This is a genomic window from Bradyrhizobium sp. CCBAU 51753 (assembly GCF_015291565.1).
GTDB lineage: Bacteria > Pseudomonadota > Alphaproteobacteria > Rhizobiales > Xanthobacteraceae > Bradyrhizobium > Bradyrhizobium ivorense.
The window spans coordinates 9,041,953-9,098,675 of sequence record NZ_CP030037.1 but is presented as its reverse complement, the minus strand read 5'-3'; the positions used below and the strand labels follow the sequence as shown (position 1 = coordinate 9,098,675).

Genomic DNA, 56,723 nt, shown 5'->3' with positions numbered 1-56,723 from the left:
TACGGCCGAGCTGCGCCTGCAGCGTGCCGTTGGCGAAATGAAACCAGTGCAGGTACTGCGCGAAGTCGGGATGGTCCGGCTTCAGCGCCAGCCTGCCGCCGCCATGGCGGGCGATGATGTAGTCGACGATGGCGCCGGACTCCGCCAGCGTCAGCCCGCCGTCCGTGATCACGGGGGCGGTGCCGATCCAGTGCAGCGCCTTGTAGTCGGCCGGCGCCAGCATCGTGACCGGATCGCGCGCATAGCGCTGCAGCTCATAGGGGATCTCCAGCTCCTCGCAAAGCCAGACGATCCGCTCCGATTGCGACTTGCCGAGATGATGGACGGTGAGCATGCAGGGCTCCTTGTCAGGCGTCCGCTTTCTTCTTCGCGGTCTTCTTTGCCGGCGGCGGCTCTTCCATCGCCTTCTTCATGGCGCGGGCGTAGGCGTCGGCGGCGTTCTCGGCCGAGTTCTGCAGCCGCTTGGCGGTGGCGCTGGCGTTCTCCATGGTGCTCTTGGCCAGGAAACGGAAGCGCGCCTTGGCCTCCTTGTCCTTGGCCTTGGCGGCGCGCGCCGCCCAGACGGCCTGGCGCTTCTTCGCAGCCGCCATCACGGCCTTGGTCTGCACTCTTGCGGTTTGCCGGATGACGGCGTCGAGATCGGCTTCAGCCATAATGGATGCACTCATTGACGGGATGCGCGCCGGGCCGGCGCGCGGATCTGGAAGGGGAGCTATCACTAGCGCAACCGGCGCGATTTGAACATGCGCTCGTTTGCGCCGGCGATTGTGCCCGGCGGCGCCGTCCGGCATAACGGCCGGAGGGAGCGGCCCGCGAGATGGTGGCTTTCAGTCGGCGCGATGTGGTGCTGCGCACGGCGGCGATGGTCGCCGCGGGCGCGATGGCCGATCCGTGGCCGGCGGCCGCAGCGACGCCGCTCCGCGCGTCGACGTCCGGCCGGGACATCGATGCGGCCCTGCGCGCCGTGGTCGATAGCGGCAAGGTGCCCGGCATCGTCGCCATGGCGGCGAGCGCGCAAGGACCGATCTATCAGGGCGCGTTCGGCGCCCGCGCCCAGGGCGCGTCGGCGAGGATGACCGTCGACACCGTGTTTCGCATCGCCTCGATGGCCAAGCTCGTGACCTCGGTCGCGGCGCTGCAACTGGTCGAGCAGGGCAGGCTGAAGCTGGACGAGCCCGCCGCCAATGTCGATCCGGCGCTGGCGGCGCTCCCCGTGCTCACCGGGTTCGACGCCAAGGGCGTGCCGCAGCTGCGGCCGCCGCGCCAACCGATCACCTTGCGCAACCTGCTGTCGCATACGTCGGGCCTCAGCTATCCGCTGTGGGATGCCGACGCCAAACGTTATGGGCGGGCGGCGCGGTCCGATCCGGCGCTGCCGCGCGGCGTGCTGATGTTCGATCCTGAGCGGCGCTGGGCCTATGGCGGCAGCCTCGACCGCGTCGGCCGGCTGATCGAGATCGCAAGCGGGCTGACGCTCGACCGCTATTTCGCCGATCACATCTTGCGTCCGCTCGGCATGAACGACACCGGCTTTGCGATCAGCGAGCCGCAGCGTGCCCGCGAGGCGCATCTCCACGTCCGCCAGAGCGACGGCACGCTCAAGCCCGAGCCGCTGGAGCGACACACCGGACCACGAACGTTCTCGGGCGGCGGCGGGCTGTACTCGACCGCGCCGGATTATCTCGTCCTGCTGCAGGCATTGCTCAACGGGGGCAGTCTTGCCGGCACCGCGATCCTGCGGCCGCGCACGGTGGCGCTGATGGCGGCCAACCAGATCGGCGATCTCGCCGCCGGCGTCATGAAGACGACCAATCCGGCGCTGTCGAACGACGTCGATTTCTTCCCCGGCAACCGGCTGCGCTGGGGCATCGGCCACATGATCAACCTCGATCCGGTCGAGGGCGGCCGCAAGGGCGGCAGCCTGACCTGGGCCGGCCTCTTCAACACCTATTACTGGATCGACCCGGCCTCGGGCATCGCCGGCGTGATCATGATGCAGATCCTGCCGTTTGCCGATGCGCCTGCGCTCGACGCCTGCCGGGCGTTCGAGCGCGCGCTCTATCGGGCGCACACCGCGACGTAGCAATCGCTTGCGGCTTTACTCGGTGCGCGAGCCCGGCGGCACCTTGGCGCCGGCGAGCAGGCCGGCCAGTTCCACCTGCCGCCGCAGTCCGGTCTTCGCCAGCACCGCCTTGAGCTGGTTGCGCACGGTTTCGCGGGACGTGCCGAACGCCAGGGCGATCGCCTCGATGGTGCGGCCTTCGCCGATGCCGCGCGCGACGCGCGCCTCCGCCGGTGTCAGATCGAACAGGCCCTGCAGCACTTCCGCGGTCGGCACCTCCGCCGGCACCACCGGCGTCACCATCACGATCGCCACCGCGCGATCGAACAGATCCTGCGCCGCGCCGTGGATCGGGACCAGATGCACGATCAGCGGCGGCCGATCGTCCTGCGCCGCGATCGGGATCGAGCGCACCTCCATGCTGATCAGCCCGCCGTTGAGCGCCGCGAGGGCCTGCGCAAACAATGCGTCGGCTGCAACTGATGCGAGTGTCAGTCGCTCGCCGCGGTCCTGCATCACGTCGGGCACCAGGCGGTCGAACAGCGTGTTGGTCGTCATCAGCCGGCCGCCACGCCGCAGCACCGCGGCGGGCAGCCCGATCATCGCCAGCGATTCGGTCGCGGCCTTGGCGCGCTCCATGCCGAGCCGCGCCGACAACAGCGCGGCGCGCGCCAAATGCGGGCGCAGCGCATCGAGTTGCGCGATCGCTTCCTGCTCGATCGGTCCGCGATCGTATTCACGCTCGACGCTGTAGATCAGCACGTCGCCGCTCGGCACCGGGATCGCGGTGCCGGCGCCCCATCCGAGCCCGCGCGGCCGGAAGAATTCGCGGATCTGCTGATCCTGTTGGATCTCCTCGGGCGTATCGAACACGTCGATCTCGCGCAGGAAGCCGGCATGATTGGCGGCGAGCAGCCGCGGCAGCCGGCCGTTGCGCTCGTGCCAGCGGCCTTCGACATAGGCCACCATGTCGTCGTGGATATCGGGGGATGCGACCCAGCGCACGTCATGCGGGTCCGCGGTCAGCAGCACAATACCGCGTGCGCTTGCGATGTTGCCGACCTGATGCAGCACCTTCGGCCACAGCTCGGGCACCACCGCGGCCTCATAGGCCAGTTCGATCAGATGCGCGTGCAGGTCATTCTTCATCGGCCGTTCCTGAAGCCTCGTTGCCCAACACATAAACCCGCCGATGACGGAAATATTTCGTAGAGCAATTCGCGATAGCGCGGGAGTCCGGGCGATTCCGGGGCTTCAAGCATTCACGCACGGGCGCGGCGGCAGGATATTGCCGGTGATCTTCACATCGGCTGACTGCGATGCGCGGCTGCGTTACCGAGACACCGCGTCGGCGGTCCGTTCGCTCCGCATCGCGTTCGGCGGCGAGCCGTGCAGTCTGTGCCAGGCGCGGCGGAATTGCCGGGCCGATGCGAAGCCGGCCCGCTCGGCGACCGTCTCGATCTGCAGCCTGGAGCCCGCGATCAGCTCGCGCGCCAGCGCGATGCGGAGGCGGTTCACATAATCGGTGATGCTCATCCCGGTGTGCGCCTTGAAGTGCCGCGACAGATTGCGCGGGCTTGCGGCGGCGACGCGCGCGAGCTCGTCGACCGACCAGTCATGGGCCGGGTCGGCGGCAACGGCGTCCTGCGCGCGGTGGACCATCGGGTGAATATGATTGCGTCCGTCGAGCCAGGGCGAGAGTTGCGGGTCGGCGCCGGTGCGGCGGAGGTAGACCACCAGATAGCGCGCCGCTGCGAGCGCGGTGGCGTGACCGGCCATCTTGGCGACGATATGCAGCATCAGGTCGATGCCGGCGGCAATGCCGGCGCTGGAGAGCCGTTCGCCATCCTCGACATACAGCCTGTTCTCCCGGACGCGAGCGGCCGGCGCCATGCGCGCGAGCTCGGCGACCTTGTCGTAGTGGGTGGTGCACTCATAGCCGTCGAGCAGGCCGGCGCGGGCGGCGAGCAGCGCGCCCGAGCAGATCGAGACCAGGCTGACGCCGGGCCGGATCACATGCTTCAGCCAGCGGACGATGCTGGCTTCGAGCAAGGCATCCTGTTTGCGGCTGCTGGCTGTGGTGCCCGGCGGCGCATCCGAGCTTCCGGCAAGCACCACCAGCGTCCCGTCGGGGACGCGGTCGGGCAGTGGTGCGATATTGGCCACGGCGAGCCCGATCGAGCTTTGCGTCGAGTCCTGCGGGCCGACGAAACGGACGGCAAAGCGCACGGCGCTCTGCTCGCGATTGGCCATGCGCAGCACTTCCATTGGCCCGGCAGCGTCGAGCAGCAGCACGCGCGGCGGTACGACGAGGAGCACCGGGATTTCCGCCGGCTGTCCCCGGCTGGAATTCATGCGGCGATCTCCTCCTTCGGATCGGCCAGCACCTCGGCAACCGTTGCAATGCGCGCGAACCGTCCGGACAGCACGAGCTCGGTGCGGCTGCGAATCTCGGCGGCGCTCCAGAGGCGGCCGGCCGCATCGGTCATCGGAAAGGTCAGCGTCGCCTCGCCGACGAAGCTCACCGCGTAGCCGAGATCCGAGGCATGCCGTGCCGTGGTCTCGCAACACTGCTCGGTGCGGATCCCCGATATGATGAGATGACGGATGTCATTGGCAGCCAGCCAGACGTCGAGGCCGGTGCCGACCAGCGCGCTGTGCCGGCGCTTGCGAAACACCGCATCCGGTTCGATCCGTAGCGGCGCCAGCGTGGTGACGAAGCCGGAGGCTTCGGCGAACGCGCCGCTGTCGGCGACATGGAAGATCTGCACGACCGGCGTGCCATTCGCCCTGGCGCCGTCGATCAGCGCCTGCTGGCGGTCGACATAGGCGGCAAGGCCCTCCTCGGTGAAGAACGGCCGGTGACGAAAGGATTCCTGCGCATCGATGACGATCAGGGCGGTGGCGGACATGTCGTGCGTTCCGGCTCGGCTGCGATGAATGGCAGCCTACACCAGTTTGTCGGGATCAAAATACTGTCGCGGGACCAAGATGGGACAATTCGCGCCAATCTCGATTGGAGATTCCGCGGCGCGCAGTATGTGGCTGACCGGAAGCGATTGGATGATTTGAAATTGCCCTGACGCATTTCGAAACATCTTCAGGGCGCAGCGCCGCCAGCGACCGTCGCTTCTTTGCAACGCTGCCTGCGATCACGCGACGATGGACATCCTTTAATTTGCGTCCCGGCATCTGAAGGCGCCAGCTAGCGCCGACCTCGGATCATTCAGCCTTGATCACGTCGGGGGAGGGTCGATGATCAGCCGCAGGGCGCTGTCCGGACTGTTGATGACGCTGGTCGGACCCGCGTCGATCGCCGGCGACAACGCGCTGCGGCTCGGCCGTTGCCAGGGATCGTGCGCGAATGTCGATCTGCCGACGCTCGGTTACGACGCGTTCTGCCGCTCGTTCTTCGACATCGCGGCAAGCGGAAAGCTCAAGGCCGTCGCCACCGGCGCGGTGGTCCGGCACGAGATGCGATCGCTGTTCCGGCACGACCGGCTCTATCGGCCGTCCGCCGGCGAGATGCGCCGGGTCTGGCGCGCCGCCGCAGACGGGTTCTCGGTCACGAAGCTCGAGTTCGATCTCGAATGCGGCCTGCCGGTGCGCGGTTGTCTCGGCATGCCCGACGGCGAGGTCAAGGGATTGATCCTGCTTGGCCACGGCATGGCCGCGACGCCGGAGCGCTGCTTCGCCGACTCCGATCCGGATTACATGAATGCGATCGGCAAGCAGCTTTGCCGGGACGGCTATGCCGTCTGGTGTCCCTACATCGTCCAGATCGGAAACCAGGAAAGCCAGAACAACATCGCCGCGATGCTGGCATGCCATGGCATCTCCGCGCACAACCTGTCGTGTGCATCGCTCGATGCCGGCGAGATCGTCTGCCGGCGGCTGACCGGCGTGTCCGGCCTGAATGTCGGCGTGTATGGCGTGTCCTGGGGCGCGTTTCTCGCGCTGCATCTCGAGGCCGCCACGGGGCGCATGCGGCCGACCGTCGTGTCCGGCTACATGCGCGACGAGACGAAATTTCTGATGTCGCCCGTCATCAGCGGCAATCTCGGCATCGAGCTCGCGTCATACATCCATTTCGACAACGGCCGCGCCAGATACGCCGGCAAAAATCTGGCGCGCCTGATCTGCCCATGTCCGCTGTTCGTCGAGATCGGCAGCCGCGACGCCGCCAACGCGATCGAACATGGCCGTGACACGAAGTTCGCGGAGATGCGCGCGGTCTACCTCACAGCCGGTCATCCCGATCTGATCGACATGACCGTGTTCGAGGGCGTGCACGAGGCCAGCGGCACGCGCGCGCGGCCATGGCTGCAGCAGCGGCTGGCGTCGCCGGCCTATCAGATCACGTCGCGCTTGAAGAACGCCATTGCCTTGTAGCGGTCGCGGCCGCGGCCGTCGTCACGCTACCGCGCTCTCATCACATTGACGCGATGGCTCCGCATGTCCGCTGCCGAGAGCGCGGATGTGGAGCGCTGCTGCCGGGTTGCAGGATTGTCGGATCAGGCGCGTTATGATCTGCTGCCTGCAGCTTGTCCATCCTCCCCGTTGCTAAGGGAACTCGACGTCAGATCTGCTTGGTAGAAATCCGCCGGTAGCCGGAAGAGGGTTGGACAACATGAATGGTGCGGCAAGCGTGCGCGGTCGATTGGCAAGCCTTCGCCTATCAAGTCGTCTCGTATCGGGTGTTCTCGCATCGGCAGGATTGGCGCTCGCGGGAATTTCGGCAGCCCATGCCCAGGCCGGTCCAGCCGGGCCGCCCGCTGTCGGCGTGATCGAGGCGATCAAGCGGCCGGTGATCCAGTCCAATGAGTTTCTCGGACGCATCGAGGCCACCAACCGCGTCAACGTCGTCGCGCGCGTCACCGCCTTCCTGGAAAAGCGGAACTTTGTCGAGGGCGCCGAGGTCAAGGCCGGCGATCTGCTCTATCAGCTGGAGCGCGGGCCGTTCGAGGCCGACCTCGCATCGAAGAAGGCGCAGGTCGCGCAGTTGCAGGCGACATTGGCCAACGCGGTGCTGACGACGAACCGCGCCAAGGCCCTGCTCGGCGGGCCGGCCGGCCAGCAATCGAGCGTCGACGCGGCGGTCGCCAACCAGCAGAGCCTCGAGGCCCAGGTGCAGGCCGCGCAGGCGCAGGTCGACCTGTCGCAGATCAATCTCGACTACACGATGATTCACTCGCCGATCGACGGCCGGATCGGGCGCACCGCGGTCACCGACGGCAACGTGGTGACGCCGAGCTCGGGAACGCTGACCACCATCGTCAGCCAGGACCCGATGTATGTCACCTTCCCGGTGCCGGTGCGCGAGTCGCTCGACCTTCGCGAACGCTACGCGACCACCGGCGGCTTCAAGGCGGTCGTGATCCGGGTCCGCCTGCCGGACGGCCGGCTCTACGACAAGGTCGGTGCGCTGGATTTCGTCAACAACACCATCGCGCAGAACACCGACACCATCACCCTGCGCGGCACCATTCCCAACCCGCCGCTGTACAATTCCGCGGAAACCGGCGGCCCGGTCCGCGAGCTCACCGACAACGAGTTCGTCACCGTGCTGCTGGAAGGCGTCAAGCCCGTCGAGGTGCTGGCGATCCCGCGTTCCGCGGTGCTGTCGGATCAGCAGGGCGAATATGTCTATGTCGTCGGCGCCGACAACAAGGCCGAGCAGAAGCGGATCGAGCTTGGGCAGTCGACCTCGACGATCGCGGCGGTGACGAACGGCATTGCGCTCGGCGACAAGGTGATCGTCGAAGGAATTCAGAAGGTGCGGCCGGGTGAGGTGGTCGCGCCGGGGCCGGCCAGCGCGCTGATCCAGTCCAGCATGAAGGCCTCGGCGGAAAGCGGCGCGGGCAGCAGCACAAAAGCGTCGGGCGGCAACCCATGATCTCAGCGGTCTTCGTCGATCGTCCGCGGCTCGCGATCGTGATTGCGTTCGTGATCACGATCGCGGGCGCGCTGGCGCTGCTGCAGATCCCGGTCGCCCAGTTCCCCGACATCGTGCCGCCGCAGGTCACGGTGACGGCGGTGTTTCCCGGCGCCTCCGCCGAAGTGGTAGAATCCAGCGTCGCCCAGCCGCTGGAGGCGCAGGTCGTCGGCGTCGACAAGATGCTCTACATGAAGTCGACCAGCGGCAATGACGGCAGCTACACGCTGACGGTCTCGTTCGCGCTCGGCACCGACCCCGACATCAACACCGTCAACGTCAACAACCGGGTGCAGAGCGCGCTGGCGCAATTGCCGACTGAGGTGCAGGCGCAGGGCCTCGTCGTGCAGAAGAAGTCCTCGGCCGTGCTGCAGTTCATCGTGCTGTACTCGAAGAACGGCGAGCAGGATCCGCTGTTCATCACCAACTACGCCATCATCAACGTGCTCGACGCGATCTCGCGCACGCCCGGCGTCGGCCAGGCCTCACTGTTCGCCAAGCTGAACTACTCGATGCGGATCTGGTTCGACACCCAGCGGCTCACCAGCCTCAACCTCGCGCCGTCGGACGTGATCGCGGCGATCCGCGCCCAGAGCGTGCAGGCGCCGGTCGGCCGCATCGGCGCGCGCCCGATCAGCAACGACCAGCAGTTCCAGTTCAACGTGCAGACCCAGGGGCGGCTGACCACCTCGGCGCAGTTCGGCAACATCGTGCTGCGCGCCAATCCGGACGGATCGGTGCTGCGGATCAAGGACGTCGCCCGGGTCGAGATCGGCGCCCAGAACATGGATTCGGAATCGCGGATCGACGGCAATCCCGGCGTGCCGATCGGCATCTATCTCGCCCCTGGCGCCAATGCCGTGACCACGGCCAAGGCGGTGCAGGCGACGCTGACCCGGCTGTCGGAGCGGTTTCCGCAGGGCCTGACCTATCTCGTGCAGTACGATTCCACGAGCTTCGTCACCGACACCATCAAGGAGGTGATCAAGACGCTCGGCGAGGCCTTCGTGCTGGTCGTGATCGTGGTGTTCCTGTTCCTCGGCAATCTGCGCGCCACTGTGATTCCGGCGGTCGCGGTGCCGGTCAGCCTGATCGGCACCTTCGCGGTGCTGCTGGCGCTCGGCTATTCCGCCAACACCGTGTCGCTGCTGGCGATGGTGCTCGCGATCGGCATCGTGGTCGACGACGCCATCGTCGTGGTCGAGAATGTCGAGCGCGTCATGGAGGAGGAGCCGGAACTGTCGCCGGCCGACGCCACCAAGAAGGCGATGGCGCAGATCACCGCGCCGATCATCGCGATCTCGCTGGTGCTGCTCTCGGTGTTCGTGCCGATCGCGTTCATCCCCGGAATCTCGGGCACGCTGTTCCGCCAGTTCGCGGTGACGATCAGCGCGGCGATGGTGATCTCGGCCTTGAACGCGCTGACATTGTCGCCGGCGCTCTGCGCAGTGTTCCTGCGCCACGGCGGGCCGCGCCGCGGCATCATGGGGCGAATACTCGGCGGTATCGACTGGGTCCGCGACCGCTACGCCGGATTGGTGCGGCGGCTGTTGCGCGCGGCCGTGTTGTCGCTGGTCGCGGTTCTGGTGTTCGCCGGCGCGGTGTTCGGCGTGTCCAAAATCACGCCCACGGGATTCCTTCCCGAGGAGGACCAGGGCGCGTTCTTCATCTCCGTGCAATTGCCCGACGGCGCGTCGGTGGCCCGTACCAGCGAGGCGACCAAGCAGGTCGAGGCGATCCTGAAGAAGAATCCGGCGGTCGACCACGTGCTGTCGATCATCGGCTTCTCGCTGCTCGACGGCGCCAGCGAGCCCAACTCGGCGTTTATGGTGGCACGCATGAAGCCGTTCGAGGACCGCAAGGCGGCCAACGATTCGGTGCAGGCCGCGATCCGGCAGACCTTTGGCGCCGGCACGCAGATCCGCCAGGCCTCCGTGCTGCCGTTCAACCTGCCGCCGATCATCGGGCTGTCGACCTCCGGCGGCTTCGAATATCAGCTCGAGGCGCTGGAAGGGCAGGATCCCGCCGCGCTCGGCAGCGTGACCGGCGGCCTGATCGGCGCGGCCAACCGCGACCCGCGGCTGACCCGCGTGTTCTCGACCTTCACCGCGACCAACCCGTCGATCTATCTCGACATCGACCGCGCCAAGGCGCAGGCGCTCGGGCTGAACATGAGCGACGTCTTCACCGCGCTGCAGGCCACGCTCGGCGGCATCTACGTCAACAACTTCAATCTGTTCGGCCGAACCTGGCAGGTCAACGTGCAGGGCGAGGCGGTCGATCGGGGCGACATCCCCGACATCTGGCAGATCTATGTGCGCAACTCCGGCGGTGAGATGGTGCCGATCCGTTCGATCGCGTCCTTGCGGATCGTCACCGGGCCGCAGGTGATCACCCGGTACAACAACTACCGTTCGGTCACCGTGAACGGCGGGCCGGCGGCCGGCATCTCGTCCGGCACCGCGATCGCGGCGATGGCCGACATCTCCAAGACGACGCTGCCCGCGGGCTATTCCTATGAGTGGACCGGCACCGCCTATCAGGAGCAGGCCGCTTCCGGCCAGACCGGCATCATCCTCGCGCTCGCGGTGCTGTTCGCCTTCCTGTTCCTGGTCGCGCTGTACGAAAGCTGGACGATTCCGATTCCGGTGCTGCTGTCGGTGACCGTCGGCGTGCTCGGCTCCTATCTCGCCATCAAGCTCGCCGGGCTGAATCTCGATCTCTACGGCCAGATCGGCCTCGTGGTGCTGATCGCGCTCGCGGCCAAGAACGGCATCTTGATCGTCGAGTTCGCCAAGGAGCAGCGCGAGGCCGGCCGTCCGATCGTCGACGCCGCGATCACCGGATCGCAGATGCGCTTCCGCGCCGTGATGATGACCTCGATCGCCTTCATCCTCGGCCTCGTGCCGCTGGTGGTCGCGACCGGCGCCGCCGAGATCAGCCGCCGCGCCGTCGGCACCGCGGTGTTCGGCGGCATGCTCGCGGCAAGCTCGATCGGCATCTTCCTGGTGCCGATGCTCTACGTCACCTTCCAGCGCATGCGCGAGGGCGTAAAGCGCCGCGTCGGCAAGCGGCCGGACGCCTCGGTGCATCCGCAGGCGGAGTGACGGCGCGTCACCGATCGAGCCGGATCGTCGTCGCGCGCCCCGCAAGGCTGCCGAGCACGGCCATCAGCAACGTCACCGCGATGCAGGCGACGAGCGCGATGCCCCAGCCGCCGGTTGCGTCATGGGCAAGTCCGGCCAGCGGCGGGCCGGCGGCCGCCAGCGAATAGCCGACGCATTGCGCCATGCCCGACAGCGCTGCGGCCTGATGGCTGTGCGAGGTCCGCAGGCTGACAAAGGTCAGCCCGAGAATGAATGCCGCGCCCGCACCGAAGCCGAACAGCGCGGCCCACAGCATCGCCAGCGCGGGAAGCTGCCAGAGCCCCAGCAACGAAACGCCGGTCGCAAGCGACACCGCGACCGCGATGGCGCGTTGATCCTTCATGCGCCGCACCGCCGGACCGAGGATCAGGCCGGGGACCGCGGTCGCCAATTGCGACAGGCCGTGCAACGAGCCCGCCACTGCCGCCGGATAGCCGGCCTCCACCAGAACCGCCGGCAACCATCCGACCACGATGTAGAACACCAGCGAGGTCAGGCCGAGGAAGCCGGTGACTTGCCAGGCGAGGGCCGAGCACCAGATCGGCCCGCCTTGCGGCGGCGCAGCGATCTCAGCCGCGGGCATCGCATCCGACCGAAGCTGCGGCAGCCAGGCCAGCAGCGCGACCGCCGGAAGGATCAAGGTGCTGGCGAGCGCCAGATACCAGTTCGATCCGGGCAGGCCGGCGAGCGGGATTGCCGTGGTCGACGCCAGCGCCGAGACCAGCCCGGCCGTGATCGCGTAGGCGCCGGTGATGCCGGTGATCCGGCTCGGAAAGTCCCGCTTCAGCAGGCTCGGCAGCAAGACATTGCCGACCGCAATGCCGGCGCCGAGCGTGGCGGTCCCCGCGAACAGCGCCCAGACCGGACCGGTCGAGCGCAACGCAATCCCGGCGGCGATCACCAGCAGCGCGCCGAACAGCGCTCGCTCGATGCCGAATTTGCGCGCCAGCATGGCTGCAAACGGCGAGATCGCGGCAAACGCCAGCAAGGGAAGGGTGGTCAGAACTCCCGCCTCGGCCGCGCTGATCCCGCTGCTGTCGCGGATCACGCCGAGCAGCGGCGCCACGCCGGTGATCGGCGCCCGCAGCGTCGCGGCGATCAGCATGATGCCGATCAACAGGGGCCCGTGCCCGCTCAGTGTCCGCGCCGACGCGATCATCGTCATCCCATGCTCCTGATCTGATTGGTGGCGCGCGGGAAGCTACTCGACTTGGCCGGGCGAAGAATTTAGATATCTATTCAGGCGATCGCTAAATTCATTCACATAATTCAGTCAGATGACAGGTTTCTCGCTTCGCTACCCCTGGCCGAACCTCGATCCTGACGACGTCGCGGCTGCGGCGATCGCGGTGCGGCTCGAGGTCACCGAGCACAAGGTCGAGGTCGCCGAACACCAGCACCGCAAGGGCCAGCTGGTGTTCGCCCTCGGCGGCGGAGTGATGTGCCGGGTTCCGACCGGGCTGTGGATGGTGCCGCCGCACTGCGGCGTGTGGATCCCCGGCGGCATGCGCCACACCAATATCGCGACCGCCAATGCCCGCATCCTGTTCGTCTTCATCGAGCCCGGCGCGGCCGCGCTGCCGGACAAGTGCTGCACGCTGTCGATCTCACCGCTGCTGCGCGAGCTCATGATCGAGCTGTCGGACCGGGGGCACGATGACGCAGTGCGGGAGACGCTGCTGACGCAGATGCTGCTGAGCGAGTTGCCGCGCATGCCGGTGCAGCAGCTGCATCTGCCGATTTCGGAGGAGCCGCGCCTGCGGCGGATCGCGACGGCGCTCGCCGAGGATCCGTCCGACCGCAGCACCCAGGCGGAGTGGGCCGCGCGCGTTGCGCTCAGCGAGAGCAGCCTCGCCCGCCTCGTGCTGCGGGAGACCGGCCTGACATTTGGTCGCTGGCGGCAGCAGCTCTATCTGATCGTCGCGCTGAGCGAGCTTTCGGGCGGCGCGAGCGTGCAGCAGGTGTCGGCCGATCTCGGCTATGAATCCGTCACCGCCTTCATCACCATGTTCAGGAAGGCGCTCGGCAAGCCGCCGGCGAAGTATCTCAGCGATATTGCCCGGGACCGCGGTGCCGCATTCGTGGTGTGATGCACAATATGCCCGCAGCCTCGCCATCATGCTGACGCCGCTGGCTGCCATCGCTGTGCTGGTGGCTTCCGCGCCGCTTCTGACCTAAGCTGCTCGTTCGCCCTGAGGCGGCGGCCGATACCGAGGGATGAGAGATTGAGCGTTGCGTTCACCAAGGAAGAAAGTGCCGAGACCGCGTCGGAAACGCTGCTGCCCGACCGGCCGGTTTCGCCGCATCCCAATCTGGTGACGGAGGCCGGGCTGAAAGCCCTGGAGCTGCAGCTTGAAGAGGCGCGCGCGGCCTATGAGGCCGCGCAGCAGCTCGAGGACGTCAATGAACGGCGGCGCCAGTCGGCGGTTCCCTTGCGCGACACCCGCTACTTGGTGGAACGGCTGCGCACGGCCCAAATCATGCCCGCTCCCGCCTCGACCGACACCGTCGCGTTCGGCTCGACGGTGACGTTCAGCCGCCCCGACGGGCGCGTGCAGACCTATCGCATTGTCGGCGAGGATGAGGCCGATCCGAAGGCCGGCTCGATTTCCCATGTCTCGCCGGTCGCGCGGTCGCTGCTCGGCAAGGCCGCCGGCGACGTCGTCGGCTCGGGCAATCAGGAACTCGAGATCGTCGCGATCGCCTGAGCGCCTGCACCTGCGGTGACATCGTTCTGATCCGCATCCGGGGACGCGGTCGCTCGCGCGCGCCGAGCCCAACTGCGCGACATATTTTCCCGATCAGCCTCGCCGCCCCTTTATGTTTCAGTAAGCACGTTGGCAGTACGGTCGATCAGTGTGTTGCGTGGGAGTAAACAGGTGATCGACTTTGACGAGTTGCGGGATCTCGCCGCCGATGTTCGCATCTTCATCGAGGCCTCCGACGACAAGGCAAGCGCGCTGCGCGCGGTGGTCACGGCCTACGACGTCGTGGTCGGCATCTTCCCGTCGCAGAGCGGCCCGGATCTCATGGTGATCAAGGGCCACGAGGTGCTCGATCACATCGCCCAATCGCAGTCCGCCGCCGACTACAGCCACACCGCCATCGCCTTCCAGACCCGCGACCAGGCGATTGCGCTGCAGCAGGCGCTGGCGGCCTGATTCATCGAGGCTTTGATCACGACCGGCGCACCGCCGCCCGGACGATTGGGCGCGGCGCGCGCCGCGCCGGCCGATTCGTACATAATTGAAATTGCTTGCGATTCTTCCTGCGCAATGATCCGGCGGCCCGCCGGCGCCGACCTCGGCCTCACCCCGCTCTAGGGAATTTCAGCACGCCTCACGACACTGCGCTCCGTTCGTTCCGGGATCGTAGTATTGTGATGGGTCGAAGCATTGAGACCGAAGACTTCGCGCAGCATCGCGGCGTGCGAAGAGAAGCACTTACGGAATCAGGCGGATGATCGCGGCTGCGGTCGGACAAGCGGCAAGGGGAGGACACGATGGCGTGGCGCGATGACAAGGCTCGAGCAGCTCTGATCCGCGATGCCGCGGGCACCGTGCAGCCGGGCAAGAGCCCGCGGGCCTTTGCCGAGCCGTTGTTCGGCTACACCAACATCGAGGACCTCGCCAAATACGATGCCGTCTCGCTTGCACTGCTGGCGGAGCAAGCCTGGGAGCACGTGCAGCGGCGCACTGCAGGCAGCGCCGATATCCGCATCGTCAATCCGACATTGCCGGACGGGCGCGAGATCTCGGTGCTCGAGATCCTCAACGACAACATGCCCTTCCTGTTCGACTCCACCATGGCGGAGCTCGGCGAGCAGGGCATCGAAGTCACCCTCGTCGCGCACCCGATCATTGCCGTGGAGCGCGATGACCAGGGCAAGCTGCTGCGCTTCTACGGCGAAACACTGCCGGACGGCGCAAGGGGCACGCGCGAGAGCCTGATTCATTTCCACATCACGCGCCTCGATGCCGATGCCGATCGCCAGAAGCTGATCGACGGCCTCGCCAGAACGCTGGCCAACGTCCGCGCCTGCGTCGCCGACTGGCGCGCCATGCGCGACCGTGTCGAGGAAGCGATCAAGAATTTCTCTGCCAATCCGCCGCCGCTGCCGATCGACGAGGTCGCCGAGGCCAATCAATTCCTGCAATGGCTCTGCGCGGACAATTTCACCTTCCTCGGCGTGCGCGAATATCGCTTCTCGCCCGACAGCGATGCGGCCGACGACATCACGACCGGCGAAGGCCTCGGCATCCTGCGCGATCCCGATGTGAAGGTGCTGCGCCGCGGCAATGAAATGGTGGTGATGTCGCCGGAAATCCGCGAGTTCATGCGCGAGCCGACGCTTCTGATCGTCATCAAGGCCAACGTCTCCAGCCGCGTCCATCGCCGCATCCGGATGGATTATGTCGGCATCAAGCTCTACACGCCCGACGGTCGGCTCGAGGGCGAGCTGCGCGTCGTCGGCCTGTTTACCTCGGGCGCCTACACCCGCTCGGTGCGGCAGATCCCCTATGTCCGCCACAAGGTTGCGCGGGCGCTGCAGCGCGCCGGCTTCGATCCGGCCGGCCATTCCGGCAAGGCGCTGATGCACATTCTGGAAGAGTATCCGCGCGACGAACTGTTCCAGATCGACGTCGACACGCTCTACAATTTCGTCATCGAGATCCTGATTCTTTACGAGCGCCCGCGCGTCCGCGCACTGGCGCGGGTCGACAAGTTCGATCGCTTCGTCTCCATCCTCACCTTCATTCCGCGCGACAAATACGACACCGACGTGCGCACCCGCGTCGGGGCCTTCCTGTCGCAGGTCTATAAGGGGAGGCTGTCCGCCTCCTACGTATCGTTTCCGGAAGGCGCGCTGGCGCGCGTCCACTACATCATCGGACGTTACGAGGGCAAAACCCCGGCCGTCGAACGCGCCACGCTCGAGGCCGGGATCAGCGCCATTGCCGCGACCTGGGCCGACAAGCTGAAGGCTGCGCTCGCCGCGTCGACCGACGGCATGCGGGCGCGCATGCTCGCCAGCCGATATGCCCAGGCCTTTACCGGCGGCTACACCGAAGTGTTCGGCGCCGAGCAGGCGGTCTCCGACATCGCCACCATCGAGAAGCTCTCGGCAAAGCATCCGGTCGCGATCACGGTCTACCGCAGCGCAGACCAGGACGACCCGAGCCGCTTCGGGCTGAAGGTGCTCTCGCATGGCGCGCCGCTCTCGCTGTCCTACCGCGTGCCCGTGATCGAGAATCACGGCCTGCGTGTCGTCAACGAGCGCACCTATGAGATCCTGCCGCGCGCCGTGCCGGCACCTGCGCCGGTCTGGCTCCACGACATGACGATCGAGGCCAGCGACGGCCTGCCGATCACGATCACCCCGGAATTCAGCCATCGCCTGGAAGCCTCGATCATGGCGGTGGTCCGCGATCTCGCCGAATCCGATGGCTATAACGGCCTGATCCTGCGCACGGCGCTGGGCTGGCGCGAAGTCTCGACCATCCGGGCGCTGTCCCGCTACCTGCACCAGATTCGCGCGCCGTTCACCCAGGACTACATGTGGGAGACGTTGCGCAAGAACCCGGCGATCACGGCCAGCCTCGTCGCCCTGTTCCAGACCCGCCTCGATCCGCGCCTCGCCTCCACGGATGCCGAGCGCGCGGCACGCGAGACGTCGCTGCTTGCCGAGGTCGAGGAGCAGCTCAAATCGGTCGCCTCGCTCGATGAAGACCGCATCCTGCGCCGCTTCACCAATCTGGTGCAGGCCACCATCCGCACCAATCTGTGGCAGCTCGGCGAGGACGGCCATCCGCGTCCGGTGATCTCCTTCAAGTTCGACGCACACCGGATCGACGACCTGCCGGCGCCGCGGCCGCTCTATGAGATCTTCGTCTATTCGCCGCGTGTCGAAGGCATACATCTGCGCTTCGGCAAGGTTGCGCGCGGTGGCCTGCGCTGGTCGGACCGGCCGCAGGATTTCCGCACCGAGATCCTCGGCCTGGTAAAAGCGCAGCAGGTCAAGAACGCCGTGATCGTGCCGGTCGGCGCCAAGGGCGGCTTCGTGCCCAAACGCCTGCCGCCGCCGTCCAATCGCGACGCCTGGCTTGCGGAAGGCACCGAAGCCTATCGCATCTTCGTTCGCTCGCTGCTCGAGCTCACCGACAATCTCGACGGCGACACCATCGTGCCGCCCGATTCGACCGTGCGGCATGACGGTGACGATCCTTACCTCGTCGTCGCCGCCGACAAGGGCACCGCCACCTTCTCCGACGTCGCCAATGCGATCTCGATCGAGAAGAACCATTGGCTCGGCGATGCCTTCGCCTCCGGCGGCAGCCAGGGCTACGACCACAAGAAGATGGGGATCACGGCTCGCGGCGCCTGGGAGGCGGTCAAACGCCATTTCCGCGAGCTCGGCACCGACATTCAGACCACCCCGTTCACCGCGGTCGGCGTCGGCGACATGTCCGGCGACGTGTTCGGCAACGGCATGCTGCTGTCGCCGGCGACCAAGCTGGTTGCGGCATTCGATCACCGCGACATCTTCATCGATCCTTCGCCGGATCCCTCGGTCAGTTTCGCCGAACGCAAGCGCCTGTTCGACCTGCCGCGGTCGAGCTGGCAGGACTACGACAAGTCGCTGATCTCGCCGGGCGGCGGTGTGTTCTCGCGCCTGCTCAAGGCGATTCCGCTCGCACCCGAGGTGCGCGTCCTGCTCGATCTCGACAAGCCGCAGGCGACGCCGTTCGAGGTGATGACGGCGATCCTCAAGGCGCGCGCCGATCTGTTGTGGTTCGGCGGCATCGGCACCTATATCCGCGCCTCCACCGAAGGTGACGATCAGGCCGGCGACCGCGCCAACGACCCGATCCGCATCACCGGCGGCGACGTGCGCGCCCGGGTGATCGGCGAAGGCGCCAATCTCGGCGTCACCCAGCGCGGCCGCATCGAAGCGGCGCAGAAGGGCGTCAAGCTCAACACCGACGCGATCGACAATTCCGCCGGCGTCAACACCTCCGACGTCGAGGTCAACATCAAGATCGCGCTGGCACGCCTCGAGCGCGAGGGACGCCTCGGCGCCGCCGACCGCAACAGCCTGCTTGCCGCCATGACCGACGAGGTCGGCACGCTGGTGCTGCGCAACAACTATCTGCAGACGCTGGCGCTGTCGCTGGCCGAACGCAAGGGCGTGGCCGAGACCGGCTTCCTCGCCCGCCTGATGCAATCGCTCGAGCAGCGCGGCCTGCTCAGCCGCGCGGTGGAGTTCCTGCCCGACGATGCAGCGCTCACCGAGCGCACACGGCGCGGCCAGTCGCTGTCGCGGCCCGAGCTTGCAGTGCTGCTCGCCTACGCCAAGCTGACGCTGTACGACGACCTGCTCGTCACCAGCGTGCCTGACGATCCCTATCTTGCCCGCGAACTGTCGCAGTATTTTCCGCGCGAGGTGGAGGACAAATTCCCGACCGCGGTCGAATTCCATCGCCTGCGGCGCGAGATCATCGCGACCAGCCTTGCCAATGCGGTGATCAACCGCGGCGGCCCGGCCTGCGTGGTGCGTCTGATCGACGAGACCGATGCTGATATCCCGACCATCGTCATGGCCTATGTGGCGGTTGACGAATGCTACGGGCTGAAATGGCTCAATGACGCGATCGACGCGCTCGATGCCTGCATCGACGGGCAGGTGCAGCTGGCGCTCTACGCGTCGGTGCAGGACCTCTTGCTGTCGCGCATGGTCTGGTACGTGCGCAATGCCGATTTCAAGGACGGGCTGGAGGCCGTCGTCGCGCGCTTCGGCCCGGCGATCCGCCAGATCGTCGCCGGGCTCGACAGCGCCCTGCCGCCGGACTTGCAGGCCGCGCGCGGCAAGCGGCGCCAGGAACTCACCGACGCCGGTGTCCCGGCCGGCCTCGCCGGCGAACTCGCCGACCTCGACGCCCTGGTCTCGGCGCCCGACATCGTGACGGTTGCCGAGCGCACCGGCCGCCCGATCGGCGATGCGGCTGCGACCTTCTTCGCCGCAGAGGCCAATTTCCGGCTCGATCGCATCATCGCCGCCGCGCGCAGCGTGCCGGCCAACGACTATTTCGAACGGATGGCGATCGATCGCGCCGTCGAGCAGATCGCCGGCGCCGAGCGTCGGCTGGCCGCGGATATGCTGGCGACCGGCCAGGCCGGCCAGGCGGCCGTCGAGACATGGCTCGCGGCGCACCCCGAAGCGACGCGGATCCGCCGCTCGGTCGAGGAGATTGCCGGCAGCGGCCTGACCCTCGCCAAGCTGACGGTGGCGGCGAACCTGCTGGGGGATTTGGTCAAGGCCTGAGGGCGAATGAGCCGGCAAACGGAGGAATCCAATGATCCACGCCAGCTGCCATACCGCTGACAATGTCCGCTGCATCGAGTTCGATGCCACACCGTGGTTCAGCGAGGCCGATGCTCTGAGCATTGTCGACTTGGCCCAACGAGGATGGACCAGCACGGCGATTGCCGATTCCCTCGAGCACCGACAAGGATACGAACGCTTGCACGATCTCGTCGAGTATGCGGCAAAGCGACTGCAGTTGGAGTCCCTGGAGGACCCGACCTGGGAAACCTTCGAATGCGTCGTCGATGGACCCGAGGCCGTCGCCTGGCTCGAGAAGAACCGGCCCAATATCGTGGCGAAGATCTCGTAGGCCACGGGAAGCGCTGCGATACCTTGAAAGCGGAGAAACGGCGATGTCGTTTCGTCTCGCGGTTGCTTTGATATCGATGGCGGCGCTGCTGGTTGTTCCGACGGGCGCCGTCGCGCAGGACATGCTGCGCGGTGTCGACCTCAACAGTCCCGACATGACGGCGTCGGAGATGACGCGGGCCGAGGTCGACGCGCTGCTCAAGGCGCCACCGCAAGGCGACCAACGCACGGCAGATCTGGCGGGAAAGCGGCTGTCGCAGCTCGATCTCTCGGGCCTCGACTTCTCCGGCGGCAATCTTCATCTCGTCAAGCTCAACCGGAGCAATCTGCGCGGCGCGCGCTTCGATCGCGCCATCCTGAACCAGGCTTGGATGATCGACGCGGATTTGACCGGGGCGTCCCTCGTCAAGGCATCGCTGTTCGGCACCCAGATGCAACGCGCCAAGCTGGGCGGCGCCGATTTGAGCGGCGCCCGCATCACCGCCGATCTGTCCGGTGCCAGCCTGACCGGGGCAAGGCTCGCCGGCGCCGATTTGAGCGCCGACATGCGCAACCAGTCGATGGGGCTGATGCGCGGCGTACTTAAATCCGCCGATCTCCGCAATGCGGATCTGGCCGGCGCAAATCTGGCGCGCGCCGATCTCGAATTCGCGCAGCTGCAGAACGCCAATCTGGCGAATTGCAACCTCAGCCGGGCTGACCTTGCCGGCGCCGACCTGTCCGGCGCCAACCTGGCCGGCGCCGACTTCACCGGGGCCGACCTTGCGTCGGCCCTGCTGCCGGGCGCCGCTGCGCTGGCCGAGGCCCGCAATCTCGACAAGGCCCGGAACCTGGAGCTGGCGCGGCGCCCGAACTAGAGCATGATCCGGAAAAGGGCGCCGCGGTTTTCCGAAAAGATCATGCTCAAACAAGGAGCTAAAGCGCGCTTTCGTTCCGTTTCCAGCGGAACGGAAATAGCCCGAGGGATCGAATTGCAGTGTCCTTCGGCAGGACGTATGCTCTGCCTTGAGAACCACGCAGCCGCTCATCGTGCGGCGGGCACCGACCACGGTGGATGGTTGCATGTCGCACCAAAGGTGACGCCATGACCATTTCTCCTACACTGCATAACTATCTCGCTGCCGAAAACATCGAATACGACGAAATCCCGCACGTGCTGACGATGTCGTCAGCGCTGACCGCGCAGGCGTGTCACGTGTCGGGTGATCGCCTGGCCAAGGCCGTCGTGTTGCGCCGAAACGACGGCTACCTGCTCGCGGTGCTGCCGGCATCGCACCACCTCAGGCTGGCGGATCTAAAGGCCAGCTTCGGCGACGATATCGCGATGGCCGCTGAAGGCGAGATCGATCGGCTGTTCGCGGACTGCGCGCATGGCGCGGTTCCCGCCGCCGGGATCTGCTACGGGCTCGACGTGATCGTCGATGACAGCATCCGGATGCAGCCCGAGATCTATATCGAGGCCGGCGATCACGAGACGTTGCTTCATCTCGGCCGTGCGCAATTCGCGCGCCTGACCACCGGTTCCCGGCACGGCCGCTTCAGCGCGCACGACTGAGGCGGCATCATAGGGACGATCTGTCGCAGCGCCCTGACAAGGGCGCAGCGCACATGCAGTCGCGCCGGCTCTGTCGTATGGGATGAAGTCAGCCTTTTTCGAAAGCACGAAATAGCGCGCCAGTTCGGGGCACCATCCATGCAGAATGCCGATGGCAATTGCAATTCCGCGTTAGCTCCAAAAAGTGCCGTTTCAAGCCGCCGCGCTGGATGGGATTGCGCTACAATGCGGTTCCTCGCGCACGAGGATATGCTTTGTTGTCCACAGTGTGGATTGCGCCACACCGCAAGGGCGTGAATCGCCGTAAGCTTCAGGCGCGTTACTCCCAAGCCATTGAGCCCGTTGCCGATGGCGGGCCGTCTTCGATGGCTTACATGGGCGGCCGGCGCTGATCGAGCACCCGCCAGACGCTTGCAAGCACGCATGCCCGTACCGCGAATGCAACAGCAGTTACCACCTCCAAAACCGACAACGCGGCCGCCGTGGATCTATTTCGAGCTGAGAAGATCGCCACTGTTCCGGACCGGTCTCATCATGACTGCCGCTTTTGCGGATCACGGCTCACCCTCGTCAGAACGATCATGGAATCTGAAAGCGGAGTTGTCATTCATATGTTTGAATGCGAGTCGTGCGAAGACCGCAGTTGGACCGAATAAGGCAATCGTGCAATTCGCGCGCTCGACCAGTGGTTCCCGGCACGGCCGCTTCTGCGCGCACGACTGAGGCGCATCATAGGGACCGTCTGTCGAAGCGCCCGGACCAAGGCGCAGCACACATGCAGTCGCGCCCGCTCTGTCGTATAATGGCGCGCGTGGGGGCTGCTGCCTTGGAAGGGAGGTCCTCCATGAAGGTCAAGGACATGATGCATAAGGGCGTCGATTGGGTCAGCCCCGACACCCCAATCACTGAAATCGCAAAATTGATGCAAGGGCGCGACATCGGCTGCATTCCGATCGGGCAGAACGATCGCCTGATCGGGATGGTGACGGATCGCGACCTCGTCTGCAAAGGTCTTGCGAGCAAGGACTTCAACTCTGCGCGGACCACGGCGCGGGATGTGATGACCGAAGGCATCCACTGCTGCCGGGAAGACGACGACCTGGCAAAAGCGGTGCATCACATGGAAACGCTGCAGGTCCGCCGGCTGCCGGTGATCAACAAGAGCAAGCGGATGGTCGGCATGATCAGCCTCGGGGATGTCGGCCAGTTTGCCGGTGCTGATCTCGTGTCCCAATGCGTGAAGAGCGTGTCGGCGCATCACCATTGAAGCGAGGCCGGTCTGCCGGACCCCGGCAGATCGGCCAGCACCTGGTCGGGCAACAGGCCGGGGCAGAGCAACGACGTGGCGCACCACGGCCGAGGAAGATGGGCGCTGTTGTTTTGCCGTGGCGCTATGAGAGATCGAACGTGCGCGAGATGCAAGTCTGCGTTCGGTCAAAAGCTCTCGCGGCAACAGCGGCGGCGATATCGTATCTCGTCTGTGTCCTGTTCAGCCGCAGCCCGTCGATGCGATCGGTTCGTCGAAGTTCCGTTCATCAGGACTGGCGTTGCTAGCGGTTCTGCCAGGTCCGGTTACGGCTTGTCGTTGGCGTCTTCGCTTTCCGAAAGTACGCTATAGCGTGCCAGATCGGGGTCACCATCCATGTAGAGCCCGATGAATCCCCGGTAGCCGAAGTCGTCGCGGAGCAGCACCAGCAATCGATCCAAATCCTTATAGGTACGATCTTCCTTGTCGCCCCAGGTTCGCAGCGGCAGGAATTCGCGTCGCCAGCTCGGCCGAACATAGGCCAGGTGCTCGGCCATACCCTCAATCGTCTTGGTGATGATGAGGACATTGCGCAGGTGCCCGCCGCTTTGCAGCTCCTGCCTGATTTCGCCTTCCTGTAACCCTTTCGCCAAGGGTTGCTCCCGCAAGTTGATCGCCCAAAGGCGAAGACCACAAACGGGGCAGACTTCCTTGCACCTGCCAACCCGCAGTCGCTTCCCGACACGTGGCCCGGAAGATTCGGAGCGAGTCGAACTGCTCCATCGCGAAGGCTGCCTCCGACTCTGTGTCTACCAGCGAAAGGGGTTATCTTGCGAGCCGGCAATCAGGTATCGGCGTGCTTTCGCCGTCGGGCGCATGGCGACCGGAAAAAAGTAATGCAATAACAGTTATGTAAATCGATATGTCGATCGCATCGATTGGCGCTTGCCGAAACGCGTCATGGCCATCGAGCGCTCATACGACCTTGAGGAGGGCGCCGTTTCGCCGCCCGATGTGCTCTCTCCTAGGCGCCTTCGCTGCCCGGCTCTTGCAGGTGGCGGTAGGCGGCCGGCACGTTGACGGAATTGTGGGCCCAATCGAACAGGCTGTACTCAGCGTAGTCAGCCATGGCGACCGCTTCGAGCGTGGCTTCGACCGATCGACCCTGTTCGATCGCCGTGCGCACGGCGCTGTCGAGCTCGCGCAGATAGCGCAGCGGGAATTCGATGTCCGCGGGACGCATCGGCCGGCCGTGGCCGGGAATGATGGTTGCGTCGTCCGGCAGGAAGTCGCGCACGCGGGCGAGGGTCGTCATCGTCTCCCTATGCCGCCCTTCAAGAAGCCACGGGAGCGCCGGAGACGGCGCCTGGATCATGTTGCCGACCCAAAGCACCTTCGCATCCGGGGCCCAGATGACCAGGTCGCCCGGCGTCTGTGCGAAGCCAAAGTGACGGACTTCGACGATGCGACTGCCGAGATCGATGCCGATCATGTCGGGGACGGTAATGTCGGCGGCGCGTGCCTGCACGCGCTCGATGCCTTTGCCTTTGCCCATGAGGCCGATCATGAAGCGGCGATCGTCCTCAAAATTCTCTTCCATGTAGCGCTTGGTGGCCGGATGCTGGATCACGACGGTGCTGTCCGGGAACAGGTAATTCCCGTAGGCGTGGTCGCCGTGATAGCTGGTGTTGACGAGAAAGCGGATCGGCTTCGGCGTCACTTGGCGTACGAGCCCGATTAGCTGTGCGGCGAGATCGCCGTTCAGCATCGATTCGACGACGAGTACGCTGTGCTCGCCGATCACGAAGCCGGCTGTGGTGGCGACATGGTCTTTCGTGAACACATCATCGGGCATGACCGCGAACACGCCGGGAGCCAGCTCCTTCGAGGTGAGGTTTACGCGTGCTGCATCCCAAGGCGGCGTGGCTTCCTGCTCATCCTCTTGCGTCATCGGATCGGCCTCCGGTTTGAACGATGCCAGGCACAGCACGCAGCGGACGCCGCTACATCGCTGCTGCGCGGGCGGCCTGTTCGATCGCGTTGGCCACGACGTCCGGGTTAGAGACGGTGACGGCATGCGAAGCGTTGACCTCGATGACCGTGGAGTGGGCGCGATCGGCCTCGAACTTGTATTCGTCGACCGGAATGGCCCGATCCTGCAAAGGCCTGACTTGCCAACTCGGCTTGCTCGTCCATGCCGCGGATGTCATCGGCTCGGTCAGGGCCGCCAAGTTCATGTGGCGCTGGCCAGCGAGCATCAGCGCGGCCACGCTGGCGGGCAAATCGGCGGCGACGTTGCTGTGGAACTTGGCGGGCTGGTAGAGGAGATAGGTGCCGCTGCTCCCGTCGGGCAGGGTGTAGGTGGTCGGCTCGACGGATGTGGGGAATGTGCTGCCGGGGAATCGTTCGAGCAGATGGGTTGCAGCCTCCCCGACCGCGGGCATGATGGAGGCCGCGTAGACGAGGCCCTTCACCTTGGGGTCGTCACCGGCCTGCGTGATAACGGCGCCGCCGTAGGAGTGGGCCGCCAGGATCACGGGCCCCTGGATCTTGTCCAACAGGCTGCGCAGATACGCGGTGTCGACTGCCGGGCCGAGCAGCGGGTTGCCGAAGGCGACGACCGGGTAGCCGTCGCGCTGCAGCCGCTCAATCACGCCATTCCAAATCGACGCGTCTTCGAAGGCCCCGTGCACAAGGACGATCGTGGGCTTGGGCGATTCCTGGTTCATCGTGAGTCCTTTTCAGGAGAATTATGGGGGGCGGCGTCGCTGAAGTGCTCGTCAAGTCGGGCCGCCTGAGCTCTGATCTCGGGCGCCCTATTTCTGGGCGATGACGTGAAGCCGGTGCACTTTGGGCGCTTCGGAAAAAAGTTCGTCCGCCCGTCCGAACAGCGCCTTTGCAAGCTCGCCGTTCAGATGTGCGTCACGTCCGATTTCGTCGGCGAAAGTGTCGATGATGCCGTACAGCCCCGGCTCTTCTTCCTTGACTGCATACCAGCCCACGATGCCGGCCTCAGCCCTTGCCATCACGGCGCCGTGCTTCAGGAAAGCTTCGACCTCCGCTTCCTTGCCCCGCCTGGCTTTCAACTCAACGAAGAAGGCGAACTTGGCCATGCCGATGATCCTTTCGGTTGCGTCCAACGACCGGGCGCTGTCTTCCAACGCGTGTCGTATATCCGGTATGTATATTTGTACTTTTGTAAAAACACTTTCAACCTCAAGCGGGGTGGTGTCGCGCCGCGATCAGGAAATCGCGGGAAATTTGCGAAAAACACCGCAAAGAATCGAAAGTTGGCAATGAGAAATAGGTCCGTGTATGGAACGGTATGAACAATCACCTTCCCTATATCTTTTGTCTTTTTACAAAATCACTGGATAGATTGCCTCACGATTGGGTTCCCCGCCGCCCCTGCGCGAGCGTGCGGCGGGATCAGCGCTGCCGAACGATGAATGAGGAGGTCGTCGCGATGGCATGGCCAACCTCGGCCTAGGATATGATCGGATCCTTGCTCTCGCGAGGTGGGATTGTCGGATGGGGCGACGACAGCTCCTCGATGGCCGCTCGAAGCTGGGCTGCAGCCTCCGCGTGCTCGGGCCCATCAAGCAGGCTCAATGCTTGCCGCATCAGCGACAACGCCACCGAGGCATCGGAAATCGCGTCCGTCATGATCGTTCCTTCCGATGCGTGCAAAGCGGTGGCTCTCGCTATCGATGTCGCGAGACGCGTTCACATCGTCAGTTCGGTGTCCTTAATGTCGGCGATGGGGCCGAGGATCGCAGGGTCAAACTCATCCAGGGCGTGGCGGTCCAACAGGCGCCTGGGCAGGTCGGGATTCGCCAGGGCGCCGCGACCGATCGTGACGACATCGGCGCCGTCGCCGAGCGCCGCCACCGTCCGCTCGATGTTGTGCAGGCTGCCATTGGCGAAGATCGCCGCCTTGGGGGCGTAGCGCTTGGCAAGACGCATCAATGACGGGCCGTGCTCGGCGAAAGCGGGCTTCCATGCCTCGAACTCGGTCACGTGGATGAAGTCGGCGCCGGCATCGCCGAGGCTGCCGAAGATGATTTCGGCATCGCGCTCGGCGCCCGCCCATTTATGGTGATAGTCGTTCACCTTGCCTTGCGAGATGCGGACGCCGACCGGCACCGCGTTCCCGACCTTGGCGCGCACCGCCTTGAAGGCCTCCACGATCAACCGCACGCGGTTCTCCGTGGTGCCGCCCCAGCGATCGGTTCTGTCGTTGGCGTAGTCGGTCAGGAACTGGTCGAGCAGGTAGCCATTGGCGCCGTGAATCTCGATGGCGTCGAATCCGGCAACGTGTATTGCGCGCGCAGCCGAGCCGGCGAACCCGGCGATGGCGTCGGCGATTTGCTCTTCTGTGATGGCTGCCGGCACCACGTAGCGGTCCTTGCCGTGATAGAACGTCATCTGATTGCCCTTAGGCCGAATTGCAGATGGTCCGACCGTGCTGTCGCGAAAGCGATTGCCCTGACTGATCGCTCCGGCATGCATCATCTGGGCTATCGCGATCGCGCCGTGCGCTTTGATGCCGTTGACGACCGGCTTCCAGGCCTTGGCCTGCGCTTCGTCGGTCATGCCGGGTTGATGGATGTAGCCCTGCGAGAACGCCTGGTCGGTGTAGATGCCTTCGGTGATGACCGTGCCGAACCCGCCGCGCGCGAACCGTTCATAGTACCGCGTCATGGTTTCGGTGGCGCGGCCATCCGCGGTTGCCGTGATGCGCGTCATCGGCGCAACCGCGAGGCGGTTCTTCACGATGCGGCCGTTTATATCGAGCGGCGCGAAAAGCCCTTTTGTGTCGCTGTTCATGATCTTGGTCTCCCGAGGCGCGAGATGAGGCGCCTTTCCCGGCGGGAGCAGCCTCCGCTCCCTTGCTGGAGCTCGACTTAGGGCTCGCCGCGCGCTGGCAGAAGTCCGCCTAGGAGATAAGCACTTTATCGTTTATCGTTATAAAATGAATTTCGCGGATGTCGCCCTGTTTCGCAGCATTGTTGCCGCCGGCAGCCTGTCGGCCGCGGCGCGGCAGATGGGGACCACGCCGATGCTGGTCAGCCGGAGGCTCGCGGCGCTCGAAGCCGAGCTGGGCGCGCGCCTGTTTCATCGTACGACGCGCTCGCTCTCGCTAACGCCCGAGGGAGAGGCCTTCCTGCCTCACGCCGGCGCGCTGATCGCGGCGCGCGATTCGGCATTCGAGTCGGTGTCCTCCGCCGGCTCGGGTCTCTCGGGCCTGCTCAAGGTCACGGCGCCGAACGTCATCGGTCACGCCGTCATCGTGCCGGTCGTGGCCGATCTGATCGCGGACAATCCGGCGCTTCGGGTCGATCTTGTCCTCAGCGATGATCGCGCCGACATCGCTGCGCTGGGGCTTGACGTTGCCGTCCGCGTGGCGCCGATGAAGCCTTCCGACCTGATCGCAACGCGGCTCGCCGATAATCCTTATGTCGTCTGCGCCTCGCCGGCCTACATCGCTCGCTTCGGAGAGCCGGCGACGCTGAGCGACCTGGTGAGCCACCCTTGCATCAAGCTTCACGCGATGGAGACCTGGCCGTTTGTGCGCGGAGGCGAACCGGAGCTGATCCGGATCGCGGGTCCGCTGTCGGCCAGCACCGTCGATGCGGTTCGGGCCGCCTGCATGGCGGGCGTGGGCGTCGCCATGATGACCTATTGGGATGTTTACCGGCAGCTCGAGCGCGGCGAGTTGAAGCGCATCGCCCTGGCGGACGCCGAGCCGGTCGAACTCGGGATCTGGGCGGTGTTCCTGACCCGCGCGCACATGCCGATCCGGGTAAGAGCGTTCATCGACGCTCTGCGAAAGCGGCTGCTCGCCGGCGCCGTGGCCTGAGCGGCGCGTGCTGGACAAGAAGGCTGCAGCCGTGGCTCTATGTCGAGCCGAGAAGATCGCCACTGTTCCGGGCCGATTACATTATGACTGCCGCTTTTGCGGGTCACGGCGCGGGATGTGATGACCGAAGGCATCCACTGCTGCCGGGAAGACGACGACCTGGCGAAAGCGGTGCGTCACATGGAAACGCTCCAGATCCGCCGGCTGCCTGTGATCAACAAGAGCAAGCGGCTGGTCGGCATGATCAGCCTCGGTGATGTCGGCCAGTTTGATGGGCACTATTGCTTCGCCGTGGCGCTATGATGTGGTGACCGCCCAAGCGATCCTGCCGGATAACCGGCGACGGACTGCGATCTTGCGCTACGCCTCATGGCAGCTGCCCTCCCGTTTCGCGGCTGGTTCGGTTAACCCTTCGATAGCGGCCTTAGAGGCTGCCGTTGCGTGCGGGGCGAGGACAGCATCTTCATTTCCCGTCAGATGAGCCGCTATTCGGTCAGCAATTCATCGATGCCGAGTGGCGCGCCTGCCGAAGCAAACCACTCTTTGCGCGCGGCGGCCCTGCGGCGCGCGCGCTCGCTGATCGGCAGGTTCAAGAGCCCGACGAGCTTGCCAATCTCCCGTTGAGCCAATTGGTGCGACCGACCGGTAGCGGCGCCGAGTGCTGCTTCGTCCAGCGCATCGAGGGCGGTCAGACCCGCCGGGAAAAACTGGCGATACACGATTCGCTCAGCACAGCCTTCGATGTCCCTGAGGCCCAGCCTGATGCCCAGCTCGGCAACGCTGCCACGTACCAGTCCGCCCCGCGCCGAGCGATTGCGGATGACGACCCAATCGGTACCGCCTTGGTCAAACACCCGCCGATGCCTGCGGGCCTCGCACACCATTTCCGCGTAGTGACCGGTTCCCGTCACCTCATGCGTGATGGGATCGATCGAGGCCAGCGTGCCGAGGTCAAGAAAACTGTCGGCGACCGGTGTCAGCACCGTGTCGGCCACCAGATGCGCAAGGCGCATCAGATAGGTGTCGGTCGAAGGCGTGTCGATCACCAGGAAGTCGACGAACTTCCTGACGTCGCAAACGATATCCTCGAAGGCAGCCAATTCCTCGGCTTCGTTGTCCTCCAGCTTCGCGCCGTCGGCGCGCGGAACGCAGCCATGCAGCGGTAGTTCGAGTTCGATCCGCCGATGGTTCGCCCAAATGCGCCGATTTTCAATGTATCGCGTCAGGCCTCTCTGATTGCTGTCGAGATCAATGGTCCCGACCCGATGGCCCCCCTTCAGGAGTGCGATGGCCAAATGCATGGCAAGCGTGGTCTTCCCGGAGCCGCCTTTCTCATTACCGATGACGACGACGTACGGCGATCCTGCCCCTGCGATATCTGTCGCGTGCAGCATCGCAAGCCTTGCAAACAAGAGTTTCTATCAGAAAACCAATGCAATGCACCGCGCCCGGTTCCTGGCCGACATTTGTCGCCGATGTGCGCGGGCAAGCCACGCCTCCCCGTCCGTTGCGAGGTTGGCTTGAGCAGTTCCATTGCCAACGAGGGATAAACGAGGCGGCGCTTGGCGGCGATTGCGTATTCCGAAGTGGCGCACCCGACACGATTCGAACGTGTGACCTTTGCCTTCGGAGGGCAACGCTCTATCCAGCTGAGCTACGGGTGCGTGCAGGGCATCATTTAGCTGATTGGCTCATGAACGGCAACGGCGTTGTCCGGCCGGTTGCAGGCGCTAGACTGGCTGCGCCAATATGGACGGTCTGACGGAAAAGGCCGCGTTTCGAGGGAGTTTGCCGATGCGTCCGCTGGAATTCGGCTGGTATCTGCCCACGCATGGCGACACCACGGCCTATGGGCTGATGGAGGCGCAGGTCGCGGGCTCGCCGGAACTCTGCGAACGCGTGGTCAAGGCGGCCGAGGCGGCCGCCTTCGATTACCTGCTGATCCCGGTCGGCTCGGTGTGCTGGGAGGCCTGGATCACCGGCGCGTTCATGGCGGCGCGCTCGGGGCGGATCAAGCCGCTGATCGCGGCGCGGCCCGGCTACATCAACCCGGTGCTGCTGGCCAAGATGATCTCGACTTTCGACCAGATGTCGGATGGCCGCATCTGCATCAATCTGATCGCCGGCCAGAACGAGAGCGAGGTCGAGGCCGAAGGCGTGCGCTATGCCAAGGAAGAGCGCTACGCGCTGATGGAGGAGGAGGTCTCGATCCTCAAGGCGCTGTGGACCACGCGCGGCCCGGTGCATTTCCAGGGAAAATTTCACACCATCTCCGGCGCGCATATCCGGCCGCGGCCGCTGCAGCAGCCCTATCCGAAATTCTATCTCGGCGGCGGCTCGCGGCAGGCCTGGGAATTGTCGGCGAAACATTCCGACGTGCACTTGTTTTGGGGCGATCTGCCGGAGCGCATCGCGCAAAACATCGCCGAGATCAGGCAGCTGGCACGCGCCCACGACCGCGCGGACGCGATCGGCTTCGGCATGCGGCTGCAGGTGATCTGCCGCGAGAACGAGGCGGACGCCTGGGAGGCGGCGGAGCAATTGGTGCGCCACGCCACCGAGCGGCAGAAGCAGGAGATGAAGACGCTCTATACCCGCTCGGAAGCCAATCAGCGCGTCCAGCAGCTGGCGCGCGACTATGGCGACTTGCTGATGCCGCATCTGTGGACCGGGATCACCAGAGTGCGGCCCGGCGCCGGCATCGCGGTGGTCGGCAATCCCGAACAATGCGCCGATACGCTGCAGCAGTTCATCGACTCCGGCTGCCACTCGTTCTGCCTGTCCGGCTATCTGCATGACGAGGAGGCCGAGCGGTTCGGCCGGCTGATCCGCCCGATCCTCGCCGCGAACAATCGCGGCCGGGTGGTGGCCTAGGGGGTTGAACCATGCACTATCGCACCTTGCTTGCGGCGCTGCTGCTGGTCGCGATGGCCGCCCATGCGCCGGTCGCGTCGGCAGCCGACGCCCAGGCCGAGCGTAATCGCAAGCCGGTCAAGGAAATCGCACCGGCGCGCATTGCGGTCGGCGCGGCGACATTCCCGGTTTATCTCTCCACCGACTGGTCCAATCCGCTGCCCGAGATCACCCGCGCCGTGCTCGTCCTGCACGGCGTGCTGCGCAATGCCGACGATTATTTTCGCGCGGCGCTGAGCGCGCAGGCCGCGGCCGGCGACGCCGGCAAGACGACACTGATGATCGCGCCGCAGTTCCTGATCGAGCCTGACGTCGATGCGTTCAAGCTGCCGGCCGACACGCTGCGCTGGAGCCTCTATGGCTGGCAGGGCGGCGAGCCGGCGCTCGCGCCTGAAACCGCCAGCTCGTTCGATGCGCTCGACGCCATCTTGGCCAGGCTCGGCGACAAAAAGCTGTTTCCGAATCTGAAACAGGTCGTGGTGTTCGGCCATTCCGGCGGCGGCCAGGTGGTGCAGCGCTATGCGATCGCGACCAAGGGCGATCGGGCGCTGATCGGCGAGGGCATCGGCGTGCGCTTCGTGGTCGCCAATCCGTCGTCCTACACCTATTTCACCGGGCAGCGGCCGATGCCGGAGATCGCGGCCAATTGCCATGGCTACAACCGCTGGAAGTTCGGCATGGACGACCGTCCGCCCTATCTCGCGGCGCCGTCAGCCGCCGAACTGGAGCAGGCCTATGTCGCGCGCCGCGTGATCTATCTGCTCGGCACGCTCGACACCGATCCCAATCATCCCGCGCTCGACAAATCCTGCATGGCGGAAGCCGAAGGGCCGTATCGCTACGCCCGCGGCCACGCCTATGTCGCAGCGATGCAGGCCCGCGACAGCGGCACGCCGAACCACAGCGTGTGGGATGTGCCCGGCGTCGGCCACGAGGGCAGCAAGATGCTCAACTCGCCCTGCGGCCTGACTGCGGTGTTCGACATCCCCGGCTGCGCGGCGGCGGACTGAGCCCGCGCGCGCAAGGATGTGATCCGTTTCTGCTGGCGGGCGCCATCGAGACCGCGCATGATGGGGAACACGTGGACGCGACACAGCCCCGATGGAGGTCATCGTGAAGACATCTTTGCTCGCGTGTCTGACCGCAGTTGCATTGCTTGGCTTTAACCCGGCCCACGCCGCAGACGGATGCGGCGTCGGTTGCCACGCCACTGTTGCGGGCGCGTGTGTGATTGATGGCTGGGGAACGCCCGGCCTGCGCGTGAGGAACCAATGCCCCGCTACCACGCGCCCGCGTCCGCCCTGCGGCGGTGGCGGATTCGTCTGGCGGCGCGATTGGCAGGCCTGCGCCCAGACGACGAAGGACTGGCTCTAGAGCATGATCCGGACCGGTACGGCCGCGTTAGCGCAAAGTGCGAAGCGGTTTTCCCTCGCGACAAACGCGAAGCGTTTGCGCGGAGATCATGCTCAAATAAAGAGCTAAAGCGCGATGATGATTCAACCTCATCTCATCGCGCTTTAGTTTTTACGCCGGCACGATCGCCTTGCCGATCGGCCACAGCGCGATGCCGGCGAGCTTCAGATGCGCCCAGGCGAACGGGATGCCGATGATCGTCACCGCGTACCCGATCGCGAGCACGACGTGGCCGATCGCGAGCCACCAGCCGGCCAAAATGAACCAGATCAAATTGCCGATCAGGCCGAGCGCGCCGGTGCCGAGGTCGCTCTGGCCGGTCAACTCGTCGCGGCGCACCGCGCGCGAGCCGAACGGCAACAGCGAATAGACGGCGATGTTGAAGGCGGCGCGCGCCCAGGGCAGGCCGATGATAGTGATCGCCATGATCACGGCGGCGATCAGCCAGCCGGCCGCCATCAATGCGCCGCCGAACAGAATCCAGAGGACGTTGAGGAGGATAGAGACAGGCTGCATGGCCGACACCTTCGCTGCCGCGGGAACCACGCTTTATATAGGCGGACGGCCGGAGCGGCGGTAGGTGCGCGATGGCCAAGCCGGCGCAACGCGCAGCTCTCCAGCTTCGCGGGCGAGGGGCGCAGCTTTTCGGAATAATAAAAGATTACCGCTGAGTTGCCCGACGTGTCAAGCGGCCATGTCGAACGTGGGCAGCCAGCGGCTACTTTGCATGGGGTTGTTTTTCGGCATTTTGAGAGTCCCTGCCGAAAGAGCGGGGAACAAGCGCCAGGCAGCCCTCTCTTCTCCCTCTCCCCGTTCTTACGGGGAGAGGGTTGGGGTGAGGGGCCTCCATCCGGCGAACAATCCGCCGTTTGGTGAGCAGCATGCCTTGCCCCTCACCCGGATCGCATGTCATGCGATCCGACCTCTCCCCGCAGAGCGCGGGGAGAGGTGAAGACCTCCGCTGCTCGAAGTGCCCTAGCGCCGAAAGCCACTGGCGCGGGAATAGCTCTGGCGGTTTTCCTGGGCCGGACGGGCGGCGAGGCTGGCGCGGGTCTCGCTGGCGACCGGCGTCGCGGGCTTCAGATCCTCAAGGAAGATCGGCTTGGCGAAGTAATAGCCCTGCGCAAAGCGGATCTTGGTCGCCGCCTGCAAATAGGTCAGTTCCTCGTAGGATTCGATGCCCTCGGCGATCACGGTCATGCCGAGCGCCTCGCTCAGCGACTCGATCGCGCGCAAGATGCCCTGGCTGCGCGGCCGCTTGTGGATGTCGGTGATGAAGGAGCGGTCGATCTTGATCTCGTCGGCGGTGATGTCGGCGAGCGCCGACAGCGACGAATAGCCGATGCCGAAATCGTCGATCGAGATGCCGACGCCGATGTCGCGCAGGATCGGCAGAATCTCGTCCTGGAAATGCGACTTGGTGATGAACGCGTCCTCGGTCACCTCGATCATGAAGCGCCGGGCGTAGCCGGTGTGCTCGAGCGCGCGGGCGAAGGTGCGCATGAATTCGGAATTGGCGGCCTGCTTGGCGGCGACGTTGATGCTGATGGTGGCGTTGGGGCCGAACGTGTCGTTGATCAGGTCGATCGACTTGACGATCTCGGCCAGCACCAGCAGCGTCAGCTCATCGATCAGCCCGAGCTCGACGGCGAGGTCGATGAAGGTGCCGGGCGCCTGGATCACGCCCTCGTCGTCGCGCAGCCGCACCAGCGCCTCGATGCCCTTGACCTCTTGGGTGCGGATGTCGACCTTGGGCTGGAACGCGCAGCAGAACCGCTTTTCCAGGATCGCCAGCCGCAGCGACTGCTCGATCTTCATCCGCGCCAGCGCCTCGCGCTCCATGCTGGCGTCGAAGAACGCGGCCGAGCCCTTGCCGTTGTTCTTGACCCGGTACATCGCGATGTCGGCGTTCTGCCGCAGCGCCTCGTAGCTCCGGCCGTGCAGCGGATAGAGGCTGACGCCGATCGAGGTCGAGGCGAAGATCTCGGATTGATCGATGAAGAACGGCGCCTTCAGCCGCTCCTGCATGACATGGATGAACTCGGCGACCTCGCGATCGCTGCTGATCGGGTTCAACAGCAGCAGGAACTCGTCGCCGGAGATCCGCGACAGGATATCGGTGCCGCGCAAGGCGTGGCCGAGCCGCTTGGACAATTCCACCAGCAGCGCGTCGCCGATCACGTGGCCGTAATAGTCGTTGATATGCTTGAAATTGTCGACGTCGAGGAAGGCGAGCGCGAAATGGCCCTGCTGCTCGTTGCGGATCAGGCCGTTGACGCGATGCTCGATCACCCGGCGCGTCGGCAGGCCGGTCAGCTCGTCGTAATAGGCGGAGCGGAACAGCTGGTCCTCGAACGCCTTCTGCTCGCTGATGTCGGTCGAGGCCGAGATCAGGAGGCTGCGTCCGGCGATCTGCACCGGGCGGTGCGAGGTGAGGAACACGTGCCTGACGGCACCGCAGGTCAGCGTCTCCTCGAGCACCACGGGGCGGCCGCTGCGCAGCGTTTCGAGATTGGCGGCGTGGCGTTCGTCGGCCGGCGCCGTCGGCCGGCTGGCACCGGCGGCGAGCTGCAATTGCGCCGCGGCCGCTTCGTTGACCAGAATGAATTCGCCGCGCTCGTCCTGCACCGTGACCCCGGCGGGCAGCAGCTGCAGAAGATCACGCAGGATGCGCAATTCTTGCCCGGTTTCCCGGCCGGAATCCTGGCTGAATTCTTGGCTGGAGTCTTGGCGGGAATTATTGTCATGGCCGGTCGTTGACGTGCCGGACTGAAAATCGTGTCTAATGAACTCATGCATGCGCGGACCTTGGCAAAGTCCGTTGTAGTTTTGGTTAAGCGGACCTGCGAAAAGCCGTGACAGAATGAACCGCCGGCGGCTTTCCCCAGCCGCCGCGGCAATCGTCATTAACAGAGTGTCAATGCGCGGCGCCGCCGCTTGCGAAAGCGGTTCCGCAGCGCGCGGTTGCGATTGCGCGCTTTGGGGGCATGATCCGGAAAACTGTGAAGCGGTTTCCGGATAGATCATGCTCAAACAAAGCATGATCCGGAAAAGTGTGAAGCGGAGATCATGCTCAAACAAAGAGCCAAAACGCGCTGATGCGGCGACGGCGTTGTCAGCCGCTCGGCACCTTGCATTGCATCGTGCAATGAACGCCGGTTTTCAGGTAACTGATCTCGGTCTTGCCGTCGAACGGCCGCAACGCCGATTTCAAGAGCTTGGTGCCGAAGCCGGCTTCGCCGATCTCGTCCACCGCCGGCCCCTCGGTTTCGTCCCAGATCACGTTGAGACGGCCATCGTCCACCGTCCATGACACTTGTAAAAATCCGCGCGGCGAGGAGAACGCGCCGTATTTGCCGGCATTGGTCGCGAGCTCATGGAAGATCAGCGCCAGCGAGACCGCGAGCTTGGCCGGCAGGAACAGCTGCTCGCCGTTGAGATTGAACCGGACATGGCCGTAAGGCCCGAGCTCCGAGCGCAGCAGGTCCTTGATATCGCAGCCGTAGCCGTCGACCCGCGCGATCAGATCGTCGGTCGCCGACAGCGCGCGGATGCGGTGGTCGATGCGCTGCCAGACCTCGGGCCGGTCCTGCAGTGCCTGATGCAGCACCGCATGAATGGTCGAGGACTTGTTCTTCAACCGGTGCTGCAACTCGTCGACCACCAGTCGGCGGTATTGCTCCTCCTCGATCAGGCGCTTGGAGACCTCGCGCTGTTGCGCCACCAGCGAGCGATAATGCTCGACGCCCCAGATCGCGATGCCGGACACCACCCAGAAGATCATCAACAGCGCAAAGCGCGCCGGATCGACGGTCGCTTCCGAGAAATTGAGGACGACGCCGAGCAGGCCGCTCGCCAGCGCGGTGGCGACGCCGATCCGGAAACCGCCGAAGGCGGTGGCAAAGAACACCGCCGGGAAATACGGGGTGAAGAACACGTCCGGCCTGATCTGGGCGAGCCCGAAGCGCGCACCCGTCGCCAAAATGAGGCAGAACACGGCAAAGCCGCTCGCAAGCAGCAGCGACGGCTGCGAATTGCCCTGCCAACACTGCCGGAATTCGTCGATCCACTTCGTCATCGGTCGTTCCAGTTCACGTGATCAGCCGACCCAAAATAAGGCCGCTGCGACCAAAAAACCGCAGTTGTGTCCTTCTGGCCACAGGTGGACCCGGCAAAGGGCTAGGCAAACGCCATATCGCGCTCGCGCTTGCGTTGTCCGCGGCCTGTCGCGAAAATCCCGCAACATCAAACGCAAAACAGGGGGACCGGCATGGGACGGCTGGACGGCAAGGTCGCGGTGATCACCGGGGCGACCAGCGGCATCGGACTGCGTACGGCGGAAGTCTTCGTCGCGGAAGGCGCGCGGATCGTGATCGCGGGACGCCGCGCGGCGGAGGGCGAGGCGCTGGCGCAACAGCTCGGGGCCAGCTGCGTGTTCCGGCAGACCGACGTCACGGTCGAGGACCAGATGCAGGCGCTGATCGCGCTGGCGGTGGAAAAATTCGGCCGCCTCGACTGCCTGTTCAACAATGCCGGCGGGCCGGCGCAGACCGGCGGCATCGAAAGCCTCGACGTCGAGCGCTTCGACGCGGCCATGGCGACGCTGGTGCGCAGCGTCATGCTCGGCATGAAGCACGCCGCGCCCGTCATGCGCAGCCAGGGTTCCGGCAGCATCATCAACAATGGCAGCATCGCCGGCCGGCTCGCCGGCTTCTCGTCCTCGATGGTCTATGGCGCAGCCAAGGCCGCGGTGATTCATTTCACCAAATGCGTCGCGATGGAGCTCGGCGAGTCCGGCATCCGCGTCAACTCGATCTCGCCCGGCGCGATCGCAACCGGGATCTTCGGCAAGGCGCTGGGGCTATCGACCGAGGCCGCCGAGAAGACCTCGGCAGTGATGCGCGAGGTCTACAAGGCGGCACAGCCGATCCCGCGCGCCGGCCTGCCCGACGACATCGCCCATGCCGCCGTGTTTCTGGCCAGCGACGAATCGAGCTTCATCAACGGCCACGACCTCGTCGTCGACGGCGCCATCACCGGCGGCCGCAACTGGAGCCAACAGCAGGCCGGCTACGTCGCGCTGCGCAAGGCGTTCGATCAGGGCGCGGGGTAGTATCCGTCATTGCGAGCCAACGGGTCGCGCGAACGCGCGCCCGATGACAGGCTCCGCGAAGCAACCCATGTGCAGCATACGCGGAAGCAGGGATTGCTTCGTCGCTTCGCTCCTCACAATGACGACGGAAAGAGTTGCGCATCAATCCAACCCGTCATCCTGAGGTGCGAGCCTCTTCGGCGAGCCTCGAAGGATGCACGGCCCCGCTGGTGGCCGTCGATCCTTCGAGGCTCGCAAGAGCTCGCACCTCAGGATGACGGTTCTAACAGCGAGGTGGCGAGGACAATTCTTGAATCGTCCCGGCCTGCGCCGGGACGATAGTTTGATGAAGTGCGGATTAGCGCCTCACGCCTTCTGCTTCGCGGCGGCCTTCTGCAGGTCTGGGGCGTTGACGGCGGGGATGGCGACGCGGCCAGGGCCGGTTTGTTGGAGCGCGGCGGCGGCCTTGTCGTTTTCCATGATCTTGGCCATCACGGCCTGGCCGGCGCGCTCGAATACCGCGCGGTTGTCGATCAGGAACTGGCGCGAGGTGCGCAGGCCGTCGATGAAGCCGTTGATCTCCGGGATCACGTAGCGCGCCACCAGGTCCCAGCTGCGGCGGGTGTTTTCCGGATTGGCCCAGTCATGCGCGAAGCCGACGATGGTGCCGACGCCGCCGGACACCTGCACCAGATTCTTGATCATCTTCACGAGATCATCCGGCGTGCCGATGGTCGAGGCTGCGCCGTCGACGAACGCGGTCTTGTCGACCGCCTCATCCGGCGAAGCAAACGCGGTGAGGCCCGGCCGCATCAGCGTGCCGACATTATATTCATTGTGCCAGCGCATCAGCCCGGCGCCGGCCTCGCGCCGCGCCTGCTCGCGGGTCTCGGCGATGTGCCAGGATAGCAGCACGCGCCAGTTCGAACGGCTCACCGTGGTGCCGGCCTTCTTGGCGGCGTCCTCGGCGAACTGCCACTGCTGCGGCAGCGCCATCAGGCCCTGGGTCGACATCGAGCCCAGCGAGATGATGCCGATGCCGTATTTGCCGGCCAGCGTCATGCCCGACGGCGAGATCTGTGACGCCACCACGAACGGCATCTCCTCCTGCAGCGGCAGGATCTGCAGCGCGGCGTCATGCATCTGGAACCAGTCGCTCTTCGCGGTGACGCGCTCGCCGTTGAACAAACGGCGGATCACCGCGATCGCCTCGTCCTGGCGGTCGCGCTGGGTCATCGGATCAATGCCGAGCGTATGCGCGTCGGAGGCGAGCGCGCCCGGGCCGGAACCGAAGATGGCGCGGCCGCCGGTCATGTGGTCGAGCTGCACCATGCGCTGCGCGACATTGAACGGATGGTGATAGGGCAGCGAGATCACGCCGGTGCCGAGCTTGATCCGCTTGGTGCGCTCACCGGCGGCGGCCAAAAACATTTCCGGCGAGGCGATGGTCTCCCAGCCCGAGGAGTGATGCTCGCCGCACCAGAACTCGTCGTAACCGAGCGCGTCGAGCTGCTCGACGAAATCGAGGTCGCGGCGGAATTGCAGCATCGGATGCTCGCCGATCGGGTGATGCGGGGCGAGGAAGGCTCCGAACTTGAGGCGCGCCATAGGTCGTTCTCTCCGGATCATCGTTATTGGGGGCTTTGCGCCAACCTACGGGGTGGGCCGGGGCAAGGCAATGCTTCGGGCCTGCGGCGCCCGCATGGTTGTTGCGCAAATCGGCGGCGATTGCCGCCGTCCGGAATGTTTCCCAGCGGGTCAACGCAAGTCGCGGCGCCTGCCGGCCGCGGTGCAGTGGTGCTGGATGACGCAGCCGTGAGCGCGCGCTTACGTCCGAGGTAATCGAGGCGATGACTGGAATCTGCTGATGATGACGGTCATGGAAGTCCAGGCAGGATCGCAGCGCATGCACCAGATGGTTTCGACGCGAGCGGAGACCTCCCGCCGCTGGTGGGTGCTCGCGATCGTCGTCGCCGCGCAATTCATGTTCGGCGTCGATGCCTTCATCGTCAATGTCGCGATCCCGACCATCGCCGTGGAGCTTCATGCAAGCGCCGCGCAGATCGAGGCGGTGATCGCGATCTATCTGATCGCCTATGCCACGTTGGTGGTGACCGGCGGCCGGCTCGGCGACATCCATGGCACCAAGACCGTGTTCATCGCCGGCGTCGCTGGCTTTTCGCTGACCTCGCTGTGGTGCGGCCTGGCGCAGTCCGGCCTGGAACTGATCCTCGCCCGGCTGGCGCAGGGCGCGACCGCGGCGCTGATGGTGCCGCAGGTCCTGGCGACGCTGCATTTGTTGTTCGCCGACGGCGCGCGGGCACGCGCCTTCGGCATCTACGGCATCGTACTGGGCCTCGCGGGCGCCGCCGGCTTCCTGCTCGGCGGCGTGCTGGTGACGCTCGACCTTGCAGGCCTCGGCTGGCGCGCGGTGTTCTTCGTCAACGTTCCCTGCGGCGTCGTCATCATCGCGGCTGCGCTGAAAATCATGCCGACGGCGCCGCGCCGGCCCGGCTCACGGCTGGATATCCCCGGTGCGGTCGTGCTGTTCGCGGGGCTGCTGTGTTTGATCGGCCCGCTGTTGTTCGGCCATGATCTCGGCTGGGCGGCGCCGGTGTGGCTGGCGATGGCGGCAGGCGTTGCCGTGATCGCAGCCTTCGTGCGGCTGGAGCACGTTGTGGCGCGCCGCGGCGGCATGCCGCTGATCGATCTGGCGCTGCTGTCGGATCCGGCGTTCATGCGCGGGCTGGTCGCGGTGTTTTTCTTCTTCTTTGCCAACCTGTCGTTCTATCTGATCATGACCATCTTCATGCAGAAGGGCCTGAGGATTCCGCCGCTGCAGGCCGGCCTGGTGTTCGTGCCGTTGGCGCTGACCTTCGTGGTGGCGTCGCGCCATAGCGGCGTGCGGGCCAAGCATCGCGGCACGCTGGTATTGATCGAGGGCTGCGCGCTGCAAATCGTCGGTCTCGCCGTGCTCGTTGCGACGGTCGAGACGGTGGCGGCGCCGTCGGCGTTGTTGCTCGCGCTGGTGCTGATGATCTTCGGCTACGGCCAGGGACTGGTGATGGCGCCGCTGTCGAGCGCAGTGCTCTCGAGCGTCAAGCCTGCAAGCGCCGGCGCCGGCTCCGGCATGTACGGCACCACAACGCAGATAGGCAACGCCGCCGGCGTTGCCGCGATCGGCGCGGTATTCTTTGCTGTCGAAACGTTCATGTCCGCGCGCGTGGCGCTATCGGCGGCATGCGCATTGTTTGTGCTGTCGATCACGATTTCAGCCGCATTTCTGTCATGGATGCGCCGTGCGTGAGCATGATCCGAGAAGCTGGTGACAGGCTTTTTGAAAGAATCGTTGCGCAAGCAAGAACATGCTCACGAATTAACGCCGATTCTCACATTTCAGGGGAATGACCGCATACGGTCTTTTTATTTTGCACTGCAGCAACTATCTGTTGAGGTGAATTCCCAGAAGCGCAATCACCTCAGGAGTTGCTGTTGTCACTGGTCAACAACATCGATTTTCTGCGCCGTCTTCCCAAGCTGAATGGCTTCAGCGGATTGGGAGCGTATGCGCAGGGCGCAACCGACGCCGTTCCGACGCCGCTGGTCGAGACCAGCGAGTTCGGCTCGAACCCGGGCGCGCTGAAGATGTTTTCGTTCGTGCCGGCGCAGCTGGCGCGGTCGCCCGCGCTCGTCGTCGTGCTGCATGGCTGCGGTCAGACCGCGGCGTCCTATGATCTCGGCGCCGGCTGGTCGACGCTTGCCGAGCATTACGGCTTCGCGCTGCTGATGCCGGAGCAGCAGTCGGCCAACAACGGCAACACCTGCTTCAACTGGTTCAATCCGGACGACATCGCGCGCGGCAGCGGCGAGGCCAGCTCGATCAGGCAGATGATCGGGCACATGGCCGTGACGCACAAGATCGATCCGCGGCGCATCCATGTGACCGGGCTGTCCGCCGGCGGCGCGATGGCCTCCGTCATGCTCGCGACCTATCCGGATGTGTTTGCGAGCGGCGCCATCATCGCCGGTCTGCCGTTCGGCGTTGCCAATGATCTGCGCGAGGCGCTGCAGACGATGATGCAGGGCAGCGCGCTGTCGGCGCCCGAGCTCGGCGATCGCGTGCGCAAGGCGTCGAACCACAATGGCGACTGGCCGAAGATCTCGGTGTGGCACGGCAGCGCCGACCGCACCGTCGTTCCCGCCAATGCCGACGCGATCGTCCGGCAGTGGCTCGATCTGCACGGCCTGCCGCCGACGGCGATGTCGAAGGCGATGGTCGATGGTTATCCGCGCGAGGTCTGGTGGAATGCCGATGGTCAGACGCTGGTCGAGTCCTACACCATCACCGACATGGCGCACGGCACGCCGCTCGGGCTTGCCGGCAATGACCAGCGCTATGGCGTCGAGGGCGCGTTCCTCATCGAGGCCGGAATCTCCTCGTCCTACCACATCGCGAGCTTCTTCGGCCTGACCGATCAGGTGCGCCAGCCGCACATTGCTCCGACCGGAGTCCCGCGCGAGCGCGCCGACACCATCTCGATGACGATACCGGTGCCGGCGGCGGAGCCCGAACCCGTTGCCGGCCGGCGCAGCAGCCGGCCGCGGACGCCGCGGAGCAACCGCGTCAATGTCAGCCGCGTCATCACGCGGGCGCTGACCGCTGCGGGGCTGATGAAGTAGCGAGCGAGCATGATCCGGAAAAGTGTGCAGCGGTTTTCCCTCGCGACAAACGCGAAGCGTTTGCGCGGAGATCATGCTCAAACAAACGGAAGCGCGATGATCATTCATCGCGCTTCAGCGCGCGGCGCGCTTACATCTCGCCGGTCAGGAATGGGTTCGTCAGCCGCTCCTGGCCGATGCTGGAGCCCGCGCCATGACCGCAGATGAAGCCGACGTCGTCGCCAAGCGGCAGCAGCTTCTGCGTGATCGACTGGATCAGCGTCTGGTGGCTGCCGCCCGGCAGGTCGGTGCGTCCGACCGAGCCGGCGAACAGCACGTCGCCGACATGGGCGAACTTCAGCTCCTTGCTGAAGAACACCACGCTGCCCGGCGAATGGCCGGGGCAGTGCAGGATGTCGAAGGTGAGGTCGCCGATCGAGACTTGGTCACCCTCGTCGAGCCAGCGGTCGGGACCGAAATTGCGTACCCCGGTCATGCCGAAACGTTCGCCGCTGGAGACGACGTTCTCGAGCAGATATTTGTCGGCGATATGCGGACCCTCGATCTTGACCTGCAGCGCGTCGCGCAACTCGGCGGCGCCGCCGACATGGTCGATATGGCCGTGGGTTAGCCAGATCTTCTCCACCGTCACGCCGGTCTGCTTGATCGCGGCTTGGATCTTCGGCACGTCGCCGCCGGGGTCGATCACGACCGCCTTCTTGGTCGGCTCGTGCCAGATGATGGTGCAGTTCTGCTCGAACAGCGTCACCGGCACGATGATCGCGCCAGCCTTCGGTTTGGTCTCGGTTTTGTCATCCATGCGGTCACCATAGGCTTTGCGGAAGTGCCGTCAACACGGGCCGGAAATGCGCTGGACCCGGCGTGTGATCCCCAAACGGGCCGTGATAAGGTCGCGGCGCGTCAATTCGAGAGCATCCGGCATGCGATTGCTCTCGGCCACGACTTAAGCCCTCGCAGTCCGGAATTCCATGACCCAGGCCTCCAAATCGCCGCTCGGCGGACCCCGGACCACTGCCCGCGCCTTCTTCGTCGCGGACCGCATCAACACGTCGGGCCTGGAACGCGGCGACGTGCTGGCGACGACGCCGCTGGCGTTCCGCGTCAATGACAATGGCGTGGCGGTCCTGTTCCGTTATGGCGTCGTGGTGCTGATCGGGCTGAACGCGCTGGAGGAGGATGAATTCCTGCGCAGCCTGCAGTCGCGCATGACCGGCACCTTCACGCGGCGCGAGGAGGAGATCGCGATCATCGAGCTCGCCTCGGAAAAGGACGACCAGATACCGCCGGGCGGTCCGATCTATCTGCAGAGCCTGTCGCCGGAGCGGCTGATCCTGGTCGGCGAGGCGCTGGCGAAAAGCGTGGTGCTGGCGCGGCATGAGCGCGAGGTCGCGGCGGTGTTCGACTCCACCGAGCCGTTCGCGCGCGAGCTCGCCAAGGGCGGCCGCTTTCGCGGCGGCCGCGCCGCGATCCTGAAGCACATCGGCAACGCGCTGTCGGTTCGGCATCGCGTCTCCGGCCCCGTCGAGGTATCGGAGAAGCCCGACATTCTGTGGGACAAGCCGCATCTCGAGCGGCTCTACGCCCGGCTCGAGGACGAGTACGAGCTGAAGGAGCGCGCCGAGTCGCTGAACCGCAAGCTCGCCGTCGTCGCCGAGACCGCGCAGGTCTTGACCGACATCATCGACACCAGCCGCTCGCTGCGGCTCGAGCTGATCATCGTTTTTCTGATCCTGTTCGAGGTGCTGATCACGATCTACCAGCTCGCGACAAGGCACTGAGCCGCGGAGCCGTAGCCCGGATGCAGCCGACGGTCGCGCGAACGCGCGCCCGATGACAGGCTCCGCGAAATCCGGGGCAACTGGACCCGATGGCAGGAATCCCGGATTGCGCTTCGCTTCATCCGGGCTACTGCGTCATTTTCTGTCCCGAATTGCAGGTCATCCCTGAACCAACCGGCGAGATAGAGCGTTACCTCGCCCGGGCATGAGATGGGGGGACGGAATGGATCAGGGCGACAGCGACTGGTGGCGGCACGGCATCTTCTATCAGGTCTATCCGCGCTCGTTTCAGGACACCGACGGCGACGGCGTCGGCGATCTCAGGGGCATCATCGAGCGGCTGCCGTACCTGACGCGGCTCGGCGTCGACGCGATCTGGCTGTCGCCGATCTTCCCGTCGCCGATGGCCGATTTCGGCTACGACATCTCCGACTACACCGGCATCGACCCGCTGTTCGGGACGATGGAGGATTTCGACGAGCTGGTCGCGGCCGCGCACGATGCCGGCCTCAAGCTGATCCTCGATCTGGTGCCGAACCACACGTCGGATCAGCATCCCTGGTTCATCGAGGCAAAGAGCGCGCGCGACAATCCAAGGCGCGACTGGTACATCTGGCGCGATCCTGGGCCGGACGGCGGGCCGCCCAACAACTGGCTGTCGGAGTTCGGCGGCAGCGCCTGGACTTACGACGAGGCGTCCGGCCAGTACTACTATCACGCCTTTCTCGCCCAGCAGCCCGATCTCAACTGGCGCAATCCCGCGGTGCGGGAAGCGATCTACGAGGTGATGCGCGTCTGGCTGCGCAAGGGCGTCGACGGCTTTCGCGTCGACGTGATCTGGCACCTGATCAAGGACGCCGATTTTCGCGACAACCCGCCGAACCCGCATTACCTCGAGGGCCGGCCGCCGCACGAAAAGATCCTCACGCAATATTCGACCGACCAGGCGGAGGTCCACGAGGTCATCACCGAAATGCGCCGCGTCACCGACGAATTCGACGACCGCGTGCTGATCGGCGAGGTCTATCTGCCGCTGCACCGGCTGGTCGCCTATTACGGCAATGATCTGCGCGGCGCGCAGATGCCGTTCAATTTCGCGCTGCTGTCGACGTTGTGGAGCGCGCGCTCGGTGGAGAAGATCATCGCCGACTACGAGAAGGCGCTGCCGCCGGGCGCCTGGCCGAACTGGGTGCTCGGCAATCACGACCGGCCGCGGGTGGCGAGCCGGGTCGGCCCGGCGCAGGTGGGCGTCGCGGCGATGCTGCTGCTGACGCTGCGCGGCACGCCGACGCTCTACTACGGCGACGAGCTCGGCATGCGCCAGCAACCGATCGCGCCGGACCAGGTGCGCGACCCCTTCGAGAAGAATGTTCCCGGCCTCGGCGTCGGCCGCGACGGCTGCCGCACCCCGATGCAGTGGAGCGCCGAGCGCTACGCCGGCTTCTCGACCGCGCAGCCGTGGCTGCCGCTGGCGCATGATTTTGCCAGCGACAATGTCGCGAGCCTGGAGGCGGACCGGGCGTCGATCCTGAATTTCTACAAGGCGCTGATTGCACTGCGCCGCCAGCTGCCGCAGCTGGTTCGCGGCAGCTACGAGCCGGTGGGCGCGCATGGCGACGTGCTGCTGTACCGGCGGCGCAGCGTCGACGGCGTCGCAGTGATCGCGCTGAATTTCGGCACCGCGCCTGCGACCATCACCTCCAGCGCGATCGGCTTCAGCAACGTGATCCTGCTGTCGACCTTCATGGACCGGCAAGGCGAGAAGGTCGAAGGCATGCTCGATCTGCGCGCCAATGAGGGCGTGATCCTCGGGCCGCCTCAGCATCAGGACGACGGCTAAAGCGCGATGAGATTGGGTTGAATCGTCATCGCGCTTTAGCTCTTTGTTTGAGCATGATCTTTTCGGAAAACCGCTTCACACTTTTCCGGATCATGCTCTAACGCGGCGTGCGGGGCGTTGTGTCGTCGATGTCGCTGCGCTTGAGCAGATAGTCGAGCCCGCCGACGCGGTACCAGCGATAGCCGTAGCCTTCGATCAGCAGCTTGTGGTGGCCGCGATCGTCGGCGCGGCTGTGGTCCTCGGTCAAGAGGTTGACCAGAAGCTTGCCGGCCTCGCCGGGGAGGCCGACGCTGAACGCGACCTCGCGCGGCGGTTCGGCGAGATTATGGATGAACAGCACCGAGTTGTTTCGCCAGTCGTATCGGATGATCAGCATCGCCGGATCGCGGACGGTGATCACCTTGAAATCGCCCCAACCAACCTCGGGGACTTCCTTGCGCATGCGGATGATCCGCTCGGTCCAGTTCAGGAGCGAATTCGGGTCGCGCCGCTGCTTGGCGGCGTTGACGTGCTCGTAGCCATACGCGCCCTTGTCGATTACCGGCACGCAGGGCCGATCGCTTTCGGTGAAGCCGGCATGCGGCTCGGTCGACCACTGCATCGGGGTGCGCGCGCAGGTGCGTTCGGGGAGGGCGAGATCGTCGCCCATGCCGAGCTCGTCGCCGTATCGGATCACGGGCGTGCCGGGAAGCGTGCACATCAGGCTGTAGGCGAGCTCGAGGCGACGGCGGTCGCCACCAAGCATGGGCGCCAGACGCCGGCGAATGCCGCGGTCGTAGAGCTGCATGCTTTTGTCCGGACCGAACGCCTTGAACACGGTCTCGCGCTGTGCCTTGGTGAGGCGGCCGAGGTCGAGCTCATCATGGTTGCGCAGGAACAGGCCCCATTGCGCCGTCGCCGGCCGCGGCTTGGTGGCCGCCAGCGATTTCGTCAGCGGCCGCGAGTCGCCGGATGCCAGCGCGTAGAACAGATTCTGGTTGACCTGGAAGTTGAACATCATCTGCATGCGCTCGCCGTCGCGGCCGAAATAATTCATGTCGGTCTCGGGCAGCACGTTGGCTTCGGCGAGGATGATCGCGTCACCCTGCCGCCATTGCAGGAACTCGCGAAACGATCGCAGCATGTCGTATTGCTCGACAGGCTTGCGTACCTTGGCGCCCTTGGTGGAGATCACGAACGGCACCGCGTCCATGCGAAAGCCGGAGACGCCGAGCTGGATCCAGAACCCCATGATCTTGAGGATCTCGGCCTGCACGTGCGGGTTCGACGTGTTCAGGTCAGGCTGGAAATCGTAGAAGCGATGGAAGTACCAAGCGCCCGCCCGCTTGTCGCGCGTCCAGGTTGACTTCTGCACGCCGGGAAACACCATCCCCTTGTCGGCATTGGCGGGCCGCTTGTCGGACCAGACATACCAGTCGCGATGTGGAGAATCCTTCGCGCTGCGCGCCGATTGAAACCAGCCGTGCTGATCCGAGGTGTGGTTGACGACGAGGTCGATGATCACGCGCATGCCGCGCTGCTTGCAGCCATGGGCGAACTCGACGAAATCACCCAGCGTGCCGTAGCGCGGATCGACGCCGTAATAGTCGGAGATATCGTAGCCATTGTCCCGGCCGGGCGAAGGCTGGAACGGCATCAGCCAGATCGTGGTGATGCCAAGTCCGTTCAGATAGTCGAGGCGCCGCAGCAGACCCCTGAAATCGCCGATGCCGTCGCCATTGGCATCCATATAGGTGCCGACGGAGAGGCAATAGATCACTCCGTTCTTGTACCAGAGGTCGTCGATCACCAGGCAGCCCTCTTCGATCCGCGCCGTGCCGGCGGCCGAAGGATAAGCGGTAAGGTGGCGGCGGGTTCCTGAGGAGCGCCGACCGCAAAGCGCGGTCGACGCTTCCCGAGGAGTGGCTACCGCTTGATCTGCGCCTTCAGCGTGTCCTCGACCACGCGATCGAACGACGAGGCTTTTGGCGGCGCCTTGGCGCGGTGCTCGGCGACATATTTGTCGCGCTTGGCGACCAGGGCGGCGAGCTTCTCGTTCAGCGCCTTGCGCTGCGCGATCTGCCTGGTGATCTCGGCGGAGCGCTGCTCGGGCTGCATGGCGCGGAGGTTGTCGGGCAGCTCTTCTTCCTTGACCTTCGCCACGTCGTTACGGCCGGCGGCGACGTCGGCCACCAGGTCGCCATCGCCGGTGACGGCCTCCGAGGTCGTTTTCGCGCGCTTGTTGATGAAGCTCGCCATTTCCGAGGCGCGTGCCGGCGACGCGGCGGCGACGCTGGACAATTGCTGCGTCTTGGACTCGGTTCGCTTCTGCAGCGCGCGCGGGCCGTAGGGGATCACCGTGCCGTTGATCTCGCGCTGCAGGATGATGATCTCCTCATCGAACGGCGTCTCGATGGTGACGATCTGGCCGCCGTCCTGCGGGATCGGGATGAACTCGCCATTGCCGTTCTGGGCAATGTCGCGCCACACCCGCTCGGTGTCCTGCGCATTGCCGGCGAGCACGGCGTTGACGATGATGTCCTGCTGCTTGGCGGTTGCCAGCGTGATCGGATATTTGGTGTCCTGCGCGTAGTCCATGTGCGGCGGCGCATCGCCGACCAGGAACACGATGCGCGTGCTGTCGCGCGCGTGGGTCCATTGCATCTTGTTGACCGCGACATCGAGCGCCTCGTTGACGCTCTCCGGCCAGTCGCCGCCGCCGCGCGCCTTCAACTCGAGCAGGTTGGCGTAGAGGTCCTGGATGTCGCGGGTCAGCTCGATTTTCTTGGTGACGTATTCGTCGCCGATGTCGCGATAGGCGACGAGGCCCATGCGGATGTCGGCGTCGGGATTGGAATCGACGATCGCTGACGCGATCGACCAGATCTTGCGTTTGGCGCCTTCGATCAAACCGCCCATCGAGCCGGTGGTGTCGAGCACGAAGGCGACCTCGACGACCGGCTTGGCGATCGCCTGTGACAGGCCGGCGGATAGCGGAAGGGTTGCGAGAGCGAAGGCGAGCGAGCGAAGCGTGATGCGTGACCTCATGGGTCTCCTCCAGTGGTTCCGTCCCCTCGGAACCAAAGTTCCATCGGCTTCGCGGTGGCTTGAGGCCGGAATCAAGGCGGCTTCCTCGCCAATTTGCGGCCGATTCCGGCGCTGCCGCAGATGAACGGAATCGGTTAGTCTTGGCGCATGGAATCGCCCGCCCGCCAGATCGCCCTCGTGCCTGCGCCCGACCGGCGCCAGTCGGAGACCGCGCTCGCGATCGCGCGCGGCACTGCGAGGCTTTTGAGATCGCTGGGATTTTCCTGCATCAGCGAGTTGCCGCTGCCGTCCGGCCGAAGAGCCGATCTGGTGGCGCTGAACGAGCGCGGCGAGATCTGGATCGCCGAGATCAAGTCGTCGGTGGAGGATCTGCGCACTGATCAGAAATGGCAGGACTACCGGATGCATTGCGACCGGCTGTTCTTTGCCTTCACGCAGGACCTGCCGTGCGAGATCTTCCCCGAAGACACCGGGCTGATCATCGCCGACGCCTACGGCGCGCACCTGCAGTGCGAGGCGCCGGAGCACCGCCTGCCGGCCGCCACCCGCAAGGCGATGACGGTGCGCTTCGCCATGGCCGCGGCACAGCGGATCAACCGCCTGGTCGATCCCCAAGGGCATGTGGAGTTTTAGCGGAAGCGTAAAGTGTGATCCGTCATCCTGAGGCGCGAGCTCTTGCGAGCCTCGAAGGATCGACGGCCCGGCTGGTGGCCGATTCATCCTTCGAGGCTCGCCGAAGAGGCTCGCACCTCAGGATGACGGGGAAACGAAAATGGCCGGGGCGAGCCCGGCCATCAAAAAGCGATATGTACTACCACTTACCTTGGCGCGCGCTTGGCGAGGATGCGCTGCAGGGTGCGGCGGTGCATGTTGAGGCGGCGCGCGGTTTCCGAGACGTTGCGGTTGCACATCTCGTAGATGCGCTGGATGTGCTCCCAGCGCACGCGGTCCGCCGACATCGGGTTGGTCGGCAGTTCGGATTTCTCGGTGCCGGTCGCGAGCAGCGCGGCGACGACGTCGTCGGCGTCCGCAGGCTTCGAGAGATAATCGACGGCGCCCATCTTCACCGCGGTGACGGCGGTGGCGATGTTGCCGTAGCCAGTCAGCACGATCGCGCGCGCATCGGGACGCTTGCGCTTCAGCGCCGAGACGACGTCGAGGCCGTTGCCATCGCCGAGCCTGAGGTCGACGACCGCGAACGCGGGCGCGGCACGGCCGATCTCGGCGATGCCGTCGGACACCGTGTCGCATGACTTCACCGCAAAGCCGCGCGTCTCCATTGCGCGCGACAGGCGCTCCAGGAAAGGCTTGTCGTCCTCGACGATGAGGAGCGAGCGGTCAGCAAGGTCATTCAATTCGGCGATTGCGTTCACGGTCCATTTTTTCCCAGTGGCAGATAGCCAATTATATGGTCCACCAGTGCGGCGCTGCCAAGGCAGCCGAAAGTCGCGGATGCTGCATCCGTAATGCCAGAAATTGCGGTTAAGAATCGTTCTTAAGACGCTGCCTCAGTAGTAGGCGTTTCATCTTCGAAGCGGTCACGCGGCCAGACGATCTGCACAATGGCGCCATGATCGGGGAAGATGCGGTTGGTAAACGAGACCTTCGCGCCAGTGCGTTCCAGCAGTGTCCTTGCGATGAAAACGCCGAGACCGAGGCCCCCGCGGGCGGATTGGGCCTCATCCGCGCCCCGCCGGCGCGACAGATACGGCTCCCCGATCCGCTTCAGCATGTCAGGCGCGATGCCCGGACCATCGTCGGAGATCACGATCTCGACGGTTTCGGCATTCCACCATGCATTCACCTCGACGGTCTGGTGCGCGAAATCGACGGCATTTTCCAGAATGTTTCCGACCCCATAAAGGATTGCCGGGTTGCGCGCGGCGACCGGCTCGCGCGTTGCTGCGACAGCTAGCCGCACCTTGATGTTGACGCCGAAATCGCGATGCGGCGCCACCGCCTCCTCGATCAAGGTCGACAGCTTCATGGTGTCGAACGGCGCGCCGCTCGAGGACAGCTGCGCGATCTTGCTCAGGATGTCGCGGCAGCGCTGCGCCTGTTCGCGCACGGTCTTGAGGTCGGCGGCGATCGCCGGATCATGCACCGTCTTCTCGAGCTCGCGCGAGATCAGGAAGATCGTCGACAGCGGCGTGCCGAGCTCGTGCGCCGCGGCGGCGGCAAGACCGTCGAGCTGGGTCAGATGCTGCTCGCGCGTCAGCACCAGCTCGGTCGCGGCGAGCGCGTCGGAGAGTTGCCGCGCCTCCTCGGTGACCTGGAAGGCGTAGAGGCTGGTGACGCCGATCGCGAGCAGGATCGAAAGCCAGACACCGATCAGGTAGATCGGCGGCAGCACCAGAGGGTCGTCGGCATCCCAGGGCAACGGCAGATGGTAGAAGAACAGCGCCGAGGCGCAGGCGACCGCGAGGCAGCCGAGCCCGATCGTCAGCCGGATCGGCAGCACCGTGGCCGAGATCAATACCGGCGCCAGGAACAGGAACGAGAACGGGTTCTGCAGGCCGCCGGTGAAATACAGCAAGCCGCCGAGCTCGACGATGTTGAAGGCGAGCAGGGTCGCGGCGTAGCCCGGCTCCAGCCGCTGCATCGGGTTGAACGCGACCTGCAGCGACAGATTGAGCAGCGCCGAGAACGCCACGATGCTGACACAGGGCACGATCGGAACATCGAATTCCAGGCCTTGGGCGACGATGAAGATCGCAACGAGCTGGCCGAGCGCGGCCAGCCAGCGCAGCCGCAGAATGGTATCGAGGCGGACATAGCGGCGTGGCTGGCGGAAATCGGAGAGGACGTCGGTCATTCCAGGACTTTAGCGGTGCAGTGGGCGGCGCACAAATTCGCGACATGACGCAGCCTAACCGTGCAAGCCTTGGTCGCCTAAGCCTTGCGCTTATTGTCGCAATAGCTCAATGACGGGCCTATGCAGCAGGTCGATACAGGGCGGGAGCGGGCGGCCAACGACGCGTTCACGACCGATCAGGGTGGATCGGCCGCGATCGACGTGGCGCATCTGGTCAAGGTCTACAAGACCACCCGCGCCGTCGATGACATCTCCTTTCGCATTACGCGCGGCAGCATCACCGGCCTGCTCGGCGGCAACGGTGCAGGCAAGACCACGACGATCGCGATGATCATGGGGTTGGTGCTGCCGACGTCGGGCACCGTCCACGTGCTGGGCGCGAAAATCCCCGAGCAGCGCTATGACGTGCTCGGCCGGATGAATTTCGAAAGCCCCTATGTCGACATGCCGATGCGGCTCACGGTGCGGCAGAACCTGACCATCTTCGGGCGTCTCTACGCAGTGAAGCATCTGCGCGAACGGATCGACCGGCTCGCCGACGATCTCGATCTGAAGGATTTCCTCGATCGCGCCAACGGCAAGCTCTCGGCCGGGCAGAAGACCCGTGTCGCCCTGGCGAAGGCGCTGATCAACGAGCCCGACCTGTTGCTGCTGGACGAGCCGACGGCATCGCTCGACCCAGACACTGCCGACTGGGTGCGGCAGCATCTCGAGACTTATCGCAAGACCCACAACGCGACCATCCTGCTGGCGTCCCACAACATGCTGGAGGTCGAGCGGCTCTGCGACCGCGTCATCATCATGAAGCGCGGCAAGATCGAGGACGACGACAGTCCTGAACGGATCATGGCGCGCTACAACCGCGACACGCTGGAAGAGGTGTTTCTCGACGTCGCGCGCGGCCGGGTGCGGGAGGGCGCGCCAGAGGGCACATCATGAGCGACATCGTCAGCCATCAGCATAGCGGCATCTCACTGCAGCGCATCAACGCGATGGTGCTGCGCTACTGGTATCTTCTGATGTCGTCCTGGCCGCGGCTGCTGGAGCTGGTCTACTGGCCGGCGCTGCAGATCATCACCTGGGGCTTTCTGCAGAATTACATCTCGCAGGCCTCCGGCTTCTTCGCCAAGGCCGGCGGCACGCTGATCGGCGCCGTCATTCTGTGGGACATCCTGTTCCGTGGCCAGCTCGGCTTCTCGATCTCATTTCTCGAAGAGATGTGGGCGCGCAATCTCGGCAACCTGATGATGAGCCCGCTGAAGCCGATCGAATTCCTGCTGTCGTTGATGATCATGAGCATCATCCGACTTGCCATCGGCGTGATCCCGATGACGCTGATGGCGCTGTTCTTTTTCGGCTTCAATTTCTACGCCATCGGGCTGCCGCTGATCGCCTTCTTCTGCAATCTGATCTTCACCAGCTGGTCGGTCGGCGTGTTCGCCTCGGGCCTCGTGCTGCGCAACGGGCTGGGGGCGGAGAGCATTGTCTGGACGCTGATGTTCGCGGTGATGCCGCTCGCCTGCATCTATTATCCGGTCGAGGTGCTGCCGGTCTGGCTGCAACATGTCGCCTGGACCCTGCCGCCGACCTATGTGTTCGAGGGCATGCGGTCGCTGCTGATCGATCACGTCTTCCGCGCCGACCTGATGGCGTGGGCGTTGGTCATCAATGCGATCCTGTTCGCTGCCTCTTTTGCGATCTTCCTTGCCCTTTTACAAAGCGCCAAGCGCAACGGCTCGCTGCTCTCAGGTGGTGAATAAATGTCACTTTCTCGTGGATTCTCGGTGTTTTAGCCCGGGTTGACCCCATATTTCGACAAGCGGCGCATTGACGCATTGTTATGCTGTCGTCAGTATGCTGCGGCGCAAAACAGGGGTCTGAAACAACCATGCCCATCGGTGAATTTGGCGGCGTACCGCCACTGGCTAGAGAAGGCGGTCCGGCATTCACGACGCCGCTGTACTGGATGTACGAGATGGGGCATGCCTCGCTCAATCCGGCGCGCGCGGTCACCGACGCCACCAAGATCCTGTTTCAGAATCCGCTCAATCCGTGGACGCACACCCACTTCGGCAAGTCGATCGCCGCCGCCTGCGAGGTGTTCGAGCGGACCACCCGCCGCTATGGCAAGCCGGAATGGAACCTGCCGACCACCGAGGTCAACGGCATCCGCACCGCGGTCGAGGTGCGGACGATCTGGGAGAAGCCGTTCTGCCGCCTGCTGCATTTCGATCGCAAGCTGACGCGGCCGCTGCGCTCACCGCAGCCGCGGGTGCTGATCGTGGCGCCGATGTCGGGTCACTACGCGACGCTGTTGCGCGGCACCGTCGAAGCCTTCCTGCCGACGCATGAGGTCTACATCACCGACTGGGCCGATGCGCGCATGGTGCCGCTCGCGGAGGGCCGTTTCGACCTCGATGACTACGTCGACTATGTGATCGAGATGCTGCACGCGCTCGGCGGCAACATGCACGTCATCGCGGTGTGCCAGCCGTCGGTGCCGGTGGTTGCGGCCGTCTCGGTGATGGAAGCCAACAACGATCCGTTCGTGCCGCTGTCGATGACGCTGATGGGCGGCCCGATCGATACGCGGCGCAATCCGACCGCGGTCAACGACCTCGCGGCCGAGCGCGGCATCGAGTGGTTCCGCAACAATGTCATCACCAAGGTGCCGTTCCCGCATCCGGGCGTGATGCGCGACGTCTATCCGGGCTTCCTGCAGCTCAACGGCTTCATCAGCATGAACCTCGATCGGCACATGGACGCGCACAAGGCGCTGTTTGCCAATCTGGTCAAGGGTGACGGCGATCTCGTCGACAAGCACCGCGAATTCTATGACGAATATCTTGCGGTGATGGACCTCACCGCGGAGTATTACCTGCAGACCGTCGACCTCGTGTTCGTCAAGCATGCGCTGCCGAAGGGCGAGATGACCCATCGCGGCAAGCCGGTCGATCCCTCAAAAATCCGCCGCGTCGCGCTGATGACGGTGGAAGGTGAGAAGGACGACATCTCCGGTCTCGGTCAGACCGAAGCGACGCACGGGCTCTGCACCTCGATTCCCAACCATCGCCGCGTGCACTACGTGCAGAAGGGCGTCGGGCACTACGGCGTGTTCAACGGGTCGCGGTTCCGCTCCGAAATCGTGCCGCGGATCTCCGATTTCATGGTTTCGGCGGCGAATACGCGGCTTTCCCTGGTCGCGGCGGCCGAATAGGTGTCAACCCGGTCTCGATTTCGGCGGTCGCATAAGCCGTTGAGTTGACTAAAAAAATCTCGAATTCGGTGAAGCTCAAAGGGTGAATCTTTCCTCACTCTTTGGGCGTTGTTTTCAAGACCGATTCAGCGCAAAAATACCGGTTCCAACCCCAGCCTGTAGGGGTTCAGAAACCGTCAGCCCCTGTATATTGGGCAAATGATTTGTTTTTGCGCCGAGCGCTTTCCGTGGCGGCGGATATGGCAAAGTCCGGGCGAACTCCTGCTCCCCGGACTTTCAGACATGGCTACTCGCGCGCTCCTGTATCGGCGGCCTGCCGAACCCTCGACTCTTTTGGTGAGACACGGCTCCCAGTTCTTCACGATCAGGCTGCGCCGGCACCGGCGCGCGCGCCGCTACACCCTCAGAATTCATCCGACCGACCGTGAAGCGATCCTGACCATGCCGCCGCGCGGCACGATCGTGGAAGCGAAGGATTTTGCGCACCTTCATGGCGGCTGGATTGCCGCGCGCCTCGGCCGATTGCCGAAGGCTGCGCCGTTTCAGCCCGGCACAGTGGTGCCGCTGCGCGGCGTGCCGCACCGTCTGGTCCATCGTTCCGGCGAGCGCGGCACGGTGTGGACCGAGACGCGCGACAGCGGCGAGAAGATTCTCTGCGTTGCCGGCGGTGTCGAGCACATGGATCGCCGCGTGCACGACTTCCTCAAGCGCGAGGCGCGCAGGGATCTGCAGAAGGCGGCGCAGTTTTATGCCGCCGAACTCGGCGTGCGGGTGCGGCGGCTGTCGATTCGCGACCAGTCCAGCCGCTGGGGCTCCTGCACCTCGGCCGGTTCGCTGTCGTTTTCCTGGCGGTTGATCCTGGCGCCGCCTTTCGTGCTCGATTACCTCGCCGCGCATGAAGTCGCGCACCTCGTCGAGATGAACCACTCGCCGCGGTTCTGGCGGGTGGTCGACCGGATTTGCTCCTCGGTCACGCGCGCCAAGACCTGGCTCGACACCCACGGCAACGACCTGCACCGCTACGGGATTCAGGAGTAGGCGGCGGTCTTCGCCCCACAACATGCTGTCATCGCCCGCGAAAGCGGGCGATCCAGTATTCCAGAGGCGATTGTTTCAACACGAGAAGCCGCGGCGTACTGGATCCTCGCATTCGCGGGGATGACGGCCGAGTGCATATTAAGGGATGCGTAGCCCAGATGGAGCACAGCGCAATCCGGGGCGGCTCTCACTGACGGCGCGACTGGTTCCGGATTTCGCTCCGCTGCATCCGGGCTACAGGTTGACGGCGCGCCTACCGATTGCCCCCGAACAGCCGGTCCACCAGCCAGCCGTCCAATCCCGCCGCCGCCTCGGGCCGCGCATTCGGGTTGGCCGGATGCCCCGACGTGCGCACCGGGGGTGGCTGCCGATAATAGCCGCCGCCGGATGGGACCGGCACCGGCGGCTGCGGTGCCTGCAGCTGCGGCG

General features: G+C 65.1%; 50 protein-coding genes, 1 tRNA gene and 1 pseudogene (2 of these 52 only partly in view). 28 read left to right on the top strand and 24 right to left on the bottom strand.

Features of this window, described 5'->3' with window-relative positions; all coding sequences use genetic code 11:
• Both XH93_RS41705 and XH93_RS41700 read right to left on the bottom strand, forming a co-directional pair.
• Positions 1–334 carry the 5' portion of a glutathione S-transferase family protein gene (locus XH93_RS41705; RefSeq protein WP_194471901.1) on the bottom strand. The gene continues 308 nt to the left of window position 1, outside the view, so 334 of the gene's 642 nt are visible here — the first part of the coding sequence; it begins with the start codon at positions 332–334; its stop codon lies off the left edge, out of view.
• Between the two features lie 13 nt (positions 335–347).
• Positions 348–668 (bottom strand): hypothetical protein, encoded by a 321-nt coding sequence (locus tag XH93_RS41700; RefSeq protein WP_194471900.1) that lies wholly within the window; start codon positions 666–668, stop codon positions 348–350.
• Positions 669–817: 149 nt separating this feature from the next.
• On the opposite strand from XH93_RS41700, the gene XH93_RS41695 reads away from it, so the two are divergent.
• On the top strand, positions 818–2,083 hold the full coding sequence (locus XH93_RS41695; RefSeq protein ID WP_246799451.1) for a serine hydrolase: 1,266 nt from the start codon (positions 818–820) through the stop codon (positions 2,081–2,083).
• Positions 2,084–2,098: 15 nt separating this feature from the next.
• Here the strand turns inward: XH93_RS41695 and XH93_RS41690 are convergent, their stop codons facing one another.
• From XH93_RS41690 to XH93_RS41680, 3 genes are all read right to left on the bottom strand, one after another.
• Positions 2,099–3,211, bottom strand: a complete 1,113-nt coding sequence (locus tag XH93_RS41690; RefSeq protein WP_194471899.1) for a helix-turn-helix transcriptional regulator — start codon at positions 3,209–3,211, stop codon at positions 2,099–2,101.
• A 183-nt stretch (positions 3,212–3,394) separates the two neighbouring features.
• Positions 3,395–4,417: a GlxA family transcriptional regulator gene (locus tag XH93_RS41685; RefSeq protein WP_194471898.1), complete on the bottom strand. Its 1,023-nt coding sequence runs from the start codon at positions 4,415–4,417 to the stop codon at positions 3,395–3,397.
• Positions 4,414–4,974 (bottom strand): isochorismatase family protein, encoded by a 561-nt coding sequence (locus tag XH93_RS41680; RefSeq protein ID WP_194471897.1) that lies wholly within the window; start codon positions 4,972–4,974, stop codon positions 4,414–4,416. Before XH93_RS41680 ends, XH93_RS41685 begins: the two co-directional genes overlap by 4 nt.
• Positions 4,975–5,317: 343 nt before the next feature.
• Between XH93_RS41680 and XH93_RS41675 the strand changes: the two genes are divergently transcribed.
• From XH93_RS41675 to XH93_RS41665, 3 genes are all read left to right on the top strand, one after another.
• Entirely contained in the window at positions 5,318–6,454 is a 1,137-nt protein-coding gene (locus XH93_RS41675) for a hypothetical protein (RefSeq protein ID WP_194471896.1), read from the top strand.
• A 325-nt stretch (positions 6,455–6,779) separates the two neighbouring features.
• Positions 6,780–7,958, top strand: coding sequence for an efflux RND transporter periplasmic adaptor subunit (locus XH93_RS41670; RefSeq protein WP_246799450.1), 1,179 nt, complete (start codon positions 6,780–6,782; stop codon positions 7,956–7,958).
• Positions 7,955–11,104, top strand: coding sequence for an efflux RND transporter permease subunit (locus XH93_RS41665; RefSeq protein WP_194471894.1), 3,150 nt, complete (start codon positions 7,955–7,957; stop codon positions 11,102–11,104). The genes XH93_RS41670 and XH93_RS41665 overlap by 4 nt, the downstream gene beginning before the upstream one ends.
• A 7-nt stretch (positions 11,105–11,111) precedes the next feature.
• On the opposite strand, the gene XH93_RS41660 is transcribed toward XH93_RS41665, so the two are convergent.
• Positions 11,112–12,308 (bottom strand): MFS transporter, encoded by a 1,197-nt coding sequence (locus XH93_RS41660; protein WP_194471893.1) that lies wholly within the window; start codon positions 12,306–12,308, stop codon positions 11,112–11,114.
• A 112-nt stretch (positions 12,309–12,420) separates the two neighbouring features.
• Between XH93_RS41660 and XH93_RS41655 the strand changes: the two genes are divergently transcribed.
• The 8 genes from XH93_RS41655 to XH93_RS41620 all read left to right on the top strand — a co-directional run bounded on the left by XH93_RS41655 (position 12,421) and on the right by XH93_RS41620 (position 22,639).
• Entirely contained in the window at positions 12,421–13,233 is an 813-nt protein-coding gene (locus tag XH93_RS41655; protein WP_194471892.1) for a helix-turn-helix domain-containing protein, read from the top strand.
• A gap of 135 nt (positions 13,234–13,368) precedes the next feature.
• Positions 13,369–13,851, top strand: a complete 483-nt coding sequence (gene greA / locus XH93_RS41650; RefSeq protein WP_139865003.1) for a transcription elongation factor GreA — start codon at positions 13,369–13,371, stop codon at positions 13,849–13,851.
• 171 nt (positions 13,852–14,022) lie between these two features.
• The gene (locus tag XH93_RS41645; RefSeq protein ID WP_139865002.1) at positions 14,023–14,304 is read left to right on the top strand and encodes a hypothetical protein; all 282 of its coding nucleotides are present in this window, start codon (positions 14,023–14,025) and stop codon (positions 14,302–14,304) included.
• A gap of 341 nt (positions 14,305–14,645) precedes the next feature.
• Positions 14,646–19,466: an NAD-glutamate dehydrogenase gene (locus XH93_RS41640; RefSeq protein ID WP_194471891.1), complete on the top strand. Its 4,821-nt coding sequence runs from the start codon at positions 14,646–14,648 to the stop codon at positions 19,464–19,466.
• Positions 19,467–19,497: 31 nt separating this feature from the next.
• Complete coding sequence (locus tag XH93_RS41635) at positions 19,498–19,818, top strand: hypothetical protein (protein WP_194471890.1); 321 nt, start codon at positions 19,498–19,500, stop codon at positions 19,816–19,818.
• Between the two features lie 43 nt (positions 19,819–19,861).
• Positions 19,862–20,674, top strand: a complete 813-nt coding sequence (locus XH93_RS41630; protein ID WP_194471889.1) for a pentapeptide repeat-containing protein — start codon at positions 19,862–19,864, stop codon at positions 20,672–20,674.
• Positions 20,675–20,901: 227 nt separating this feature from the next.
• On the top strand, positions 20,902–21,372 hold the full coding sequence (locus XH93_RS41625) for an aminoacyl-tRNA deacylase (RefSeq protein WP_172627225.1): 471 nt from the start codon (positions 20,902–20,904) through the stop codon (positions 21,370–21,372).
• Between the two features lie 844 nt (positions 21,373–22,216).
• Complete coding sequence (locus XH93_RS41620) at positions 22,217–22,639, top strand: CBS domain-containing protein (RefSeq protein WP_172627224.1); 423 nt, start codon at positions 22,217–22,219, stop codon at positions 22,637–22,639.
• Between the two features lie 305 nt (positions 22,640–22,944).
• Here XH93_RS41620 and XH93_RS41615 read toward each other — a convergent pair whose 3' ends face one another.
• The 4 genes from XH93_RS41615 to XH93_RS41600 form a co-directional block, all read right to left on the bottom strand.
• A complete protein-coding gene (locus XH93_RS41615; protein WP_194471888.1) occupies positions 22,945–23,271 on the bottom strand; it encodes a hypothetical protein in 327 nt (108 codons plus the stop codon).
• Positions 23,272–23,642: 371 nt separating this feature from the next.
• Complete coding sequence (locus tag XH93_RS41610; protein WP_139864997.1) at positions 23,643–24,569, bottom strand: MBL fold metallo-hydrolase; 927 nt, start codon at positions 24,567–24,569, stop codon at positions 23,643–23,645.
• 52 nt (positions 24,570–24,621) lie between these two features.
• Entirely contained in the window at positions 24,622–25,347 is a 726-nt protein-coding gene (locus XH93_RS41605; protein WP_194471887.1) for an alpha/beta fold hydrolase, read from the bottom strand.
• Positions 25,348–25,434: 87 nt separating this feature from the next.
• Positions 25,435–25,731: a putative quinol monooxygenase gene (locus XH93_RS41600; protein ID WP_194471886.1), complete on the bottom strand. Its 297-nt coding sequence runs from the start codon at positions 25,729–25,731 to the stop codon at positions 25,435–25,437.
• Between XH93_RS41600 and XH93_RS41595 the strand changes: the two genes are divergently transcribed.
• Positions 25,730–25,918, top strand: a complete 189-nt coding sequence (locus XH93_RS41595; RefSeq protein ID WP_194471885.1) for a hypothetical protein — start codon at positions 25,730–25,732, stop codon at positions 25,916–25,918. The two genes, XH93_RS41600 and XH93_RS41595, sit on opposite strands and share 2 nt — an antisense overlap.
• A gap of 186 nt (positions 25,919–26,104) precedes the next feature.
• Here XH93_RS41595 and XH93_RS41590 read toward each other — a convergent pair whose 3' ends face one another.
• Both XH93_RS41590 and XH93_RS41585 read right to left on the bottom strand, forming a co-directional pair.
• Positions 26,105–26,284, bottom strand: coding sequence for a hypothetical protein (locus tag XH93_RS41590; RefSeq protein ID WP_194471884.1), 180 nt, complete (start codon positions 26,282–26,284; stop codon positions 26,105–26,107).
• 60 nt (positions 26,285–26,344) lie between these two features.
• Positions 26,345–27,448, bottom strand: a complete 1,104-nt coding sequence (locus XH93_RS41585) for an NADH:flavin oxidoreductase (RefSeq protein WP_194471883.1) — start codon at positions 27,446–27,448, stop codon at positions 26,345–26,347.
• Positions 27,449–27,593: 145 nt separating this feature from the next.
• Here XH93_RS41585 and XH93_RS41580 point away from each other — a divergent pair, with 145 nt between their 5' ends.
• Together XH93_RS41580 and XH93_RS41575 are read left to right on the top strand one after the other, a co-directional pair.
• Positions 27,594–28,481, top strand: a complete 888-nt coding sequence (locus XH93_RS41580) for a LysR family transcriptional regulator (protein WP_194471882.1) — start codon at positions 27,594–27,596, stop codon at positions 28,479–28,481.
• 99 nt (positions 28,482–28,580) lie between these two features.
• A pseudogene (locus XH93_RS41575) lies at positions 28,581–28,784 on the top strand (CBS domain-containing protein); the annotation flags it as partial.
• A 182-nt stretch (positions 28,785–28,966) separates the two neighbouring features.
• On the opposite strand, the gene XH93_RS41570 reads toward XH93_RS41575, so the two are convergent.
• Both XH93_RS41570 and XH93_RS41565 read right to left on the bottom strand, forming a co-directional pair.
• A complete protein-coding gene (locus XH93_RS41570) occupies positions 28,967–29,875 on the bottom strand; it encodes a division plane positioning ATPase MipZ (RefSeq protein WP_194471881.1) in 909 nt (302 codons plus the stop codon).
• A 193-nt stretch (positions 29,876–30,068) separates the two neighbouring features.
• Positions 30,069–30,145 (bottom strand) — tRNA-Arg (locus XH93_RS41565).
• A 130-nt stretch (positions 30,146–30,275) separates the two neighbouring features.
• Between XH93_RS41565 and XH93_RS41560 the strand changes: the two genes are divergently transcribed.
• The 3 genes from XH93_RS41560 to XH93_RS43230 all read left to right on the top strand — a co-directional run bounded on the left by XH93_RS41560 (position 30,276) and on the right by XH93_RS43230 (position 32,768).
• Positions 30,276–31,355, top strand: coding sequence for an LLM class flavin-dependent oxidoreductase (locus XH93_RS41560; RefSeq protein WP_194471880.1), 1,080 nt, complete (start codon positions 30,276–30,278; stop codon positions 31,353–31,355).
• Between the two features lie 11 nt (positions 31,356–31,366).
• Positions 31,367–32,404 (top strand): alpha/beta fold hydrolase, encoded by a 1,038-nt coding sequence (locus XH93_RS41555; RefSeq protein WP_194471879.1) that lies wholly within the window; start codon positions 31,367–31,369, stop codon positions 32,402–32,404.
• A gap of 103 nt (positions 32,405–32,507) precedes the next feature.
• On the top strand, positions 32,508–32,768 hold the full coding sequence (locus XH93_RS43230) for a GCG_CRPN prefix-to-repeats domain-containing protein (protein ID WP_371815144.1): 261 nt from the start codon (positions 32,508–32,510) through the stop codon (positions 32,766–32,768).
• A gap of 150 nt (positions 32,769–32,918) precedes the next feature.
• Here XH93_RS43230 and XH93_RS41550 read toward each other — a convergent pair whose 3' ends face one another.
• The 3 genes from XH93_RS41550 to XH93_RS41540 all read right to left on the bottom strand — a co-directional run bounded on the left by XH93_RS41550 (position 32,919) and on the right by XH93_RS41540 (position 36,885).
• A complete protein-coding gene (locus XH93_RS41550) occupies positions 32,919–33,323 on the bottom strand; it encodes a YccF domain-containing protein (protein ID WP_139487487.1) in 405 nt (134 codons plus the stop codon).
• A gap of 459 nt (positions 33,324–33,782) precedes the next feature.
• Positions 33,783–35,606 carry a bifunctional diguanylate cyclase/phosphodiesterase gene (locus XH93_RS41545; protein ID WP_194471878.1) on the bottom strand — a complete coding sequence of 608 codons (1,824 nt, stop codon included), beginning with the start codon at positions 35,604–35,606 and terminating at the stop codon, positions 33,783–33,785.
• 316 nt (positions 35,607–35,922) lie between these two features.
• Positions 35,923–36,885, bottom strand: a complete 963-nt coding sequence (locus XH93_RS41540; RefSeq protein WP_194471877.1) for a sensor histidine kinase — start codon at positions 36,883–36,885, stop codon at positions 35,923–35,925.
• 192 nt (positions 36,886–37,077) lie between these two features.
• On the opposite strand from XH93_RS41540, the gene XH93_RS41535 reads away from it, so the two are divergent.
• The gene (locus XH93_RS41535; protein ID WP_194471876.1) at positions 37,078–37,920 is read left to right on the top strand and encodes an SDR family NAD(P)-dependent oxidoreductase; all 843 of its coding nucleotides are present in this window, start codon (positions 37,078–37,080) and stop codon (positions 37,918–37,920) included.
• Between the two features lie 345 nt (positions 37,921–38,265).
• Here XH93_RS41535 and XH93_RS41530 read toward each other — a convergent pair whose 3' ends face one another.
• Entirely contained in the window at positions 38,266–39,507 is a 1,242-nt protein-coding gene (locus tag XH93_RS41530) for an LLM class flavin-dependent oxidoreductase (protein ID WP_139487482.1), read from the bottom strand.
• Between the two features lie 298 nt (positions 39,508–39,805).
• On the opposite strand from XH93_RS41530, the gene XH93_RS41525 reads away from it, so the two are divergent.
• Both XH93_RS41525 and XH93_RS41520 read left to right on the top strand, forming a co-directional pair.
• A complete protein-coding gene (locus XH93_RS41525) occupies positions 39,806–41,206 on the top strand; it encodes an MFS transporter (RefSeq protein ID WP_194471875.1) in 1,401 nt (466 codons plus the stop codon).
• Positions 41,207–41,391: 185 nt separating this feature from the next.
• Positions 41,392–42,579: a PHB depolymerase family esterase gene (locus tag XH93_RS41520; protein WP_194471874.1), complete on the top strand. Its 1,188-nt coding sequence runs from the start codon at positions 41,392–41,394 to the stop codon at positions 42,577–42,579.
• A 130-nt stretch (positions 42,580–42,709) separates the two neighbouring features.
• On the opposite strand, the gene XH93_RS41515 is transcribed toward XH93_RS41520, so the two are convergent.
• Entirely contained in the window at positions 42,710–43,378 is a 669-nt protein-coding gene (locus XH93_RS41515; protein ID WP_139487479.1) for an MBL fold metallo-hydrolase, read from the bottom strand.
• 169 nt (positions 43,379–43,547) lie between these two features.
• Here XH93_RS41515 and XH93_RS41510 point away from each other — a divergent pair, with 169 nt between their 5' ends.
• Complete coding sequence (locus XH93_RS41510) at positions 43,548–44,357, top strand: RMD1 family protein (protein WP_139487478.1); 810 nt, start codon at positions 43,548–43,550, stop codon at positions 44,355–44,357.
• Positions 44,358–44,580: 223 nt separating this feature from the next.
• Positions 44,581–46,197, top strand: a complete 1,617-nt coding sequence (locus XH93_RS41505) for an alpha-amylase family glycosyl hydrolase (protein WP_194471873.1) — start codon at positions 44,581–44,583, stop codon at positions 46,195–46,197.
• Between the two features lie 97 nt (positions 46,198–46,294).
• Here the strand turns inward: XH93_RS41505 and XH93_RS41500 are convergent, their stop codons facing one another.
• Together XH93_RS41500 and XH93_RS41495 are read right to left on the bottom strand one after the other, a co-directional pair.
• Positions 46,295–47,986, bottom strand: a complete 1,692-nt coding sequence (locus XH93_RS41500; RefSeq protein ID WP_194471872.1) for an alpha-amylase family protein — start codon at positions 47,984–47,986, stop codon at positions 46,295–46,297.
• A gap of 116 nt (positions 47,987–48,102) precedes the next feature.
• Positions 48,103–49,224 carry a VWA domain-containing protein gene (locus XH93_RS41495; protein WP_194471871.1) on the bottom strand — a complete coding sequence of 374 codons (1,122 nt, stop codon included), beginning with the start codon at positions 49,222–49,224 and terminating at the stop codon, positions 48,103–48,105.
• A 147-nt stretch (positions 49,225–49,371) separates the two neighbouring features.
• On the opposite strand from XH93_RS41495, the gene XH93_RS41490 reads away from it, so the two are divergent.
• Entirely contained in the window at positions 49,372–49,857 is a 486-nt protein-coding gene (locus XH93_RS41490; RefSeq protein ID WP_194471870.1) for an MmcB family DNA repair protein, read from the top strand.
• A 185-nt stretch (positions 49,858–50,042) separates the two neighbouring features.
• Here the strand turns inward: XH93_RS41490 and XH93_RS41485 are convergent, their stop codons facing one another.
• Together XH93_RS41485 and XH93_RS41480 are read right to left on the bottom strand one after the other, a co-directional pair.
• Positions 50,043–50,597: an ActR/PrrA/RegA family redox response regulator transcription factor gene (locus XH93_RS41485; RefSeq protein WP_139487473.1), complete on the bottom strand. Its 555-nt coding sequence runs from the start codon at positions 50,595–50,597 to the stop codon at positions 50,043–50,045.
• Between the two features lie 122 nt (positions 50,598–50,719).
• Positions 50,720–52,039, bottom strand: coding sequence for an ActS/PrrB/RegB family redox-sensitive histidine kinase (locus tag XH93_RS41480; RefSeq protein WP_194471869.1), 1,320 nt, complete (start codon positions 52,037–52,039; stop codon positions 50,720–50,722).
• Between the two features lie 120 nt (positions 52,040–52,159).
• Here XH93_RS41480 and XH93_RS41475 point away from each other — a divergent pair, with 120 nt between their 5' ends.
• The 4 genes from XH93_RS41475 (at position 52,160) to XH93_RS41460 (ending at position 56,294) form a co-directional block, all read left to right on the top strand.
• Positions 52,160–52,978, top strand: a complete 819-nt coding sequence (locus XH93_RS41475) for an ABC transporter ATP-binding protein (RefSeq protein WP_194471868.1) — start codon at positions 52,160–52,162, stop codon at positions 52,976–52,978.
• Positions 52,975–53,799 (top strand): ABC transporter permease, encoded by an 825-nt coding sequence (locus tag XH93_RS41470; RefSeq protein WP_194471867.1) that lies wholly within the window; start codon positions 52,975–52,977, stop codon positions 53,797–53,799. Before XH93_RS41475 ends, XH93_RS41470 begins: the two co-directional genes overlap by 4 nt.
• A 128-nt stretch (positions 53,800–53,927) precedes the next feature.
• Entirely contained in the window at positions 53,928–55,256 is a 1,329-nt protein-coding gene (locus tag XH93_RS41465) for a polyhydroxyalkanoate depolymerase (RefSeq protein ID WP_139487469.1), read from the top strand.
• Positions 55,257–55,454: 198 nt separating this feature from the next.
• Entirely contained in the window at positions 55,455–56,294 is an 840-nt protein-coding gene (locus XH93_RS41460; protein WP_139487468.1) for a M48 family metallopeptidase, read from the top strand.
• 253 nt (positions 56,295–56,547) lie between these two features.
• On the opposite strand, the gene XH93_RS41455 is transcribed toward XH93_RS41460, so the two are convergent.
• Positions 56,548–56,723, bottom strand: partial view of a transglycosylase domain-containing protein gene (locus XH93_RS41455; RefSeq protein WP_194475541.1) — the final stretch only. The gene runs 2,083 nt beyond the window's last position; only the last 176 of its 2,259 coding nucleotides appear in the window; its start codon lies off the right edge, out of view — the gene reads right to left on this strand; its stop codon occupies positions 56,548–56,550.

Excerpts from the sequence above, each read along its gene's own strand:
- XH93_RS41680 (WP_194471897.1), bottom strand. The coding sequence starts at position 4,974 with ATGTCCGCCACCGCCCTGATCGTCATCGATGCGCAGGAATCCTTTCGT.
- XH93_RS41560 (WP_194471880.1), top strand. The coding sequence starts at position 30,276 with ATGCGTCCGCTGGAATTCGGCTGGTATCTGCCCACGCATGGCGACACC.
- XH93_RS41530 (WP_139487482.1), bottom strand. The coding sequence starts at position 39,507 with ATGGCGCGCCTCAAGTTCGGAGCCTTCCTCGCCCCGCATCACCCGATC.
- XH93_RS41570 (WP_194471881.1), bottom strand. The coding sequence starts at position 29,875 with ATGCTGCACGCGACAGATATCGCAGGGGCAGGATCGCCGTACGTCGTC.
- XH93_RS41460 (WP_139487468.1), top strand. The coding sequence starts at position 55,455 with ATGATTTGTTTTTGCGCCGAGCGCTTTCCGTGGCGGCGGATATGGCAA.
- XH93_RS41660 (WP_194471893.1), bottom strand. The coding sequence starts at position 12,308 with ATGACGATGATCGCGTCGGCGCGGACACTGAGCGGGCACGGGCCCCTG.
- XH93_RS41655 (WP_194471892.1), top strand. The coding sequence starts at position 12,421 with ATGACAGGTTTCTCGCTTCGCTACCCCTGGCCGAACCTCGATCCTGAC.
- XH93_RS41495 (WP_194471871.1), bottom strand. The coding sequence starts at position 49,224 with ATGAGGTCACGCATCACGCTTCGCTCGCTCGCCTTCGCTCTCGCAACC.
- XH93_RS41585 (WP_194471883.1), bottom strand. The coding sequence starts at position 27,448 with ATGAACAGCGACACAAAAGGGCTTTTCGCGCCGCTCGATATAAACGGC.
- XH93_RS41490 (WP_194471870.1), top strand. The coding sequence starts at position 49,372 with ATGGAATCGCCCGCCCGCCAGATCGCCCTCGTGCCTGCGCCCGACCGG.
- XH93_RS41545 (WP_194471878.1), bottom strand. The coding sequence starts at position 35,606 with ATGCATGAGTTCATTAGACACGATTTTCAGTCCGGCACGTCAACGACC.
- XH93_RS41625 (WP_172627225.1), top strand. The coding sequence starts at position 20,902 with ATGACCATTTCTCCTACACTGCATAACTATCTCGCTGCCGAAAACATC.
- XH93_RS41540 (WP_194471877.1), bottom strand. The coding sequence starts at position 36,885 with ATGACGAAGTGGATCGACGAATTCCGGCAGTGTTGGCAGGGCAATTCG.
- XH93_RS41525 (WP_194471875.1), top strand. The coding sequence starts at position 39,806 with ATGCACCAGATGGTTTCGACGCGAGCGGAGACCTCCCGCCGCTGGTGG.
- XH93_RS41515 (WP_139487479.1), bottom strand. The coding sequence starts at position 43,378 with ATGGATGACAAAACCGAGACCAAACCGAAGGCTGGCGCGATCATCGTG.
- XH93_RS41620 (WP_172627224.1), top strand. The coding sequence starts at position 22,217 with ATGAAGGTCAAGGACATGATGCATAAGGGCGTCGATTGGGTCAGCCCC.
- XH93_RS41630 (WP_194471889.1), top strand. The coding sequence starts at position 19,862 with ATGTCGTTTCGTCTCGCGGTTGCTTTGATATCGATGGCGGCGCTGCTG.
- XH93_RS41685 (WP_194471898.1), bottom strand. The coding sequence starts at position 4,417 with ATGAATTCCAGCCGGGGACAGCCGGCGGAAATCCCGGTGCTCCTCGTC.
- XH93_RS41550 (WP_139487487.1), bottom strand. The coding sequence starts at position 33,323 with ATGCAGCCTGTCTCTATCCTCCTCAACGTCCTCTGGATTCTGTTCGGC.
- XH93_RS41635 (WP_194471890.1), top strand. The coding sequence starts at position 19,498 with ATGATCCACGCCAGCTGCCATACCGCTGACAATGTCCGCTGCATCGAG.
- XH93_RS41475 (WP_194471868.1), top strand. The coding sequence starts at position 52,160 with ATGCAGCAGGTCGATACAGGGCGGGAGCGGGCGGCCAACGACGCGTTC.
- XH93_RS41580 (WP_194471882.1), top strand. The coding sequence starts at position 27,594 with ATGAATTTCGCGGATGTCGCCCTGTTTCGCAGCATTGTTGCCGCCGGC.
- XH93_RS41465 (WP_139487469.1), top strand. The coding sequence starts at position 53,928 with ATGCCCATCGGTGAATTTGGCGGCGTACCGCCACTGGCTAGAGAAGGC.
- XH93_RS41695 (WP_246799451.1), top strand. The coding sequence starts at position 818 with ATGGTGGCTTTCAGTCGGCGCGATGTGGTGCTGCGCACGGCGGCGATG.
- XH93_RS41700 (WP_194471900.1), bottom strand. The coding sequence starts at position 668 with ATGAGTGCATCCATTATGGCTGAAGCCGATCTCGACGCCGTCATCCGG.
- XH93_RS41590 (WP_194471884.1), bottom strand. The coding sequence starts at position 26,284 with ATGACGGACGCGATTTCCGATGCCTCGGTGGCGTTGTCGCTGATGCGG.
- XH93_RS41610 (WP_139864997.1), bottom strand. The coding sequence starts at position 24,569 with ATGACGCAAGAGGATGAGCAGGAAGCCACGCCGCCTTGGGATGCAGCA.
- XH93_RS41510 (WP_139487478.1), top strand. The coding sequence starts at position 43,548 with ATGACCCAGGCCTCCAAATCGCCGCTCGGCGGACCCCGGACCACTGCC.
- XH93_RS41595 (WP_194471885.1), top strand. The coding sequence starts at position 25,730 with ATGCCGATGATCCTTTCGGTTGCGTCCAACGACCGGGCGCTGTCTTCC.
- XH93_RS41470 (WP_194471867.1), top strand. The coding sequence starts at position 52,975 with ATGAGCGACATCGTCAGCCATCAGCATAGCGGCATCTCACTGCAGCGC.
- XH93_RS41480 (WP_194471869.1), bottom strand. The coding sequence starts at position 52,039 with ATGACCGACGTCCTCTCCGATTTCCGCCAGCCACGCCGCTATGTCCGC.
- XH93_RS41605 (WP_194471887.1), bottom strand. The coding sequence starts at position 25,347 with ATGAACCAGGAATCGCCCAAGCCCACGATCGTCCTTGTGCACGGGGCC.
- XH93_RS41555 (WP_194471879.1), top strand. The coding sequence starts at position 31,367 with ATGCACTATCGCACCTTGCTTGCGGCGCTGCTGCTGGTCGCGATGGCC.
- XH93_RS41505 (WP_194471873.1), top strand. The coding sequence starts at position 44,581 with ATGGATCAGGGCGACAGCGACTGGTGGCGGCACGGCATCTTCTATCAG.
- XH93_RS41600 (WP_194471886.1), bottom strand. The coding sequence starts at position 25,731 with ATGGCCAAGTTCGCCTTCTTCGTTGAGTTGAAAGCCAGGCGGGGCAAG.
- XH93_RS41535 (WP_194471876.1), top strand. The coding sequence starts at position 37,078 with ATGGGACGGCTGGACGGCAAGGTCGCGGTGATCACCGGGGCGACCAGC.
- XH93_RS41675 (WP_194471896.1), top strand. The coding sequence starts at position 5,318 with ATGATCAGCCGCAGGGCGCTGTCCGGACTGTTGATGACGCTGGTCGGA.
- XH93_RS41690 (WP_194471899.1), bottom strand. The coding sequence starts at position 3,211 with ATGAAGAATGACCTGCACGCGCATCTGATCGAACTGGCCTATGAGGCC.
- XH93_RS41640 (WP_194471891.1), top strand. The coding sequence starts at position 14,646 with ATGGCGTGGCGCGATGACAAGGCTCGAGCAGCTCTGATCCGCGATGCC.
- XH93_RS41665 (WP_194471894.1), top strand. The coding sequence starts at position 7,955 with ATGATCTCAGCGGTCTTCGTCGATCGTCCGCGGCTCGCGATCGTGATT.